The sequence below is a fragment of the Nostoc sp. DedQUE08 genome (genome assembly GCF_034530895.1).
Taxonomy (GTDB): Bacteria; Cyanobacteriota; Cyanobacteriia; order Cyanobacteriales; family Nostocaceae; genus Nostoc.
The window spans coordinates 1-57,671 of sequence record NZ_JAVRCD010000014.1 but is presented as its reverse complement, the minus strand read 5'-3'; the positions used below and the strand labels follow the sequence as shown (position 1 = coordinate 57,671).

The 57,671-nt window shown below is 42.2% G+C and carries 50 protein-coding genes; 26 read left to right on the top strand and 24 right to left on the bottom strand.

Going from position 1 to position 57,671, the window contains the following annotated elements; all coding sequences use genetic code 11:
• Positions 1–55: 55 nt before the first annotated feature.
• The 7 genes from RMY64_RS11815 to RMY64_RS11785 form a co-directional block, all read right to left on the bottom strand.
• Complete coding sequence (locus tag RMY64_RS11815) at positions 56–1,240, bottom strand: M20 family metallopeptidase (RefSeq protein ID WP_322675241.1); 1,185 nt, start codon at positions 1,238–1,240, stop codon at positions 56–58.
• 291 nt (positions 1,241–1,531) lie between these two features.
• The gene (locus RMY64_RS11810; RefSeq protein ID WP_322675240.1) at positions 1,532–2,095 is read right to left on the bottom strand and encodes a pentapeptide repeat-containing protein; all 564 of its coding nucleotides are present in this window, start codon (positions 2,093–2,095) and stop codon (positions 1,532–1,534) included.
• 342 nt (positions 2,096–2,437) lie between these two features.
• A complete protein-coding gene (locus tag RMY64_RS11805) occupies positions 2,438–4,201 on the bottom strand; it encodes a serine/threonine-protein kinase (RefSeq protein WP_322675239.1) in 1,764 nt (587 codons plus the stop codon).
• 229 nt (positions 4,202–4,430) lie between these two features.
• Positions 4,431–4,619: a 30S ribosomal protein S21 gene (gene rpsU / locus RMY64_RS11800; RefSeq protein ID WP_012407716.1), complete on the bottom strand. Its 189-nt coding sequence runs from the start codon at positions 4,617–4,619 to the stop codon at positions 4,431–4,433.
• Positions 4,620–4,735: 116 nt separating this feature from the next.
• The gene (locus RMY64_RS11795; RefSeq protein ID WP_094351322.1) at positions 4,736–5,068 is read right to left on the bottom strand and encodes an RNA recognition motif domain-containing protein; all 333 of its coding nucleotides are present in this window, start codon (positions 5,066–5,068) and stop codon (positions 4,736–4,738) included.
• 542 nt (positions 5,069–5,610) lie between these two features.
• Positions 5,611–7,290 carry a tetratricopeptide repeat protein gene (locus RMY64_RS11790; protein ID WP_322700148.1) on the bottom strand — a complete coding sequence of 560 codons (1,680 nt, stop codon included), beginning with the start codon at positions 7,288–7,290 and terminating at the stop codon, positions 5,611–5,613.
• A 2-nt stretch (positions 7,291–7,292) separates the two neighbouring features.
• Positions 7,293–7,526, bottom strand: a complete 234-nt coding sequence (locus RMY64_RS11785) for a hypothetical protein (protein WP_322700147.1) — start codon at positions 7,524–7,526, stop codon at positions 7,293–7,295.
• 1,067 nt (positions 7,527–8,593) lie between these two features.
• On the opposite strand from RMY64_RS11785, the gene RMY64_RS11780 reads away from it, so the two are divergent.
• The gene (locus RMY64_RS11780) at positions 8,594–8,776 is read left to right on the top strand and encodes a CsbD family protein (protein ID WP_322675236.1); all 183 of its coding nucleotides are present in this window, start codon (positions 8,594–8,596) and stop codon (positions 8,774–8,776) included.
• A 350-nt stretch (positions 8,777–9,126) separates the two neighbouring features.
• Here the strand turns inward: RMY64_RS11780 and RMY64_RS11775 are convergent, their stop codons facing one another.
• Positions 9,127–10,221, bottom strand: a complete 1,095-nt coding sequence (locus tag RMY64_RS11775; protein WP_322685878.1) for a hybrid sensor histidine kinase/response regulator — start codon at positions 10,219–10,221, stop codon at positions 9,127–9,129.
• Between the two features lie 586 nt (positions 10,222–10,807).
• Here RMY64_RS11775 and RMY64_RS11770 point away from each other — a divergent pair.
• From RMY64_RS11770 to RMY64_RS11760, 3 genes are all read left to right on the top strand, one after another.
• The gene (locus tag RMY64_RS11770; protein WP_322700146.1) at positions 10,808–11,527 is read left to right on the top strand and encodes a response regulator transcription factor; all 720 of its coding nucleotides are present in this window, start codon (positions 10,808–10,810) and stop codon (positions 11,525–11,527) included.
• Between the two features lie 184 nt (positions 11,528–11,711).
• Positions 11,712–13,400 carry an NAD(P)H-quinone oxidoreductase subunit 4 gene (locus RMY64_RS11765; protein WP_322700145.1) on the top strand — a complete coding sequence of 563 codons (1,689 nt, stop codon included), beginning with the start codon at positions 11,712–11,714 and terminating at the stop codon, positions 13,398–13,400.
• 147 nt (positions 13,401–13,547) lie between these two features.
• Complete coding sequence (locus tag RMY64_RS11760) at positions 13,548–14,696, top strand: three-Cys-motif partner protein TcmP (protein ID WP_322700144.1); 1,149 nt, start codon at positions 13,548–13,550, stop codon at positions 14,694–14,696.
• Here the strand turns inward: RMY64_RS11760 and RMY64_RS11755 are convergent.
• Complete coding sequence (locus RMY64_RS11755) at positions 14,686–15,462, bottom strand: phage Gp37/Gp68 family protein (protein WP_322700143.1); 777 nt, start codon at positions 15,460–15,462, stop codon at positions 14,686–14,688. The genes RMY64_RS11760 and RMY64_RS11755 overlap by 11 nt on opposite strands.
• 308 nt (positions 15,463–15,770) lie before the next feature.
• Between RMY64_RS11755 and thrB the strand changes: the two genes are divergently transcribed.
• The 5 genes from thrB (at position 15,771) to RMY64_RS11730 (ending at position 20,665) form a co-directional block, all read left to right on the top strand.
• Complete coding sequence (gene thrB, locus RMY64_RS11750; RefSeq protein WP_322700142.1) at positions 15,771–16,682, top strand: homoserine kinase; 912 nt, start codon at positions 15,771–15,773, stop codon at positions 16,680–16,682.
• A 29-nt stretch (positions 16,683–16,711) separates the two neighbouring features.
• A complete protein-coding gene (locus RMY64_RS11745; RefSeq protein ID WP_322700141.1) occupies positions 16,712–17,224 on the top strand; it encodes a hypothetical protein in 513 nt (170 codons plus the stop codon).
• A 550-nt stretch (positions 17,225–17,774) separates the two neighbouring features.
• Entirely contained in the window at positions 17,775–18,311 is a 537-nt protein-coding gene (locus tag RMY64_RS11740; protein ID WP_322700178.1) for a universal stress protein, read from the top strand.
• Positions 18,312–18,597: 286 nt separating this feature from the next.
• Positions 18,598–18,963, top strand: coding sequence for a DOPA 4,5-dioxygenase family protein (locus RMY64_RS11735; RefSeq protein WP_322700140.1), 366 nt, complete (start codon positions 18,598–18,600; stop codon positions 18,961–18,963).
• Between the two features lie 298 nt (positions 18,964–19,261).
• Positions 19,262–20,665, top strand: coding sequence for a hypothetical protein (locus tag RMY64_RS11730; protein WP_322700139.1), 1,404 nt, complete (start codon positions 19,262–19,264; stop codon positions 20,663–20,665).
• Between the two features lie 53 nt (positions 20,666–20,718).
• Here the strand turns inward: RMY64_RS11730 and RMY64_RS11725 are convergent, their stop codons facing one another.
• The 4 genes from RMY64_RS11725 to RMY64_RS11710 all read right to left on the bottom strand — a co-directional run bounded on the left by RMY64_RS11725 (position 20,719) and on the right by RMY64_RS11710 (position 29,005).
• Positions 20,719–25,902: an eIF2A-related protein gene (locus RMY64_RS11725; RefSeq protein WP_322700138.1), complete on the bottom strand. Its 5,184-nt coding sequence runs from the start codon at positions 25,900–25,902 to the stop codon at positions 20,719–20,721.
• A complete protein-coding gene (locus tag RMY64_RS11720; protein ID WP_322675225.1) occupies positions 25,878–27,209 on the bottom strand; it encodes a P-loop NTPase fold protein in 1,332 nt (443 codons plus the stop codon). Before RMY64_RS11720 ends, RMY64_RS11725 begins: the two co-directional genes overlap by 25 nt.
• 636 nt (positions 27,210–27,845) lie before the next feature.
• Positions 27,846–28,703 carry an SDR family oxidoreductase gene (locus tag RMY64_RS11715; RefSeq protein ID WP_322675224.1) on the bottom strand — a complete coding sequence of 286 codons (858 nt, stop codon included), beginning with the start codon at positions 28,701–28,703 and terminating at the stop codon, positions 27,846–27,848.
• A gap of 71 nt (positions 28,704–28,774) precedes the next feature.
• Positions 28,775–29,005 (bottom strand): hypothetical protein, encoded by a 231-nt coding sequence (locus tag RMY64_RS11710; RefSeq protein WP_322675223.1) that lies wholly within the window; start codon positions 29,003–29,005, stop codon positions 28,775–28,777.
• Between the two features lie 523 nt (positions 29,006–29,528).
• On the opposite strand from RMY64_RS11710, the gene tatC reads away from it, so the two are divergent.
• The 3 genes from tatC to RMY64_RS11695 are packed head-to-tail and all read left to right on the top strand — an operon-like array spanning position 29,529 to position 32,007.
• On the top strand, positions 29,529–30,323 hold the full coding sequence (tatC, locus tag RMY64_RS11705; RefSeq protein ID WP_322673130.1) for a twin-arginine translocase subunit TatC: 795 nt from the start codon (positions 29,529–29,531) through the stop codon (positions 30,321–30,323).
• A 44-nt stretch (positions 30,324–30,367) separates the two neighbouring features.
• Positions 30,368–30,796 carry a hypothetical protein gene (locus RMY64_RS11700; protein ID WP_322673129.1) on the top strand — a complete coding sequence of 143 codons (429 nt, stop codon included), beginning with the start codon at positions 30,368–30,370 and terminating at the stop codon, positions 30,794–30,796.
• Positions 30,793–32,007, top strand: coding sequence for an Nramp family divalent metal transporter (locus RMY64_RS11695; RefSeq protein ID WP_322700137.1), 1,215 nt, complete (start codon positions 30,793–30,795; stop codon positions 32,005–32,007). The genes RMY64_RS11700 and RMY64_RS11695 overlap by 4 nt, the downstream gene beginning before the upstream one ends.
• A gap of 133 nt (positions 32,008–32,140) precedes the next feature.
• On the opposite strand, the gene RMY64_RS36810 is transcribed toward RMY64_RS11695, so the two are convergent.
• A complete protein-coding gene (locus tag RMY64_RS36810) occupies positions 32,141–32,212 on the bottom strand; it encodes an MJ0042-type zinc finger domain-containing protein (protein WP_409884254.1) in 72 nt (23 codons plus the stop codon).
• 199 nt (positions 32,213–32,411) lie between these two features.
• On the opposite strand from RMY64_RS36810, the gene RMY64_RS11685 reads away from it, so the two are divergent.
• The gene (locus tag RMY64_RS11685; protein WP_322682743.1) at positions 32,412–32,738 is read left to right on the top strand and encodes a hypothetical protein; all 327 of its coding nucleotides are present in this window, start codon (positions 32,412–32,414) and stop codon (positions 32,736–32,738) included.
• Positions 32,739–32,778: 40 nt separating this feature from the next.
• Here RMY64_RS11685 and RMY64_RS11680 read toward each other — a convergent pair whose 3' ends face one another.
• Both RMY64_RS11680 and RMY64_RS11675 read right to left on the bottom strand, forming a co-directional pair.
• Positions 32,779–32,931, bottom strand: a complete 153-nt coding sequence (locus RMY64_RS11680; protein ID WP_322700135.1) for a hypothetical protein — start codon at positions 32,929–32,931, stop codon at positions 32,779–32,781.
• A gap of 135 nt (positions 32,932–33,066) precedes the next feature.
• Entirely contained in the window at positions 33,067–33,375 is a 309-nt protein-coding gene (locus RMY64_RS11675; protein WP_179063611.1) for a DUF3067 family protein, read from the bottom strand.
• 230 nt (positions 33,376–33,605) lie between these two features.
• On the opposite strand from RMY64_RS11675, the gene petC reads away from it, so the two are divergent.
• The 5 genes from petC to RMY64_RS11650 all read left to right on the top strand — a co-directional run bounded on the left by petC (position 33,606) and on the right by RMY64_RS11650 (position 37,339).
• Positions 33,606–34,145 (top strand): cytochrome b6-f complex iron-sulfur subunit, encoded by a 540-nt coding sequence (gene petC, locus RMY64_RS11670; RefSeq protein WP_292774200.1) that lies wholly within the window; start codon positions 33,606–33,608, stop codon positions 34,143–34,145.
• A gap of 98 nt (positions 34,146–34,243) precedes the next feature.
• Positions 34,244–35,245: a cytochrome f gene (gene petA, locus RMY64_RS11665; protein WP_322682754.1), complete on the top strand. Its 1,002-nt coding sequence runs from the start codon at positions 34,244–34,246 to the stop codon at positions 35,243–35,245.
• Positions 35,246–35,370: 125 nt separating this feature from the next.
• Positions 35,371–36,438: an SDR family oxidoreductase gene (locus RMY64_RS11660; RefSeq protein WP_322700134.1), complete on the top strand. Its 1,068-nt coding sequence runs from the start codon at positions 35,371–35,373 to the stop codon at positions 36,436–36,438.
• Positions 36,439–36,449: 11 nt separating this feature from the next.
• Positions 36,450–36,593 (top strand): hypothetical protein, encoded by a 144-nt coding sequence (locus RMY64_RS11655; RefSeq protein WP_322673123.1) that lies wholly within the window; start codon positions 36,450–36,452, stop codon positions 36,591–36,593.
• A gap of 38 nt (positions 36,594–36,631) precedes the next feature.
• Positions 36,632–37,339, top strand: coding sequence for a Uma2 family endonuclease (locus tag RMY64_RS11650; RefSeq protein ID WP_322700133.1), 708 nt, complete (start codon positions 36,632–36,634; stop codon positions 37,337–37,339).
• Here the strand turns inward: RMY64_RS11650 and RMY64_RS36805 are convergent.
• Both RMY64_RS36805 and RMY64_RS11645 read right to left on the bottom strand, forming a co-directional pair.
• Entirely contained in the window at positions 37,336–37,431 is a 96-nt protein-coding gene (locus RMY64_RS36805; RefSeq protein WP_416212141.1) for a DUF6888 family protein, read from the bottom strand. The genes RMY64_RS11650 and RMY64_RS36805 overlap by 4 nt on opposite strands.
• Before the next feature lie 93 nt (positions 37,432–37,524).
• The gene (locus RMY64_RS11645) at positions 37,525–39,114 is read right to left on the bottom strand and encodes a glycoside hydrolase family 57 protein (RefSeq protein ID WP_322682738.1); all 1,590 of its coding nucleotides are present in this window, start codon (positions 39,112–39,114) and stop codon (positions 37,525–37,527) included.
• Positions 39,115–39,597: 483 nt separating this feature from the next.
• Here RMY64_RS11645 and RMY64_RS11640 point away from each other — a divergent pair, with 483 nt between their 5' ends.
• Positions 39,598–39,897, top strand: a complete 300-nt coding sequence (locus tag RMY64_RS11640) for a hypothetical protein (RefSeq protein ID WP_322673120.1) — start codon at positions 39,598–39,600, stop codon at positions 39,895–39,897.
• Here RMY64_RS11640 and RMY64_RS11635 read toward each other — a convergent pair.
• The 4 genes from RMY64_RS11635 to dnaJ form a co-directional block, all read right to left on the bottom strand.
• Positions 39,892–40,977 (bottom strand): IS4 family transposase, encoded by a 1,086-nt coding sequence (locus RMY64_RS11635; RefSeq protein ID WP_322700132.1) that lies wholly within the window; start codon positions 40,975–40,977, stop codon positions 39,892–39,894. The genes RMY64_RS11640 and RMY64_RS11635 overlap by 6 nt on opposite strands.
• 494 nt (positions 40,978–41,471) lie before the next feature.
• Positions 41,472–42,593 (bottom strand): small ribosomal subunit biogenesis GTPase RsgA, encoded by a 1,122-nt coding sequence (rsgA, locus tag RMY64_RS11630; RefSeq protein WP_322673118.1) that lies wholly within the window; start codon positions 42,591–42,593, stop codon positions 41,472–41,474.
• Positions 42,590–42,847, bottom strand: coding sequence for a sulfurtransferase TusA family protein (locus RMY64_RS11625; protein WP_322673117.1), 258 nt, complete (start codon positions 42,845–42,847; stop codon positions 42,590–42,592). Before RMY64_RS11625 ends, rsgA begins: the two co-directional genes overlap by 4 nt.
• A complete protein-coding gene (dnaJ, locus tag RMY64_RS11620) occupies positions 42,847–43,974 on the bottom strand; it encodes a molecular chaperone DnaJ (protein WP_322673116.1) in 1,128 nt (375 codons plus the stop codon). The genes RMY64_RS11625 and dnaJ overlap by 1 nt, the downstream gene beginning before the upstream one ends.
• 168 nt (positions 43,975–44,142) lie before the next feature.
• On the opposite strand from dnaJ, the gene RMY64_RS11615 reads away from it, so the two are divergent.
• Positions 44,143–44,421, top strand: a complete 279-nt coding sequence (locus tag RMY64_RS11615) for a hypothetical protein (protein ID WP_322673115.1) — start codon at positions 44,143–44,145, stop codon at positions 44,419–44,421.
• Between the two features lie 269 nt (positions 44,422–44,690).
• Here RMY64_RS11615 and dnaK read toward each other — a convergent pair whose 3' ends face one another.
• Together dnaK and grpE are read right to left on the bottom strand one after the other, a co-directional pair.
• Positions 44,691–46,649: a molecular chaperone DnaK gene (gene dnaK, locus RMY64_RS11610; RefSeq protein ID WP_322682733.1), complete on the bottom strand. Its 1,959-nt coding sequence runs from the start codon at positions 46,647–46,649 to the stop codon at positions 44,691–44,693.
• 226 nt (positions 46,650–46,875) lie between these two features.
• The gene (grpE, locus tag RMY64_RS11605; RefSeq protein WP_322673113.1) at positions 46,876–47,625 is read right to left on the bottom strand and encodes a nucleotide exchange factor GrpE; all 750 of its coding nucleotides are present in this window, start codon (positions 47,623–47,625) and stop codon (positions 46,876–46,878) included.
• Positions 47,626–47,994: 369 nt separating this feature from the next.
• Between grpE and RMY64_RS11600 the strand changes: the two genes are divergently transcribed.
• The 6 genes from RMY64_RS11600 to RMY64_RS11575 all read left to right on the top strand — a co-directional run bounded on the left by RMY64_RS11600 (position 47,995) and on the right by RMY64_RS11575 (position 57,474).
• The gene (locus RMY64_RS11600; protein WP_322673112.1) at positions 47,995–50,001 is read left to right on the top strand and encodes a GspE/PulE family protein; all 2,007 of its coding nucleotides are present in this window, start codon (positions 47,995–47,997) and stop codon (positions 49,999–50,001) included.
• A 170-nt stretch (positions 50,002–50,171) separates the two neighbouring features.
• Entirely contained in the window at positions 50,172–51,299 is a 1,128-nt protein-coding gene (locus tag RMY64_RS11595; protein WP_289797446.1) for a type IV pilus twitching motility protein PilT, read from the top strand.
• Between the two features lie 134 nt (positions 51,300–51,433).
• Positions 51,434–52,657 carry a type II secretion system F family protein gene (locus RMY64_RS11590; RefSeq protein ID WP_322673111.1) on the top strand — a complete coding sequence of 408 codons (1,224 nt, stop codon included), beginning with the start codon at positions 51,434–51,436 and terminating at the stop codon, positions 52,655–52,657.
• 128 nt (positions 52,658–52,785) lie between these two features.
• The gene (locus RMY64_RS11585; protein WP_322673110.1) at positions 52,786–53,346 is read left to right on the top strand and encodes a hypothetical protein; all 561 of its coding nucleotides are present in this window, start codon (positions 52,786–52,788) and stop codon (positions 53,344–53,346) included.
• 466 nt (positions 53,347–53,812) lie between these two features.
• On the top strand, positions 53,813–54,922 hold the full coding sequence (locus RMY64_RS11580) for a serine/threonine-protein kinase (RefSeq protein WP_322673109.1): 1,110 nt from the start codon (positions 53,813–53,815) through the stop codon (positions 54,920–54,922).
• A 524-nt stretch (positions 54,923–55,446) separates the two neighbouring features.
• On the top strand, positions 55,447–57,474 hold the full coding sequence (locus RMY64_RS11575) for a serine/threonine-protein kinase (RefSeq protein ID WP_322700131.1): 2,028 nt from the start codon (positions 55,447–55,449) through the stop codon (positions 57,472–57,474).
• The last annotated feature ends 197 nt before the right edge of the window (positions 57,475–57,671 follow it).

The following is a 57,671-nucleotide window of genomic DNA, read 5'->3' as shown; positions in this document are numbered from 1 at the left end:
CTAAAAAGGTTAGTTAAACAAAAACTCCCAGCAGATAAATGCTGGGAGTTTTTGTTTACAAATTTTGCTGACAATATTTATAAGCTGTGTATGCCATAGTTACAACCCCGGTGATAATAGCAGATTCATCGACTTCAAATTGGGGATGGTGTAAAGGGTGGTTAATGATTCTTTCTTTGTAGCCTACACCCAAGCGAAACATAGAACCAGGGACATGTTCTAAATAAATAGAAAAATCTTCAGAGCCAAGGGAGGGTTCGGGTAGTACTTGAACGCGATCGCTACTCCAAGCTTCTTCTGCGGCTGATTGTAACAATTGCGTCAGGGCGTAATCATTTTGGACGCTGGGTACACCTTGGCGATAATTGACTTGATACTTTGCTCCGTAGGTATGGCAAACATTAGATACAATGTTTTCAATCCAGTTTGGGAGATGGGCACGGGTTTCAGGATGGAGCGATCGCACAGTTCCCAATAACTGCACTTTATCGGCAATTACATTCGGCGCTCTGCCACCATTAAATTTCCCTATACTCAATACTACAGGACGTAAAGGATTTTGTGTCCGGCTGATAGCTTGTTGCAGTGCCGTAATCACTTGGCAACCAATCCAAATCGCATCAATCGCCTCATGAGGACGCGCCCCATGTCCAGATTCTCCCATAATCAGAATCTCTAAATCATCAGCGGCGGCTGTTAATGCCCCGTAACGCACCCCAATAGAACCTGCGGGTATAGAAGGGAAAACATGAACCCCTAATAAAGCCGAGACATTTTCCATCGCCCCATCTTTCACCATCCAGCTTGCACCTTGAGCAATTTCCTCGGCTGGCTGAAATAAAAACCGCACTTTTCCACCTAATTCCTCAGCCATTTGGGACAGCACCATCGCCGTTCCTAACCCTACAGTGGTGTGGACATCGTGACCGCAAGCGTGCATAATCCCATCTGCACGAGAGGCATATTCCAAATTAGTGCCCTCTTGAATTGGCAAGGCATCCATATCAGTGCGAATTGCCAATAAACGGTCATTTTGGCCAGTGCCTTGAAGTTCTCCAATGACACCCGTTTTGCCAACTCCTTCTTGTACGTGCAGTCCACTGGAAGACAAAACACCAGCTACAAAAGCTGCTGTTTGGTACTCGTGACCGCTGAGTTCTGGGTGAGAGTGGATGTGGCGGCGAATTTCAATTAAGCGGGGCGCTAGTTTTGCTGCTAAGTCTTTTATATGGGTAAGCATCGATTTAATTAATTTATAGGCTAGGCTTTTTTCCCATGATAAAGAACTGTTAACAAACAAAATGCTTTTGCTATACAAGGAGTGTTAAGAACAAGCAGGGGAGCAGGGGAGCAGGGGAGCAGGGGAGCAGGGGAGCAGGGGAGACAAGGGGACAAGGGGACAAGGGGGAATTATTGAACAAGTCTTTTCTTTTTTCTTGTCTACCTTGTCTCTTCCCCATGCCCCATGCCCAATGCCCAATGCCCCATGCCCCATGCCCAATGCCCCATTCCCAATGCCCAATGCCCCAGTTTATTTTGAATAGCAAGTTGTGCCTAAAGTATTTTCGGGTTTAAACTCGTTACATTCTCTGGGATTTTGACGCTCTAACGACCAGCCATAGGGTTTGTCAGAGGTGACGACACCATTAGCCAGAGTTGTTAGTCGGTAGTTAGCCCCTCGAAAATTAGTAAACTGCAATATTGCATTTTTTAAGTTTGTTGCTTCCAAATTGGCGCTGATAAAACCGGCATAAGATAAATCAGCATTTTCCAGGGATGCTGATTTCAAATTTGCTCCTGTTAAGGAAGCACCACTCAGATTTACCGAATTCAGAATCGCACCTTCTAAATTTGCACCGGTGAGATCGGCATTCGTGAGATTAGCTTGAGATAATGTAGCGCCGCTCAAGTCAGCCCCTCGCAAATTTGCTCCAGTTAGATTCAGCCTAGTTAGGTCAGCGCCACTCAAATTACACCGAGGACAGGCACTTGTTGCCTTCAACTGATCCAAGTCTAGCTGATTTAATGCAAGAGCCTGCTCTGCAAACCCTAAACAAGCTAACAGGGAGACGGTGGCAATAATCTTAAGTTTCATATTTTTTACTGATATTTACAAAAATGACAAGTTACGAACATCACGTACTGTCATCCTTACATATACTGCTTCTCTAAGGAAGTACAGGGATGAAGCATTGATTAAGAAGCTGTAAAAATACTATAAATTCTAATAGTAAGACTACTCAAACGGAAATATAGGCTATAGAATCAAATCGTAAGGAACTATACCGAACCAATTATAGACTACCAAATATGTGATCCCCCTAGCTCGATAAAAATACGACTAGGGGGATCTTGTTTTTAGGCATTGGGCATTGGGCATTGGGCATTGGTTATTAATTCTTCCCCTGCCCCCTACTCCCCTGCCCCCCTGCCTTTTTCATCGCCATCCTAAAAGGCGCAGTCCAGGGACAATTAGGTAATAACTCACTCCTAACCAGAAGCTGATAAAGAAGCCTATAGAGCCAAAAAAAATTAGAGGTAACTGTAACTCTGACCAGGCTGGTTGACTGCTAAATTGGAAAATTGGAGGTGCACCTAACTTCAAAAGAATCAAAAGTGCATAGCCGATCGCACTGCCAAAGGCCGCGAACACAGCGTACACTACATGATGGCTGCGAAGTCCTAAACTCAACGTGAGTAGGCAAACTGCCACTAAAATCACTGCCATTAAGCCCTCGCCGCTATCTTTTGGGGTGATTAATTGCAAAATTAACCACCCGAAGCCATAGCTAATTATGCCCATCAGAGAAGCCACTAAAAACCGCCGCCGTTGACCAAAACAACCAGATACTGTCAATCCCCATGCGGTTCCCCAGCCTGCGGCGACGAACACCAAAATATCTGCCCCAAAGACGGGCTGAGTATTTGGTACTAATTGATTTAGCTGACTCCCAATAAATTCTACAATCTGAGGCCCTAAGCTGGTGTGATAGGCCAAAATAAAACCAGCGATCGCACCAAAACAAGCGCCTATACTACTGAGGAGCATCGCCCAAATCGTCGCCAAACAAGCTCGGAAAATTTTGATGATTGTCTGAGCGATAAAAATAACGGTTTTGGTGAGAGCTAGGCTAAAGTTAGCTAAAACTTGTTCGATAGCTTGTGTTATCAGGGTAAATCTCTGGGAAACTTGCGTTGAGGCTTGCTTAATGTTGTCTTGCAGTTGGGCAAATAACCCTGGTGGCGGTAATGGTTGAGAAATCTTCGCCAAACGTTTTTGAATTATAGCTGCATTCGCTGGACGCGATCGCACATCCTCCTGCACCATCTCATCCAGCAAATCTGCTAGTTGCGGGTTGACATTCACCGCAGTTCGCCATTGCAATTTACCCGTTTGCCGATCTTCCAACTCTAGTGGGTACTTACCTGTTAGTAGTTCAATCATCGTTCGACCAAGAGCATAAAAATCGGCACTTGGCCCAACAATACCTCCAGTAACTTGTTCTGGTGGACTGTAGCCAGAAGAAAATAATCGCGTGGAACTAGACACAGAACGCAGCTTAGAGGCACTAAATTGTTTCGCTCCGCCAAAATCAATTAACACCAGGCGATCGCCCTCTGCTTGCCCTGGAGACGGGGTTAAAGATGACGAAGATGTACCCAGCATTAAATTAGAAGGTTTGATATCTCGGTGAAGAATCTGACGTTTGTGTAATTCTTGTAAAATCTGCACTGCTTGGGCAAACCAGTTTAAAACCAAACTCTCTGGACACCCTTGGGGAAACTTTTTTAATATTTCCTCTAAAGTTTGCCCATTGATTTTTTCCATTACCAGGCAAGGCAGTTGGTGCGGTTTGGGGTTAAACAGTTGTATCTGAAAATACCCTTCGGCATCAACTCTGGGGACACCTGGATGGTGCAAACCGGATAAAACTGCCGCCTCTTGGGTAAATAACTCCAGTGCCTTGGGCGAATCTTCTACCAATACTTTCAACACTTTCTCTGTTTGAGTTTTTTCATCCCAAACTGTGTAGATTTGAGCAAATCCTCCCGATCCCAAGGGCTGAAGTGGAACATAGCGGTTTAACAACTCTAGCGGTGCGCCACAGCTGTTGCAAAATTTGTTTCCCCAAGGCTGAGGATAAGGACGTTGACAATCAGGATTTATGCAGTGAACCGCACTCTGAGTGATGTGGGACACAACCGCTACAATACAAAGGCTGACTTGATTTTAGCGTTTCTTTAGGTTTCGTGATTTTAAAATAGACAAAAGGAAAACCCTCATAGAATCTATGAGGGAATTCATTCATATTTACAGCGAATTTCAAGGAAGGTGAAGTACACAAGCTCGCGTCTCAAAGCAAGGTATAAAGCCTGTTTGACTTCAGAATTCAGAATTCTGAATTCTGAATTCTGCTGTATCTCAGCCCTTAATTACGAAAACTTCTCTTACTTTGTCTGTGCTTGGCAACTTCTTTGCGCTTGCGTTTTTCTAAGGGTGTTTCAAAATGACGATGCTTTCTCATGTCTGGAAAAATTCCCGCCTTGGAAACTTCTCGTTTAAATCGTCGTAAGGCTGACTCAATGTGTTCATTGTCACCTACAATTACTTGGGTCATTATTTCTCCTACTAAGTTGACTTCATCAATGGCTATGCAGGCGGTAACATTACAAAAAAAAGACAGACTCTTGTTTGTCTGACCTTAAGACTCTTGGTAAGTTTTTATTTCCAAGGTTAGTATCGTCCGCCACCGCCACCGCCACCGCCGCGGTTGCCGTATCCTCCTCTGTTACCACCACCAAAGGAACCTCTATCACCTCTGTCTTCCTTGGGTTTAGCTTTATTAACTTTCAGGTCACGACCCATCCACTCAGCACCGTCGAGAGCTTCAATGGCAGCAGTTTCTTCAGCTTCAGTTCCCATTTCCACAAAAGCAAAGCCGCGCGGACGACCTGTTTCACGGTCAGTAGGTACTTGAACGCGCTTTACAGTACCATATTCTGCAAAAATACCACTTAAATCTTCTTGTGTAACGTCATAAGAGAGGTTACCTACATAAATTGACATCGATTCTCTCCAAAATCATCACTGTGTAGAGATTTTAATTTCTCTCAGAAGTCTGTAAATACTAAAAGGAAAAAGCCTTTCAATACTAAAACCAAAGACATCGCTGAATTAACTCTCATAAATCTAGGATGACATATGAGCCAACTCTTTGCATCCACTAGATAGTTAACCAGTGATGCGATCGCACCTAAGCGATCGCCCGCCCCCACATACCCTAAGTACAATCCACCGCAAAAAGGGGTTGGAAATGGAATAAAATAAATTCTGTAGGGTGATATAGAAAATCAGACATGCAGGGGCGCATCTTTAATATTCCGAATTGAACGTTTGACTGCATTCACCATGAAGCATTACTTCAAAATTTTAATACGAAAGGCAAAGTCAGGCAACAAATATAAAACTATTGTGACTTGTACTCTTTTGAAGAACCTGCTATAAAAGCAACTGCGATGCTTATAGCAGCAAGCATCGCGAGTCTTTTTCTTTGGCGCTAGCCTCTTTTTTTGGAAAAGGAGAGTAAGTGGCGTAACATTCATGTTCGGCTAATTAACCAAAGTTGCAATCTTAAGTTGCCGAACATCACCTTTCCAAACAGTCTCTAATTCAGCTTTGACAAGTTGAGCGGCCTCATCTTTGCCTAGTGCCTGCAAAGTTGCCTGCAAGCCAAATAGAGAACGTCCATTATGGGGATATTTTTTTAAATCGGCACGAAAGACTTTCTCAGCTTCTCTATAGTCACCCTTAGCCAAAAGCACAGCACCCAAAGATTCCCGCGTCGGAAAGTACCAGTCTGGTGGTTCCACGTAATTGAGGGCATCTTCTGCTACTACTGCTTTTTCTAGCAATTGGATGGCAGATTCATAATCATGATTTTCTCTAGCAATTTTGGCGTCTAGAACTTTTGAGGCAATGTCTAAAATATTACTGGCAGGACTAAATCCAATAGTTGCCTCGGTGGAAATTCCCTGTTTGGCAGCTAGTAATGCCCGACTTTCACTTGCTGCATTTTCAAGTTTGCCTGTGGCTGCGATCGCCATACCGCGAGCAAAATGCCAAAGTGCTGTGGTAGTGGGCAATTTAGCTTCGGGAGCAGGAGTTTTTAAGATGGCATCCCAATCACTAAAGCGTGTCTGAATCAGCATTTTGCTGCCGAGGAATCCCTCAAGCATTGGTGCATAGGGGTCAATTGCAGTAGCGTTTGCAACTAATTTATCTGCGGATTTCAGAGCATCTTCATATCTTCCTGCCATGCTACTGGCCACCATGAGGAAATGTACGTTGTGGTTGTAGTACATCATGGGGTAAGTGCCCTGGACTTGATATTTTTTGATGTAAATATCATCTTGAGCGATCGCCTGCTCATTTGCCTGCATTGCCCCTTGATAATCTCCCACACGAAAATAAATATGACTTGGCATGTGTACCAAGTGTCCTGCTGCTGGCGCTAGAGTTCCGAGTCGGTTAGCACTGACAAGGGCCCGTTCTGGAGAAGGTGAGGCTTCTACTGCATGGATATAGTAATGATTAGCTCCTGCATGATTCGGGTTACGTTTGAGAACTGATTCTAAAACAGCCACAATTTTTTCTGTATCTGGCTGTGGCTTACCATCTTTAGTCCAGTGCTGCCAAGGATGCAGATCCATCAGGCTTTCAGCGTAAAGTGTCGCCGCATCCAAATCATCAGGATAGCGCTTGACTAGGTTTCCCATTGCTTTGGCGTAATCTACCGCTAGTTGATACAAATCAGCATCGGTATCTTGAGAGTAACGTTTTGCTAAGGCGGTAATGTAGTCCCGTTCTTGGGTGGAAGCTTGGGTAGAAAGGGCCAAAGCTTGGTGTATCGCTTGGTAAGCAGCTAATTCCCGATTGGGGTCTATTGCCGAGTTAATGTTGGGCCCCAAGGCTAAAGCAACACCCCAATATGCGATCGCTAAATGGGGATCGAGTTTGGCAGCGTATTGAAAAGAACGCACTGCCTCATCATGATTGAAAGCGTAAATTAAATTTAATCCCTGATCGAAAAACTTTTGGGCTTGGGGATTAGAAGTAGAAACTGGATGGTGGATTGTGCCAAGTCCAGATATTAAGTAGTATGGCTGTTTTACTTCAGCGTCAACGTGTTGGTATAAGCTTTCATCAAGAAGCGGCTTGTTATCAGATATCGCCGCGCTAGGAGCGACTAAAGAGAATATAAGCACCCAAACTAGAAATAAGTACTTCATTATTATTTTTCTTCAAGCTCTTTTTTAATATTCAAATGCCACAGTTTCTCTAAATAAGCAACTTGTCGGCAAAAAACAGCAGTCTGGTATTTCTTATAGATATTAAACCCAACAAACACAATCATTGGAATCAAGATAGAATATCCGATGAAAATGTTAACAGACGAATCAGTTGGCATTTTGTAGTCTATATATTGGGAGTTGGGAGTTGGTTGAGTACTAGAATTTGATTGCATAAATATCTTCATAAATACTACAAGTAAGAAGCTAGAAATAAACGTGGAGAATTGTTCCTGCTGTCTTTGAGCAGAAATTAATCACCAGTTCTATTAGGTACTTCAAAGCCGCTACTGAGACTTATCTATGCCTTCTTGCACTAGCTAAACTATTGTTCAGTTAAAACCTGAAAAATTATGTTGATTTCTGCTAAATTTTGTGACAAAATCCTTATTCTGCAAGCTACTGCTCCTACAGTATTTACTGAGATTTCCACTATTTTTAATGTCAGTTATTTCTAGTACTTGCTTAATTAGTCAGAGTTGCAGAAGCAATATACAGCGGATTGCAAGTTAATAAGTGACTATTAAGAAAGATGTGACTAATATATAACTCAATACGCTTGCGTTAGCCCCAAAAACCTTAAACTACGTAAGTTGGGGAGTCACTGCGCCCTTGCAGTTTCTCGACTTGTATCCCTACAAAGAAGCAAGCTACGCTTTTAGCTTGGCATATTATTTTCAGTTCGTAGTGTACCCCTCCGGGGAAGCAAGCTACGCGTAGCGTCTCGCAGAGAGGACTTTAGTCCTCAAAATAAGGGCTAGAGCCGCTTACAACTACAAATCCGATTTTTTTGTGACACTTGCGTAAGTCCTAAGTGATTAAAGACGAAAGTATTTTGAAGCATCTCCTCTCATTTACCCAGAATTGAGTACACGGACTCGCTAATACTGCACTATCTACCACCAATTTGAAAGCCTCTGCACTCTGTTGACATATTTACCATATCCAGTGGTAATAAGCCAACTTGCGGGTTATCAACAGCACTATCTACCTGAAGTTATAAATGATTTTGTCTAAAGATATAACAATATAATGATGCCTTTCCCTCTTTTGGATATTACCTGAATTTCCAAAGATGATTTTCAAGGTTAAATAACTATGTACAATGGACACAAATATTTGTCATAAAAACATCGTCCGATAGAAGAATAAAAAGTTATTTAAAAGTAATCTATAGATATTGCAGCGCTTGTCAAGCAAGCAAGAAACGATCAACACTTAACCTACTTTAGGAATAAAAAAGATGAGTATCGAAGATAAAGCAAAAGCTTTCGCTAAAAACGTCGAAGGAAAAGTACAAGAAGCAATTGGCGAAGTAACTGGCGATCCTAAAGATAAAGCTGAAGGTAAAGCTAAACAAGCTGAAGCCCAAGTCCGTCACACCACTGAAAATATCAAAGATGAAGTTAAAAAGACTTTAGACTAGTACAGCGTGATAGAGGTTTTCCTCGTTGTAACAACTTGTTCAAGTAGTTAGATTTTGATGGTAATGTAATAGGTGAAATTTTATTTAGGAAGAAGGTTTAAGTTAAATAATTATTTACTGAACCTTCTGCCTTTATTAGCTCTTTTTTTTACCTTCTTTTTTCAGCCATTTTGAAAATAACGATCGCAAAGCATTTTCTCAATCTATTACTGATTTTCTCAAAGGTGCTAATTCATAATTAATATTCTATTTACCTATCTTTTAACAGACATCCCAACATCACAAGGTAATTCTATTAATTCTATTGTACTAACAGCGTTATTAGGGTAATAATTTTTTGTCGCCTACTTTTAGTTTTCGTCAGCTAAAGGTAGGCGGATAGTAAATGTACTACCCTTGCCTGGTTCAGATGTCACATCGATTGTGCCTTGATGTGCTTCGATAATACAGCGAGAAAGATATAATCCCAAGCCACTACCAGAACGTTGGTGTTTTCCTTGACGAAATCGCTCGAATAATATTGCCTGATCTGGTTTAGAAATTCCTGGCCCTGTATCTTGGATATCAATATTCACAGCGATCGGAGTCAGATAACAGTGAATATTTACAGAGCCTTTGTCTGTAAATTTGATAGCATTGCCGATAATATTTGTCAGAACTCGCCGCAGTTCTAAGCGATCGCCCATAATGGTGCTTGCAGTTTCACTTAGATCGATGTTTACAGCTAATCCTTTTTCTTCAGCTAAGGGAGTTAATTCTTGGCAAACTTCACTAACTAATTCCTGAATATTGCAGGCAGAAATTTTTAAGGTTTTACAGCCCGCTTCATGACGATAAACTTCTAATAAGGTATTTACCATTTCCAGCAGGTCTTGATTGCTGCCAATCATGGTATTAATTATTTCTTGCAATTGTGGCGAAACATCGCAAAACCTGCCTTCCAGCAATAATTTTAATACGCGGTTAGAGGCTACTAGAGGGATGCGTAAGTCGTGAGTAAAACGGGAGACAAAATCCGCCCGGAGGTTCGCCATCTGATCTCGTTCGTCGATACTATGCTTGAGGCGCAGGAGCGATCGCACCCTTGCATGTAGTTCATCAGGATCGAATGGTTTGCGAATGAAGTCATCTGCACCAGCGTCTAATCCTTCAACAACGCTAGACTCATAGTGAGCCGTAAGCAGCAGAATCGGGATAAATGGCAACGCCTGATTCTGTCGGATGCGCCGAGTGAATTCATAGCCATCTAGCTCCGGCATCATCACATCTAAGAGAATTATGTCTGGCGGTGACTCTTCAACCATAGCCAGAGCAATCTTACTATCTTCTACTAAGCTAATTTCATAGTCCTCATCTTCTAGGACTGCTTCTAAGACCAGTAGATTGTCAAAAATATCATCGACAACGAGAATTTTATCTTTTTTGACAGTTTTAGGTAAAGACATGGCTATATAAAAAAGAAGTGCTTGGCTATCCCTAGCAAATCTAGTAATAGCTTACTTCACCAGCGCTGAGATTATTAAGGATTAACATTTTCTTTTAGAGTTTTCTGAGTTTAATACCTTTTTCTGCGTAATTACACTTATTTTTTATTAATAATGCGTATTATTTGTTTTATAAATTACTCTTCTCATAAGTATATTAGTCGCCTAAATTCTCCAATTAATATGAGTGCCTGAGTGCTAGAGTGAGTTATTTTAGTCGCTTTTATGTGCATAATACCGCTCAAAGCAAGGATAACTACTTAATAATCACCTACTTTTACTTGCTATCAGATTTCTTCGGAAAATTTGTATAGCATAACACATCGGGCGTTGGGTTTATGTATAAAAATATTTTTTGATTGAATTATATTGTCATATCGAAACTCTTGCCTTAGAAAAGCTTACGAGATAAGGTTATCTATGTCTAATGGTAGATGAAGTTCAGGGAATAATACCAAACGCATTGCTTTTTGTATAAGATCCCGAATAGAAGAACGAGATTATTTTAATCTGTACTTTAGATAAATAAGAGTAAAGTTAAGCAACTATGAGTGAAATCAAGATCCTTGTGATTGAAGATCACAACCTGACAAGAATCGGCTTGCGGTCTGCTTTACAAACCCAGCCAGAGTTTAACATTGTTGGTGAAGCAGCCAATGCAGCCGACGGTATCAAGCTTCTGAAAACTCTCAAGCCGGATGTTGCTACTATTGACATTGGTTTGCCTGACATGGATGGTATTGAGCTAACACGCACATTTAGGCAATATCAGGCAGAAAATGAGGACTATACAACAAAGCTGCTGATTTTAACGATGCAAAATAGCGAACAAGCAGTTTTAGCAGCATTTGCAGCAGGTGCAGATTCTTATTGTATGAAGGATATAGAAACTGAGAAACTAGTAGAAGCTGTGCAAACGACTTATGCAGGTAGCTCATGGATCGATCCAGCGATCGCAGACGTTGTACTACAACAAATACGTCAAGATTTCACCGATGGCAACAAAGGCGCATCTGGAAAAAGAGTTTTGATTGAAGGTATTGACCCAGATGTTGAGAAAAGTATAGTCAGCTATCCTTTAACTCATAGAGAGATGGATGTTTTAGAGTTGATTGTCGCTGGCTGTGACAATGCAGAAATTGCCAAAAGGCTCTATTTAACAGTCGGTACTGTCAAAACTCATGTTCGAGGTATTCTCAATAAACTCTGTGTTGCTGACCGGACACAAGCTGCTGTCCGTGCGTTGCGGGCCGGATTAGTACCGTAAGCAAGTAAAACCATCATCAACTGTGTACACAAGAACACTTAACAAATAAAAATATTTCTTTCTCAGTCTCCAGTAAATTGTTTTTTGGTCAAAGCAGTTAACTGGGACAAAGATTTATGAAGAAATCGTTACAAAGTTTAGTAGAATGACATAATTGACTAAATAAGTATTTTTCTATACATACATGATAGCGGATCGATTTCCCTGGCTTACCGCAATTGTCTTACTGCCACTTGTTGCTTCCCTGCTTATCCCTGTGTTGCCTGATAAAGATGGTAAACTCGTGCGGTGGTATGCACTAAGTGTAGGTATTGCAGATTTTGCATTAATGTGCTATGCATTTTGGAATCATTACGATGCCAGCAGTGCTAGTTTTCAAATGGTGGAAAATTATGCCTGGATACCTCAGTTAGGTTTTAACTGGGCGGTATCAGTCGATGGGCTTTCAGCGCCACTTGTGCTTTTAGCCGGATTTGTCACCACACTCTCGATTTTTTCAGCTTGGCAAGTCGATCGCCGACCCCGCCTCTTCTATTTTTTGATGCTGGTGCTGTATTCGGCACAAGTAGGGGTGTTTGTTGCTAAAGACTTGCTGCTATTTTTCATCATGTGGGAAGTAGAACTGATTCCCGTCTATCTATTAGTCTGCATTTGGGGTGGGCAAAGGCGTCGTTATGCGGCTACAAAATTTTTGTTGTATACCGCAGCTGCTTCTATATTTATTTTAGTGGCAGCCCTGGCAATGGGGCTATACGGCGGCGGTGATATGACGTTTGATATAACCGCCCTGGCTAAAAAGGAATATCCTCTTGGACTACAACTGCTACTTTATGCAGGATTGTTGATTGCATTTGGTGTCAAGCTTGCTGTTTTCCCGATGCATACTTGGTTGCCTGATGCCCACGGCGAAGCATCCTCTCCTGTATCGATGATATTAGCTGGTGTGTTGCTGAAGATGGGCGGATATGGACTGATTCGCCTGAATCTTGAGTTGCTTCCCGATGCACACATTTATTTTGCGCCAGTTCTAGCCATTCTCGGTGTTGTCAACATTATCTATGGTGCATTGAACTCCTTTGCTCAAACCAATATGAAGCGGCGTTTAGCTTATTCGTCGATTTCTCACATGGGGTTTGTACTGCTTGGGATTGCGTCCTTCACTGATTTGGGAATCAACGGCGCAATGTTGCAGATGATTTCGCATGGTTTAATTGCATCAGTGCTGTTCTTCTTAGCAGGTGTTACTTACGATCGCACCCACACAATGGTAATGAAAGATATGGGCGGTATTGGTCAAGCCATGCCCAAAGTCTTTGCCCTGTTTACAATCGGAGCAATGGCATCTCTGGCACTTCCCGGTATGAGCGGCTTTGCTGGCGAACTCTCGGTATTTGTTGGAATGACAAGCAGTGACGTTTACAGTTCGACTTTCTGCACCGTCACAGTTTTTCTCGCCGCAGTTGGAGTTATCCTCACACCGATTTATCTACTTTCCATGCTGCGAGAAGTGTTTTATGGTAAAGATGCAGCACTGTTATGCGACATTAATAATGCAGGCTTGGAAAATCGAGAAGATGAGGGAACAGTTTGTTTTGGTACAGACTGTCTCGTACCAGAAGATGCAGTCTACGAAGATGCTAGACCGCGTGAAGTGTTTATTGCTGCCTGTTTTCTGCTGATGATTATTGGTATTGGTTTCTATCCCAAAATGGCGATGCAGATGTACGATGTGAAGACCGTTGCAGTCAATGCTAATCTTCGCCAGTCTTATGCCATAGTCTCGCAAAGCAATCCTCAGATTTATGCCAAGGGATTCTTGGTTCCGCAAATTTCCGAGGTTGAGGTAGCGCCCGTTTTAGGAACTTTGAAGTAAGCTTTTTGACTAATAGACTTGTCGAAAAGAGCGTTTTGTACAACTAAGTACTACCCGTCTATGCGTTTTTATTAGTTTATTACTTTGACCAAAGACTCTACGCAACCTACAATTACTACATTGGAGTAATACATAAGTGGGTTGCGTATGAGTAATACTTCGTTCTTTGATGAACAGAAAGAGCAATCTTTAATAAAAGCTAGAATTGTTGAGAAATATTTTTGGGCTTGGGCACAAGTAATGATTGGAACTATTAAAAGGCTTGAAAGCAAAGGTAGGGAAGTTGATCCAAGAATTGCTTACATAGACCTTTTTGCAGGCCCAGGTCGATACAAAGATGGTTCAAAATCAACACCAATAAAAGTTTTAGAAACTGGAATTTCTAACCCAGAGATGCAAAATAGGCTGGTGACAGTATTTAATGATGTTGATGCAGAAAATGTCAGTTCTCTTCATGAAGCCATAAATTTAATTCCTGGTATTGACGATTTTAAATATAAGCCTCAAGTAATCAATCATGAAGTTGGGGAAAATATTGTCAAAACATTTAACGAGCGAAAGTTAGTCCCTACATTATTTTTTGTAGATCCTTGGGGATATAAGGGATTATCGCTAAAACTTATTAATTCAGTTGTAAAGAACTGGGGGTGTGATTGCATTTTCTTTTTCAATTACAACCGGATCAATATGGGTTTAGGTAACGCAGCTGTTGAAGAACACATGAATGCACTATTTGAAAAAATGCGAGCAGATGAAGTACGCCAACAACTAATAACCCTTAATCCAAAAGAACGGGAGTTAACAGTTGTAGAGGCACTTTGTGAAGCTCTCAAAGAAATGGGTGGAGAGTATGTTCTACCTTTTCGCTTTAAACATGAAAACGGCAACCGAACTAGCCACCACTTAATCTTCGTGAGTAAGCACGTTAGAGGCTATGAAATCATGAAAGAAATAATGGCAAAAGAGAGTTCTGAACAAAATCAAGGCGTACCTTCTTTTGAATATAATCCAGCGACTTCTAAACAACCATTGCTTTTTGAGTTTTATCGTCCTCTTGATGACTTAGAAGAAATGTTATTAGATACATTTGCAGGTCGAACAATAACCATGCAAGACATTTACAATCAGCATCATGTTGGAAGGCGTTATATTAGCAAGAATTACAAAGATGCTCTGAAGAATCTTGAAACTAAAAGCAAAATAGTAGTAGATCCACCTGCTAATAAACGAAGAAAGAATAAAGGTGAACTTACATTCGCAGATTCGGTAAAAGTTACATTTCCACCTAAGCAGTGATTACCAAACTTTCTTTTTTACCTACTAATTTAACTGGAGTATTTCCCCATCTCTTTTGATGCCCCTTCCAAGCATCAGGCATTTCATCCCATATTTTACCATCCAGTAACCTACCTCCAGCCTTAGAAGTTCTTCCGCCAATCTGCTTGAAAAAGAATGCCACTTCTGCTGCTTGACACTGGTCATGAATATTTTTTACCCACTCAGTTTTTAGAGGGCGATGTTTTTGTCCAGACTCTCCACCGACAATAACCCAGTGAATATCTATTAACTCAAGATTCAATTCACCTAAGAGCGGTTCACATGAAAGAAAGCGGACAGTCGCGGGAACTTGGCGAAGAAAGTCAACACGATGAACATAGTTTTGATTTTCGACAGACACACCCAACCAGATATTTTCATAAAATTCTAGTTCAGAAGCCAACTCAAGTAATCGATCCGGTCGTTTTGTTAATATTTGATATATGTGCCAAGGCGTTTCATGAATTACTTGAAAGACCTTTTGAATGAAATCAAGAGGTACATCTTCATGAAAAAGATCGCTCATTGAATTCACAAATATTCTACTTGGAGTACGCCACTTTAAAGGTTCTGCTAACCTTTCAGGGTGTAAAGTTAAATCAAATCCATTCTTGAAGTTATTAGGAAAGCGTTTAGTGATAGCTTCTGCATAGCAATGCAAACAACCTGGGCTAACTTTGTTACAACCAGTCGTTGGGTTCCAAGTTTTATCTGTCCACTCAATACCCGTGTGCGCACTAGACATATTACATAACCTTGTAAATTACAAATTCTGCAAATTATACTTTTTGGGATCTGTGTTTTTTATAGTGTATCTGTACTATAACAGAACTCACGATCATCTCATCAATGTAGATGGGGTGGAGCGATCGCATAATCCAAGCATTTAAATTACCATAATAGGATTTTGCTAGAGCCACAAGCACTGAAACTTAAGGCTCGGAGGATGGATTAAGGAACAGTAAATCAAAGTATCCCCAGCAACGCTTAAAAACTTGCCCCAAACTGCTACCAATACATGGGATGCTGGTTGATGATTAGTGAGTTTTACCAATGTCTGTTGTTTCTACCACCACTGTTAGCGTTCCCGCCACAACTGCGAATTTGGGGCCTGGTTTTGATTGCATTGGTGCAGCATTAAAGCTGTACAACGAGTTCAAGTTCACTCGCCAAGAAGGTGGGTTAACTATTGATGTCACTGGTACAGAAGCCCAACGAGTCCAAACTGATGAAAGTAATCTTCTCTACCAAGCGTTTGTCAAGTTCTATCAACATATAGAGCAGACACCGCCGAGTGTGAAAATAGAAATTAAGTTAGGTGTACCACTGGCGAGGGGTTTGGGTAGTTCGGCGACAGCAATTGTTGGTGGATTAGTTGCGGCTAATCAACTTGAAGGTGCTACTCTTTCTCAGTCGCAGGTGATGGAGTTAGCGATCGCAATGGAAGGACATCCTGATAATGTAGTTCCAGCTTTATTGGGTGGATGTCGTCTCGCTGCTACCAGTGGCGCAGGTTGGGAAATTTGTGATGTTCCCTGGTATAAAGATGTTGTACCAGTTGTGGCTATTCCTAATTTTGAACTTTCCACTTCAAAAGCGCGGGGCGTTCTGCCAACAGAAGTCAGTCGCGCCGATGCGATTTTCAATACCGCCCATTTGGGCTTATTGTTGCGCGGCTTGGAAACTGGTAACGGACAATGGTTAAAGACAGCTTTGCAAGATCGATTGCATCAGCCCTATCGTAAAGCTTTGATTCCTGGTTATGATGCTCTCAACATTGCAGCTGTTAGTGCTGGTGCTTATGGTATGGTGATTAGTGGTGCGGGGCCGACACTGTTAGCTTTGGCGGATAAGTTACACTCAAAGGAAGTGGAGGCGGCGATGTTAGCTGCTTGGCAAGAAGAAGGAATTACAGCCGAGGTGCGATCGCTTTCTCTAGATACCCAAGGCGCAAAAAGCTTTTAATATTTTACTCAGCACTTAAAACTCGATTTATGGAGCAAACTCAGGCTGAAATAGCGGCGCTTAACTCTCAAATTCAGGCTCTTTTAGAAGAACGCGCTGCACTTACGATAAAAAATAATGTCATCTCTGGCGAGAATGATTCACCCCAGGTGGTGGTGGAAGCTTACCGCCGTCAAGCCAGAGAAAATGCCCAATTATCAGTTGAACTCCAAGGCATAGATGCAGCGATCGCCGCTTTAGAAGGCAAGATAAAACAAAAACAAGGTAAGTTAGTGCGTTGGCAAGGTGAATCCAAACAACTTATCCAACAGCAGCAGCTAGAGGAAGCGAAAGAAGTAGCTCAGGCTCATGCTGAACGCATTAATCAACTAGCAAGTGAACTGGCCGCAGAAGTCCGTTTTCTTAAGGCTTGTGCCAATCAACTGAGTCCAATGTATTGGCAGATTTATTACAAGCCCTTTATTACTGGCTTTAAGACAATCTCCGTTCCCTATGTCCGCTCTGATGGAGAAGTGTGGACAATTGTCAACCGGATTGTTTAATACTTTACCCTTTTCGTTTGTTTGTAATACATTGACCTCTCTTTTTTTAGGCTATCGATTACCTAAATCTTTCTCAACAAAAATATAACTTACTTAAAACCAGAGCAAAAACATTGATAGTTATCCACTCAAATTCTCCAGTTTGTGGGTAGCGATCGCCTATAAAATTTTTGTCATTTACATTCTTCTGCTTTTGTCAAATATCCACAGATTGCCTGGTTCTACAATCCTGTTCCTGGCTTATTTACAGCAATCTTAAGAAAAATGTGACTAATGCATAGCAATTTTGAGAAAGGGATTTAGGCTCGAAACCCAAAGATGTTTATTCCAAAATGAGATGCTTCCTCATGCTCAAAGATAAATGCTGGCTTTCCTCACAAGTTCCTCAAATTGTTTTGCTATAAATATAAATATAGTGCGAAAACCTTTAAGAGATTTAAAATTCAAAAGTCGCTAAACATAGTTGAGGGATTAGTCATTTTTGACAATCCAGCATCTGGAAACCCGAAACCGTAAAGACCAATTACCAATGAAATCGGAGGTCTATATGATGTTTAAAAAGATTCTAGTTGCATTAGATCGCTCGGAAATAGGGCAACAAGTTTTTGAGGAAGCATTGGATTTAGCAAAGTTAACACAAGCTAGCTTAATGTTACTTCATGTCCTGTCTTCTGAAGAAGAGGGTAGTCCTTATGTACCCATGCTGTCTAATATGGACTACTATCCAGGATTGACCAGTCAAAGCTTTGAGTTATACCAACAACAGTGGGATACCTTTAAAAATCTAGGAATCCAGATGTTGCAATCTTTCTGTGCCCAAGCAAACACAGCAGGTGTGACTACGGAATTTACACAAAATGTTGGTAATCCTGGTCGGATTATTTGTGATTTAGCCCATAGTTGTGACGCTGACCTAATTGTTATGGGGCGTCGGGGCCATTCTCGGCTGATGGAACTATTTCTCGGTAGTGTGAGTCACTACGTTCTGCACCATGCTCCTTGTTCAGTGCATGTTGTGCATCTTTCAGTTACTCCTAAAAGAGATGAAGTTGTCAAAGAAACTACAAGCACTTTCAGCGTTAACTAACTACTAAGCTATTCCACATTTAACTTGCATAATTAGGGTAGGCAAAATGGCGCGATCGCTACTTCTCTGCAAGAGGCCGCGTTAACGATAACGCTCAGTATGCTGCCTACCCCATAAAAGTTAGTTATCTCAATCAACGATCTCTGTAAATTCAATCTCCAACAAGCGATCGCTAACTACACTGTATTGGGCTAAAATTGAGCGTGGGCATAGCTCGTCGTAGATTTATAGTAAAAAATAAAAAGTCAGCTACCCAAAATTAGAGTTGAGAGCGAAAAGTGGATCTATGAAAGAAGATACTATCGAGATCGCTGGTTTTCATGCTCATGTTTACTTCGATCCTGCGAGTCGGGATGCAGCTGCGCGCGTACGTGAAGGATTAGGCGCTAGGTTTGAGGTGCAACTCGGACGCTGGTTTGACAAGCCGATCGGGCCCCATCCACAAGCGATGTATCAAGTTGCTTTCTTACCGAATCAGTTTGAGAAAGTCGTTCCTTGGTTAATGCTCAATCGTGAGGGATTGAATATTCTCGTTCATCCTGAAACGGGGGATGCTGTGGCAGACCATGCAGTTCATTCCCTATGGTTAGGAGAAAAACTAGATTTAAATATTGAGTTTCTTCAACAGCTTAAGCCGACTTTATCCAATTAAGAAAAGTAAACAACATTGCTGAGTAAAAGTTTTGTTTTGAGGCATGAAACTTTTTCTATTGTGACTAATTTTGGTGAAATTGAAAAAGTTCAATTTTCCAATAAATACAGGTTTCAGGCTATGTGTAGGCGCTTTAGCGGTTTGCTGCAAGTGCAATCAAGGAAAAATAAGAATTGGTATTAAACCCTTAATTGCAGATAACCGTTTATTAACATCTTAGTTGAAAAGAGAAATAAGACATCCGTTTTGCAGAATGCTATGCTGTTAAGCAACATTCTCATAAAAAGGAATTTGTCTGATGAAAAACATCTCTGCGAAAGAAAAAATTGCAGGTATTTACCAATTAGGCAAAGTTAATTTCAGAGTTCCGAAGAAACAGATTCTATTTAGTACTCTTATTCTCTGCCTTGGTTTGCTGGGACTAGGTGGTTTCTGGTTTAAATCCAGATATAAATTTGATAATCAGATGAGTGTAAAACTACAAGAATTATCTAATGTCGATTATCCAGCCAATCCTGCACCATTAGGAAAAAATTTTAAAAGATATTCTAATCGAAAATTAACACTGATTAAAAAAGATGATACGCATTTCGATTTCGTACTAGAAGCAACAGATAAAAACACGGCAAAAATAGTTATCAAAAATGTTGATTTAGAGCTATTAGTTCCTAAAGCACCTGAATGGGTTAAAAAAGATCGAGGTTTAGAAATAATCGCTTTTACAGATAGGGAGTGGAACAGGCAACAGATTAGTTTTCCTGCTAATTCAAAAAATATAGAAATTGTTGGAGGAGATGGTTTTGAAAAGCAAAATATTGTAGAGATTGCTTTGGCTAATAATTGCTTAAATGCCGGATTTTGGGAAATTTTACTTTTTACTAAAGAGGATAATAACAAAACCCTTTATTATCAAAGTTGGTTTACTTTCCCAATTGGACATTACAAAAATATTTTTGAAAAAATTAATAAGATTTCATATTGGCAGCATTGGTGGAAATTAGAACACTGGCAAGATCCGAGTGGCACAGTAGTCAAAACTAATCTTTTAAGAAATGTAATCGATCAAAAAGAAGTTCCTACTCAGTTCCCCCTTGATGAGAGGATAATTGTATCTGGAGAGCAAAGTAGAAAAGTTAGAACTACGCTAGCGACCAACATCACCAAATGGAGAGATTTTTACGACGTTAAAAATGAAGTTAAGTTTGCAAGTTTTCGAGCGCCAGGATTTTACGATCAAAATAAGCCTTGGGGCAATCAATACTGGAGAATAGGCAAATTTGATAAAGCGATTTTAAGGAATATTAAACCGATTGGCGTGGAACAAAATTTACAAGAAATTGAGTTAGGATTCATAGATACCAAGACGGGCGAACAAAATAAATTATTCATTAGTGGCATTAACCTAAAAACGCTTCCTCAATTGGCTGTAGCAGATTATCCTAAAGGCTTATATATGCCGATGGGAATTGGGATACCTCCTTTTTATCAAAGCTATGAAGAGTTAACTAAAAATCATCCAGATGTCAGCCCCTATTTCAGTTTTTTACTAGATTCACAAGAGCGATGGATAGATCATCACCACTTAGCAGTTGATGGTTCAGTGATGCACCTTGATAAAGATAACCCAAATCTTTTGCATCTTTACTTGCTATCCTACGAAAGAAATACTTTAATAGCTCATTTTTTGATCGATTTAACATAGATATAGATGTTCGGGAAGCCCGAAAATCATTCATGAAGTCGATTAATTTCAAATCATCTACTAGAACACAAGGCGCGATCGCTTTTCATTACTTTCTGGTTAGTCTGCAAATAATCATGTAGCAAATCGCAACCGCGTGCCAGTAATTTATCCAGTTGGATATCTGCTAAATCTCGGAAAATTACTGTGCTATTACCACTACCCGCAGCCAGAGTCTTGCCGTCATGGCTGAAACTGACGCTGGTTAACTCATCTTTATCGCCTTTCAAAGCAATTAGCAATGTTCCTTCTCGGTTCCAAATCCTTACTTTGTCATCACTGCTGGCTGCCAGAGTCTTGCCATCGGGGCTAAAACTGACACTGATAAAACTATCGCCATCGCCCGTGAGATTATTTAGCAACTCACCGTCTCGATTCCAAATCTTCACTGTACTATCAATACTAACTGAGGCAATGCTTTGACCATCAGGCGACCAAGCAACTCCATTGACTCGACGGCTATGACCAATTAATGTGTATAGCAATTTACCCTCTATAGTCCAGATTTTCACGGTTTTATCATCACTGGCTGAGGCTAGCAACTTGCCATCTGGGCTAAAGCTTACCCAATTCACCGCTTCTTGATGTCCCTGCAAGGTATTGAGCAGTTTACCGTTGCGACTCCAAAGTTTTACTGTTTTATCTTTACTAGCCGAGGCAATTACTTGACCATCAGGCGACCAAGCTACACTCAAGACGGTATCATTATGACCTTGTAAGGTGTTGAGCAGTTTACCGTCACCACTCCAAAGCTTCACCGTTTTATCTTTACTAGCCGAGGCAATTACTTGACCATCGGGCGACCAAGCTACACCCCAAACTTGACCCTGATGCCCTGTGAATGTACGAAGTAGTTTACCGTCTCGACTGAAAAGTTTTACAGTTTTGTCTCGGCTTGCTGCTGCTAAGGTGCGATCGCCTGGGCTAAAACTAATGCTAGTTATCCAGTCATCATTATCGGCTTTGGGCTTTCGCAGTAATACATCGTCCCAATGCCAAAGTGTAATAGTTTTGTCCCGACTGGCGGAAGCAAGAGTGCGACCGTCTGGGCTGAAGCTGACACTGTTAACCCAATTGTTATGTCCCTTCAGGGTTCCCAGCAATACACCTTCAAAACTCCAAAGTTTGATTGTTTCATCGGTACTTGCAGAAGCGATCGTGTTACCATCGCGGCTAAAACTGACGCTGGTAACTCCTGAACTATGACCCGATAAGGTTCGCAGTAGCTTCCCCTCAACATTCCACAGTTTGATGGTCTGGTCTAAACTAGCAGATGCAATTGTTTGACCATCAGGCGACCAAGCTACACTTTTGACTGCATCCTCATGTCCCTGTAAGGTTTTGAGCAGTTTACCATCCCGACTCCACAGTTTCGCCGTTTTATCAGCACTCCCAGAAACTAAGGTTTGACCATCATTTGACCAAGCCACACTTAAGACTGCACCATCATGTCCCTGCAAAGTTTTGAGCAGCTTACCATCGCGACTCCACAGTTTCACTGTTTTGTCTGTACTCGCTGAAGCAATAATCTGACCATCTGGGCTGAAACTCACACTATTCACCACACCCTGATGTCCTAATAAGGTTGCAAGCAATTCACCTTCTCGACTCCAAAGTTTTATCGTCTTGTCTTGACTGGCGGAAGCAACGATTTGACTATCTGGGCTAAAACTGACGCTATTAACTACATCTTCATGCCCCGACAAGGTTTTAACTAAGCTACCATCAGGACGCCAGAGTTTGATTGTAGTATCGGCACTGGCTGAGGCAATTAAAGAGCGATCGCTGCTAAATGTAGCACTATTGACGCCAGATAGATGCCCGTCCAAGCGATTATATTCTCTGACCCCTGAAACAGCTTGATAAAGCGCCGTCTGTACTTGTTCTCTTGTATAAGAATCTATCCAGACTGTTTGTTGTAATTTTCTCCCTGCCTTTAAAGCTTCTTTTAAAGCATCAATACCTTTTTGGGAGGCAAAGAGAGCTTCACTGGATGCACTGAGAGTTTTAATTTCGCTATCTACTGCTGTGACGATGGAAACACTTAATCCGAAGATGGCGAGAACAGAAGCAGTTAGGGCAATTTTCAGCGAACGATTTAATTGAGCTTCACTAAGTCTTTGTTTCTTTTGACTTTCTGCAAGTTTAGCTGTTAACTCTTTTTCTTTGAGTTCAGATCGTAATTGTTCAATTTCTAACTGACTTAATTCTTCTCGCTTGTGTAATTCTCGCAATTCCGTTAATAAGTCTAATCCCTGTTGGGGATGAGAATCTACCAATTTAGAACGCTGGTTATTCTGACTAAGTTCGCTTTTCAGTCGCTCAATCTCAGCTTGACTTTGTTCTACTTTGTAGCGCAACTGATTTAGTTGTACCTGTAAGCTCGATTCTTGTTGTTGCAGGTAGCGAATCAAGTCTACTAAATAATCGTGAATCAGTTGATAGCGTTCTGGTACATCAGGAAAGAGAACCACTAAACCGGAGCGCACTAAAATTTCTAAGACTAACTCTAATTTGTCAGCATCTTCTAACTCTGATAGCTGCGCTGCTAACTCAGCACGAGTTTTAAAAGGTCGGTTGTTGCTTTCATCTGTTAATAAGTATAAGACGAGTAAAGCGGCTCGTTCATTTTCTGGGCCGCAGTCTTTAATCAGTTCCTTAATATATCGTTCGATAAGTTTGTTCGGTCTATATGGTTGATATTCTTCTAGCGTAGTAATGCGTTCATCTTGAATTTGCGCTCCGACAACTTGCAATTCAATCGGGCGGACTTCTCCAAATTCTGTGGATAAATCTTCGATTAAAGCATCAATTAAAGCGGGTTCTAAATTAAATTGCGATCGCTCTGTCAATTTGCGGATAATTGCTTTAGCATATTCTGGCGAAAAATTATTTAACTGATAGCGGATATGCTTGTCGAGAATATTATTATTAATCGCTTCCAGTGCCGAGAGATGTTTAAAGTCTAATAACCGATGTAAATAATCTTCTCGCAAGGAAAGGATAACTTTAACAAAGGGTATATTTAGACAATCGCTAATAAATTTATCAAACTCTTGCTTTTGATTGCGATCGCTATAACCAAAGAAAAATTCTTCAAACTGGTCAAAAATTAAAACTGTAATCAAATGGCGATCGGCATTTTCTTGGAGTTGTTGTAAAATGCTACCAATGGTGAACGATATGCCAGAGTAAGGCAAAGCTTCCGCTTCAATGGCTGCTTCTAGCTTAATATCAGCATAAATCGCCAAAGATTCATCACTAGACATCGCCTCACTTAAAGATTTCCCTAATTCCCGTGCCCAGTCGGTATAAACTTGCAGTACCACAGGTACGGCTATTTGATCGCCAATAGCTCGATTTTGCAGTGCTGGAACTAAACCTGCCGTGACAGTAGAACTCTTACCCACCCCCGATGGGCCGTGAATCACCGTCAACTTTTGATCGGCGCGGCTAATTCTGCCAATTAAGTTATTAATATCACGCTCTCGACCAGAAGCCGCAATTTCTAAAGCAATGCTGCTACTTCCAGAAGGTGACATTAACGCTGGGTTTGTCGCCTGTCTTTGGGGTTGCAAGCGCCCTGCACCAATAAAAGCCCGAAAACCATACTGTTGCTCAACAGAACGCCGTTTCTGTCGAATGTAATAGGCTTCTAAATATCGCCCTTCTTCAAAGTAGAGCGATCGCAGTCTCCGCAATAAGCGAATATAACGATGGGCATCGTATTGATGGGCACTGCTTTCTAAGGCTGCTGGTAGTTCTTTTGTCGCCTTATCTAAGTATTCATGAGCGATTACTAGCTCACCTAAATTTCGCTGTGCTTTCGCCAAAACTAAATAGTAAATCTGCGCCAATAATAATGGAAATAAGCAGTTATAAGGGTCATTCTGCTTTTGCGCCTCACCTAATTTCAGCAGTGATACGTGTGCTAAGATACTCGCTTGTACCCACCGCGACTGCTGCACAGCCACTTGCGCCAGAAAACCGTAGTCACAAGCTAATTGGATTTGACTACCATAAGTTTGATGTAACTCCAGAGACTTTTGGGCAACTGTCTGCAATTCTTCCCACTCTTGCAGATATTGCAAAACCTCAGCAAGTTGATTAATAAATCCAGCAACTATATCTAAACGCCCAGCCACCTGCAAAATATTCAAGCACTGCTGAAAATAAGATTTAGCAGTGTACCAATGGCGGCGGTTTTCTATTTGATTTTGCTCTGCAAAACGGCAATAACACAGCCCAATATAAAACAGCAAAATTCCTTGTCGCAGCAGTAAAGGAGATGGGGGAGATGGAGGAGATGGGGAAGAAAAGACTTCTTTATCCCCCTGATTTCCCTCTGCTTCCCCTGCACCTCTGCTCCCCTGCTCCCCTGCTCCCCTACTCCCCTGCTCCCCTGCTTTTTCTTTCTCTACTAATTTTTGCCAAACTTGCAAGCTTTGCTGAAAATGGCTTAAACCTGTATTGATGCGATCGCTAATATAATTATCTAGACCAAAAACAAATTCTAAACTAGCGTGGAGTTCTGGCTCTAAGGTAATACCACGATTGTGCAACTCTCTAATGGCAAAGTGCAGTTCATAACTATGTTCCCAGACTTGCTCGACAGTGGAATAATGCTTTGCAAGTTGAGGAGGTTGGTGTTGTGCGGCATCATTTGCTAACACTGTGGCAAATAAAGAGTCAGTTTCCTGTTGCAGAAATTGCAGCAGTGATTGAGTTGTCATTTCAAACCGAATCGGTGTCGCCGCCCAACTAGCAAAATCTGGTGCTAAACGGACTACCTTTTGCAACACTTCCTCATTCATCCAGACAATCATCGGAAATGGGTGGCGTTTGCGAAATTCATCCCGAATATGATTAATAGACCTCAGAAAATCGTCGAGTCCATCTACTGACTCTAAACCCAAAATCATCAACGCCGATGGCGGATTAGCTTCGGTTAGCAGTTGTAAATGAATGCTTGTATAAAGACTTCTGGCATTATGCGGCAGAACTACCTTTTGAATGTGGTGTACTCCTGAAGAGAGTTCTTCGAGTCGTTGCAACATTTGCTCTTGCAAAACTCGATAATTGCAGCACACCAAAACTAGGGAAAATTGACCGCTAGAAAGGGTAATTGCTCTCCCCAAACTCCGCAAAGCACGCTCATTAGCTGCTCTGATATCTACTTGTGCGTGTCGTTCAACCATGATTTAAATTTTTCCGTCTCTGCTAAAACTGGGTTGACGGCAAACCAAGCTCCCTGATGATCGCGATATTCAAATACAAATAGACTTCGCAAGAGGGTGTGGTATTCTATATCACCTCTAACTCGTTGCTGTTGCACCACCTGAAAGATTAATTCCCACTCATGGGGGTCGATAGCGTTGGCTCGGTAATCCCGCTGTCTTTGAATTACCAGTTCGACACATTCCCGCTCAAAGGGTGGATCTTGTTCTCGCAAACAGTCAAACAGTAAACCTAGTAAGTCGCGGACATGACCACCACTCATTAGGCACAATCGATCTAAAGTTTCTAAACTATCAAACACCTCTGTAATTAAGCCTAACCGATCGCTAGGTAAAATGTCTGGAAAAGCTCTAGCTAGCACCATTTGCCGCATCATTGATAGCCCTTGGGGAAAAATCTCACCAGAGCGCAAACGCACAGGTATCATCGGTAACATTTTTGGGGCAACTCCACCCCCCAAACGATGCTGAAGTTCGGCGCTATCGTTGGAGAAAGTCAGAGCTAAAGGAATAGTATAGACTACATGACAATTCAGTTTGCGTAACTGTTCGCCACGCTGAATAAATAAATATTCTGGCAGCGATCGCCCCGATGGTAAAGGTCGAATTGCAACTCGATCCAAGTTATCAACAATTACCACTAATCCTTTTTTACTCCTAGCTTTCAATTCTTTGTTAGCAGGTTCTAGTAATTCTTGATTAATTGACTGTAAAATATTTGCGGTTCGCGGTTCTAAATAATCTCGTAAGCGCCGTCGCAATTGAGGACTTTCTTTTGTTTTCGCGGTAATTTTGGCAATTCCTACAGACAACTCTGCTTCTACCCCAACGTCAATTGGCGTCTGCAAGAAATCTACAACTTCACCAAACAACTTGCTAAAGTAGCGAGGCTTGAGCCTAATTTTCATCGCTTCTAGACTTTCACTCACCTGTCCAGCGATCGCTAACAAAATATCAGTCACATCCACATCAGCCATTTCTAAGACGTGGGTAGACTCAAAGTAAACTACATGAAATTGCTGCGCTTCTAACTCAGCTTTCAGGCGTAACAACTCCGTTGATTTTCCACAACCGAGATGTCCGGTAAATAGTTGACAGGTTGGTGTATCTGGCGATATTCTAGCGATCGTGCGCTGCAAAGCTTCGATAATTTTGCCACCCCGCACCGCAGCAAAATCAATATAGTACCTGCGATCGCTAGCGTTTCCTATAATTAGAGGTCTGCTCGGATTGCAAGCTTGATAAAATCTTTCTAAATCTAGGAGCATAACTAATCAAGTTCACTCAGAAATGGGGATACAAAAATTTACTAGTAGATAAATATATTGATTTTAGATAATTTATGCCTTATTTTAATCAAACTACTAACTAAACTAGCAGCATTCAGGATAATTGATTATATTTATGTTCGACCTAGCACATCTTAATCGTGATGTCTTAATTAAAGTAAGCAAAAATACTATTATAAGTACAAATAGCAAAAGTATCTAAGATTAAATAAGGTACTCTTATGAATATTAAAAATATCCAACACAAAAAAAGGTACTGTTAAGTACAATTTTGTCGCTCTCTTGAACCGATCGTCAGCTTGATTTATTAACAAGCTTTCGTTAATTTTACAAAAAAATAATCTACAATCCTTATAGCATATCGCTTTTAATAAAAACGTTGGTTAAGTCAACTTGAGTTCAGAGTCACTTTTTAACTAGATTTTGCTTCTCGTTCTGAAATCAGCACGATTTTATTGATGAAAATCATGATTTTGTTGATGAAAACTATAATTTTGTTGATGAAAATATGATTTTGTGAATGAAAATCATGATTTTGTAATGAAAATCATGATTTTGTTAATGACAGCCTTTGCATTCAGAGTGACGACCTCTGAAGTATTGACAACCAGTAATCTAAAGCCCCATTGAGTATAAAATTATCTTGTCATGTAGCTTGTCAGGCAAAATATGCTTGATCAGCGCTCCAATTTTGGCATCTTGTCCAACAAGATAGCGCGTCTTGGGTTTTTTTGCAGTCAGCGCGTGGACAACAACTTGAGCCACAATATCCGCAGAAATTCCCTTAGATGCGATAATCTGCATTTTCTGGCGGACAATATTCATCGCTTGTCCGTAGAGATGTTGTGCCGTTTCGGGTAAATCCTGCTGTGCTACTTCAGATTGACTTAGGGACTTGTCCCAAATTGGGGTAGCAATAGAACCAGGTTCAACAATTGAAACTGAGATTCCCCAAGGTCGTAACTCCATCCGCATCACATCAGTGAGTGCTTCCAAAGCAAATTTAGAAGCATTATAAGCGCCCAAAAACGGCGTAGGACTTCTACCAGCAATAGAACCCATATTGATAATTCGACCCCGACTTTGGCGTAGAAGACCAAGAAATGCTTGTGTCACAGCTAATTGTCCGGTGACATTAACCTGCATCTGGTGTTGAAATTCAGCGATCGCTAATAATTCTAACGGCCCGGGAACAGCAATGCCGGCATTATTCACTAAACCTAAAATTCCCACACCACCAACTGCATTTGTTACCGTATCAACCGCAGCTGCGATCGATTCAGCATCAGTAACATCTAAAAAAATCGGAATCAGCCTTTGCGACCCTTTCTGTTTCAGTGTTTGAGCATCAACATCTTGACGCACTCCAGCAAAAACAGAAAAGCCCAATTGGTCTAAAAGCAAAGCACACGCTTGACCAATTCCTGTTGAGGCTCCTGTAACCACTACTGTACGTTGATTTTCTACAACCATTAATTTTCTTTGATGATAGAACTGCCGTAATTACGAATTACGAACTACGAATTACGAATTACGAATTAGTATCAATCTTTGCAAGTGCCAGCACGAAGGCAATCTTCGGTTTGGTCATCTCTAGCCGATATTTGCCACGGCAAGATGCGTAACTGAGCATTTGTACGGTAAGCAATTAGAGCAGCTATTGTGGGATACTTGTTTTTAACAATTGCCACGTCGCTACTAGAAGTATTGCCTAGCCCAACATTGTATAAATAAACAGGCAATGCCATCAGGGCAATGCAAATTATCCGGTTCATACCCAACCTCAGCTAACAATTTCCGATTACCATCTGTATAGATGCCACCTAGATGAACCGGATTTTTAAAACTGAGTATTAAATGTTGATGTTGTGCTAATTTACTCAGCGCAGTGGTCTGTCAAGTTGAAATTGATAGGTAAGCTAGTTCGTAGTAGGGACTTTAGTCCTTCATTCTCTAAACACTCAAGTGCTTACTACAAAGTTATCAAAACCAATAAGACAGACTACTAACCGCAGAGACATGATTTCTAATTTATCGGTTCCACCCTTTTTTATTTTAGGTTAGGCATTGCCTACAAGATGTCTTCCTACTAACTTATGCAGATGCAAACCCAAAAAACAGGACAAAAAACCCACAGCACCCAAAAACATATCTTAGTAGCTGCATTCCCCAGATAAAATAATGAAGAGTGCTGAGTCAGCAAAATGGTCGATGACCGAAAAAAAGATACAATCCCCTAAATTTATTTATGGCATTGTTAATTTTGAATTTTGAATTTTCAATTCGGAGCGAAGCGAAGTGACGCCTTCACAAGACGTAGATACTGTAAACGTTCCTAACCTCGACCCAGAAGGATATGGCAATTCAGACACCGACCCTCTTGATGAGTTGCCTGGTGAAGTCGAAATGTCCCTTTTCGACCATCTAGAAGAGTTGCGACAACGGATTTTCTATTCGTTGATTGCCGTAGCAGTAGGCATTATTGGCTGTTTCTTTGCCGTTAAGCCGATTGTCCAGTTACTTGAGGTTCCAGCACAAGGAGTAAAATTTCTCCAACTTGCACCTGGAGAATATTTCTTTGTCTCCCTGAAAGTTGCCGCTTACACTGGCATCGTACTTACTAGTCCTTTCATTCTTTACCAAATTATCCAGTTTGTGCTTCCAGGACTGACTCGCCGCGAACGCCGTTTATTGGGGCCTGTGGTTTTGGGTTCGAGTGTGCTATTTGGAGCAGGTTTAGTATTTGCCTATTTACTTCTTATCCCCGCAGCCTTGAAATTCTTCATTAGCTACGGAGCAGATGTAGTCGAACAACTTTGGTCAATTGATAAATATTTTGAATTTGTGCTGCTACTGTTATTCAGCACTGGTTTAGCATTTCAAATTCCGATTATTCAACTGTTGCTCGGTAATTTGAATATTGTCTCGTCAGAACGAATGGTTTCTGGTTGGCGTTACGTGATTATGGGAGCAGTGGTTTTAGGAGCCGTCCTCACACCTTCTACTGACCCCTTGACTCAAAGTCTTTTAGCGGGAGCAGTTTTAGGGCTTTATTTCGGCGGTGTGGGACTGGTGAAGCTTACAGGTAAATAACATCTGGAATAGATTCTAAGGAGGACTACGAAGACAGACATCTGATGAAAAGGATATTTATAGGTTATTTATTAGGGTTGACATTATTAACCGCTTGTAGCGAAGCAGCCACAGATAGGCTTACACAAGAACTACGAACTGTAAAGTCATGGACAGCTACAAGTAAAATGGTTGCTGATGCTTGGGTACGAGGTGCTGTGCCAAAAGTCTATGCGAAACAAACATTGCACAAAGCACAGCAAGAGTTGCAAACAGAAACCGACAACATAGCAAAGATAGAATCATCTACAGCTATTCCCCAGCCTTACAAGTTAGAACTTTTAGGTCATATTAAACGGTTAGCAAAAATCACAGAGCAAATGTCAACCGCAGTTGAACAAGAAAATTATTCTGTAGTGGCACAAAGTATTAAGGATTTATCGCTAGAAGGACGAACCCTAGACTCGCAACTACCACAGCAGAACAAACCATGAAGAAAGTTTTGGAAATCGCGCTGGGGATTGTGACTAGTATAGGTGGCTTCTTAGATGTGGGTGCGATCGCTACAGCAGCAGAGGCTGGATCTATTTTCGGCTTTCAACTAATCTGGGCGATTATCCTGGGTACAATTTGTGTGATTTTTTTGGTAGAAATGTCTGGGCGGTTAGCAGCAGTTAGCAAGCATACTTTAGCTGCTGCTGTACGCGAACGTTTTGGGTTTAATTTTTATATTATTCCACTGATTGCCGAAGTCATAGTTGATTTTCTAGTGTTAGCAGCTGAAATTGGTGGTGTTTGCATTGCCTTACAACTGCTAACAGGTATTAGTTTTCAGTGGTATGCTTTACCCGTTGCCTTTGCAATTTGGTTGCTAATTTGGTACGGCAACTTTGGCATTATTGAAAATGGTATTTCCGTATTAGGGTTGGTGACACTAGTTTTTGTTGTCGCTACTTTTAAGTTGCATCCATCTCTAACACAACTTGGTAATGGTTTGTTGCCAACTCTGCCACAACAAGATACTGCTCATTATTTATATCTTGGAGTTGGCATTTTGGGTGCTTTGATTAGCCCCTATTTATTTTACTTTTACTCATCTGGGGCAGTAGAAGATAAATGGGATGAAGGGTATATCGGTGTAAATCGCGCAGTTGCCGGTTTAGGAATGAGCTTTGGTAGCATTGTATCGCTAGGAGTGCTGATTGTGTCAGCACTCGTACTCAAACCCAAAGGCGTTGAGGTAGATAGCTACGAACAAGCAGCGTTGATGTTGACAGAAACTTTTGGTTACTGGGGCTTTGTACTATTTGCAGCATCCTTGGGCATTGCTTGCTTTGGTGCAGCACTGGAAGTGACTCTCGACACAGCCTATATTGTTGCTCAATCCTTTGGTTGGAATTGGGGCGAAAATCTGAAACCAAAAGATGCCGCACGCTTTAGTTTGGTCTACACTGTGTTTGTCTTTCTCGCTTCTTTATTAATGGTATTCGGAATCGATCCATTGCAATTGACTTTGTTTTCAATGGCGATTACAGCAGTAATTTTGCCGCCTGTGATTGTGCCATTTTTGGTATTGATGAACGATGAATTATATATTGGCAAGTATCGCAACGGTTGGATAAGTAATAGTGTGGTGATCTTTACAATTGTGCTGACATTCGTGTTAGCGATCGTTGCGATTCCACTAGAAATTCTTGGAGGGTAATCGCTGGTGAGCGTTACCGTTAATAATCAACTGAAAGTGATAGAAAATGAACATTATTAGAGATGTACTTGATAACCAATTAGTTGACAGCGATCGCCGCCATCTGGGCAAAGTCGATGGCATTGTCATCGAGTTACGCGATGGAGAACCGCCACGACTCACTTATATCGAAACTGGTATGACAATTCTTGCACGACGTATTCATCCACGTTTAGGCAGGTGGGTAGCAGCAATTGAAAGTAGCTGGGGTGCTAAACAAAGTGAACCCTTGAGAATTCCGTGGTCAAAAGTACAAAATGTTGGTATTGATGTCGAAGTCGAGATTGAAGCTGACAAAACTCCAGCATTAGCTTATGAAAAATGGCTTCAGGAACACATTATTGGCCGAATTCCAGGAGCAGAACATGGCAAGTGAAATTCATCTGGAATTACTACTGGGGAAACAAGTATTGGATTCAACTGGCAAACCCGCCGGACGCATTGAAGAAGTACATGCCCAACAGCAAGGTGAAGAATGGGTTATTCAGGAATATCTGATTGGAACCACTGCTATCTTAGAAAGACTATCGGCTTGGGCAATTGGGTTGAGAATCTTACACTTCCTTGGGGCACATAAGATCCACAGTGGCTATACAATATCTTGGGAGCAGCTAGATTTGACTGACCCTGAAAAGCCTCGTTTGCTCTGTACCTTAGATGATTTAAAAGCATTAGAGACTTCCAAAAAATAAAAATCCAACGTATGTTTGACTGCTCTAGCTATCAAGCAGTTTAACAAGATATGAGGGCTATGGGACTTGCGATCGTCAGGAAATAGCCTTGGAGAATATTTCTCGCTAGTGCGCTAACTTCAGGTTTTGTATCTGTAAGTTCCTTTGGAAGTTGAGGTTTAAGAAGAATTTCAAATGTTGAGATAAAAGCCATTAGCTTTTTCCTTGAACAGGTGTATTTTTTCTTACCTTACCAATAGGGAAAAGGATTATACAGGACGTTATAGTATTTTTTATTCAAAAATACTGCAATTACTCAGAAATTGATTAAAGTTAATGAAATAATTGGTCACAATATCCATTCTGAAGAACGTTCGCCCAAATCTAGAGGAATGCTGACAGCCTTGCCAAGTCGGGGGCGATCGCGTGTTTGGGCAATAAAAGTTTGTACCTGTGTTGACCCACCCAAGGCATGAAGATAATTGGCAATGCTATCGAGATGTTCTTGGTACTCCGCCTCACTCAAGGGAAAAGAAGCTTGCTCTAGATATTTCCACATTACTTGCAAAAATATCTTTCCCTGTGCCCGCCGGAACTGGACATCATAAGAATATCCCCACTTATCAAGCAATATCTGACGTAATTCCTGTCCTGTCATAGTCTTTTCTCAATCAGATTTTACATTTAGTTATGATGTTAAGTTCCGTGACTCCAGTATGATAAGGATATAAAGAAATGTAATGCTAACAGAAAAGATGCTGTTTATATCTTGGAACAAAGAATTATGGCATCGTTGTGAGCGCTAGCATTTCGACTTAGACAAGAGTTGCTCAAGTATTAGTACTTTTGTCAAAATGCTTAACAAAATACACAAAGAGCGCGTAGATTATGGCTCAATTTTCTGAATCAGCAGACGTGCCCGATATGGGGCGTCGTCAGTTCATGAATCTGCTCACTTTTGGGACTGTCACTGGAGTAGCTCTGGGTGCATTGTATCCCGTTGTCAAGTACTTTATTCCACCAGCAGCAGGTGGCGCAGGTGGCGGTGTAACAGCAAAAGATGAGCTAGGTAACGATGTTAGCGTCACTAAATTTCTAGAAAACCGGAATGCAGGCGATCGCAACCTAGTCCAAGGACTAAAAGGAGATCCTACCTATATTGTGGTAGACAGCAAAGAGGCGATCAAAGATTATGGCATTAACGCCATCTGCACCCACTTAGGTTGTGTCGTCCCCTGGAACGTTGCTGAGAACAAATTCAAGTGTCCTTGTCATGGTTCTCAGTATGACGAAACTGGTAAAGTTGTTCGGGGCCCAGCACCTCTGTCTCTAGCTTTAGCCCATACCAACGTCAACGACGACAAAATCGTCTTAACCCCTTGGACTGAAACCGACTTCCGCACAGGTGATGCACCTTGGTGGGGTTAATAATTTTGTCCTTAGTCATTTGTCCTTTGTTCAGGGCTTAATGACTAATGACTAATGACCAATGACTAATGACTAATTCAATTGTCGCCCTTATAGAGATGAGAAATGTTTTCCTAACAGCGAGATTAACTCGCAGTGCTAGAGCGATTGTAAAAACATTGCTCATAGCGATCGCTACTGTGACATTTTACTTCACCAGCGATTTAGCACTTCCTCAATCAGCTGCCGCCTATCCCTTTTGGGCACAGCAAACCTATCCCGAAACCCCCCGCGAACCAACAGGGCGAATTGTTTGTGCCAACTGTCACCTAGCCGCCAAGGTTACAGAAGTGGAAGTTCCCCAATCGGTGCTACCTGACACTGTATTCAAAGCTGTGGTGAAAATCCCTTACGATCTCACTGCCCAGCAAGTTGGTGCTGATGGTTCCAAGGTTGGCTTGAACGTCGGTGCAGTACTGATGCTACCCGAAGGCTTTAAGATTGCTCCTGAAGACCGTCTTTCTGAAGAACTTAAAGAAGAAGTTGGCGACACATTCTACCAACCCTACAGCGAAGACAAAGATAACGTCGTCATCGTCGGCCCTTTACCTGGCGAACAGTATCAGGAAATCGTCTTCCCAGTTCTTTCTCCCAACCCCGCAACCGACAAAAACATCCACTTCGGTAAATATTCAGTTCACGTAGGTGGTAATCGGGGACGCGGACAAGTTTATCCCACTGGCGAAAAGAGCAATAACGCTGTTTACAACGCTTCCGCTACTGGCACAATTACCAAGATTGCTAAAGAGGAAGATGGAGACGGTAACGTTAAATATTTAGTCAACATCCAACCTGAATCAGGTGATGTTGTCGTTGATACGATTCCTTTAGGGCCAGACCTGCTTGTTTCCGAAGGGCAAGCAGTTAAGACTGGTGATGCTTTGACCAGCAACCCGAACGTCGGTGGATTCGGTCAAACAGATGGAGAAATCGTACTGCAAGACGCTTCCAGAGTCAAATGGATGATTGCGTTCATCGCTCTTGTAATGTTGGCTCAAGTTATGCTTGTGCTGAAGAAGAAGCAGGTTGAGAAAGTTCAAGCTGCTGAAATGAATTTCTAAATTCTTTGCTAAATTACTACTTGTAGGACAGGCATCTTGCCTGTCTTTTTTAACGTTAGTTACACGAAGCCTGGAAATTTGGGGCTTAGGATTGCTATAGAAAATTTCCCTACTGGAGACACGACATGGATGGGACAGCCTTAGTTGTGGGCGCAAGCGGCATCATCGGCAGCAATCTTGCGAGAGAACTAATCGCGAATGGATGGACGACCTATGGGTTGGCCCGAAATCTTAAAAAAGGGGTGGAAGGGTTACGCCCTGTTGCTGCCGATCTGCTCAATCTAGCTAGCCTGAAAACTGCGCTGTCAGACATTGCCCCGACGCACATCTTTATCACGACGTGGATGCGTAATGCGACCGAGACCGAGAATGTCAGGGTCAACGGCACGATGGTTCGCAATCTGCTGGATGTTCTGTCACCGAAGGACTCAGTGCAGCACGTCGCCCTCGTCACCGGCCTCAAGCATTATCTCGGGCCATTCGATGCATACGCCAGAGGCGGATCGCTGCCAGAAACTCCATTGCGCGAGGAGCAGCCCCGACTCGACATCGAAAATTTCTATTATGCTCAGGAAGATGAGGTCTATGCCGCAGCAGCCCGTGACGGTTTCACCTGGAGCATTCATCGCCCTCACACTGTCATTGGAAAGGCGGTCGGCAATTTGATGAACCTGGGCACGACGCTAGCCGTGTATGCCGCGATCTGCAAGGAAACCGGGCGCCCGTTCCGCTGGCCAGGTTCTGAAGCGCAGTGGAAGGGCATCTCCGACATGACCGACGCGCGGGTGCTGGCGAAGCACCTAGTCTGGGCGGCGAAGACCGAAGCGGCCCACAACGAGGCGTTTAACGTTGTCAATGGCGACATCTTCCGCTGGATATGGTTGTGGGGGCGGCTGGCTGACTGGTTCGGCATCGATCCCATCGGCTTCGACGGCACAACCCACCCGCTCGAAGCTGAAATGGCGAATGAAGATGCTGTCTGGCGCGAGATCGCAAAGCAGCATAACCTCACCGAGCCGGATCTGAGCCGTCTATCGTCTGCATGGCACACCGATCTCGATCTTGGGCGTCCGATTGAGGTTATGACCGATATGTCGAAGAGCCGCAAACTCGGCTTCTCCATATACCAGAAAACGGACGAGTCGTTTTTTGACCTGTTCGAGCAACTACGCGCAGATCGGTTGATTCCTTAGAACCTGGGTGGATGGCACTGGTAGCGTTTTATGGATGCCGAACGACAGCAACTCGGACTAAGCAGCGATGTCTAGGACGGGCTACGCCTATGCAATCTGGAATTTTTGGTGATTTCACAACCTCCCAGTCATGGCGATCGCATTTTGAGCGATAGTATTGAATCTAGCCCTAGTTGAATTGAGGTATCTGACCATGACAGCCTCAGTAGAGTATATCCCCGTTACGCCGATTGAGTACCCAGATGAGGATGGTAAGCCAATGGCTGAAGGTGATATCCAGTTCAGTTACTTGGCTTATGCAATAAATGCGCTACAGATTTATTTTCAAAATCACCCAGATGTATACGTCGCTGGTAATCTATTTATTTACTACGAAAAAGGTTATCCAGAATCAGTTGTCGCACCAGATGTATTTGTGGTGTTTGGAGTGGAAAACCGTGACAGACGCTCTTACAAAACCTGGGAAGAAAATAATCAAACCCCAGATTTTGTTCTAGAGATTACCTCAAAAACCACCCGCAGTAAAGATCAAGGTGCAAAGAAAGGAATTTATGCCTTTCTGGGAGTACGCGAATATTTCCAATATGACCCCACAGGCGATTATCTCAATCCCCAACTTCAGGGTTTACAGTTGGTTGATGGAAATTATTTCCCAGTGGCAACCAATATTTTGCCAGATGGTACAGTGTCTCTACCCAGTGAAGTTTTGGGGCTAGAGTTACGCCTAGAAGCAGGAAAACTGCGTTTTCACAATCCAGCTACGGGTGAAACACTCCTAACTCATGAAGAGGAAGCAGCTGCACGACAAGCCGCAGAAGAGGCTCGACAGCAAACAGAGCAAAAAGCGCAAAGATTAGCTGCTAAACTCCGAGAATTAAATATCGATCCAGATAGCCTTTAGCTAAATCCGGCAGTGTTAATAAAATTATAAAGATTTGACAGCATTTGACAAACCCTTACACAGGCTAAGGCTTGTTCTGTTGTTGGTAAAATACTTGTACTGAGCTTTGCCGAAGTAAACGCTCCTGACTACTAATATAGGGTGAGCATAGCCCACCCTACTGCTGTTGATTACTTTGTGTGAGACTATAGCGGACGGTAGACGCGATAGTTGATTTCGGGGAAGATATTATCCATTAACTCGACTTTTTCCAACCAACCACTGTCAACTTTGCCGATTTTAACGTCTTCATAGAGCTTATTAAACCGCATCAGGTGCGATCGCGTCCGTCTGACTGCATAGGGTACCATTGTTCCCGTCCGCATAATAAATGCCCAGTCGGAAGATTGTGCTAATAACAATTCCCGCGCTGCTTGGTTCAATGCTTTCCACCCCAACTCATCTTCTGGTTCCAGTTGCGAGATTTCAATCATCCGTTCAGCAGCTTTGTGCAAATGCGGATAAACCCAAGCGTTCGTCTCATTCAACCAATACTCGTGGAAACCCTTGAAACCCCAACTAGACTGCGAAGGACGACAAACTTGCTGCGTCGGCTGCTCCCGCAAATAGTCTGCTAAATGGGTCATTTGATATGTTTTTTGGTCATACCATGACTTGCGGAATAGGTAATCGATGAACCAAGGGCCTTCATACCACCAATGTCCAAATAACTCTGCGTCATAAGGCGAAACGATAATTGGCGGTCGCTGCATTATACCATAGAGATGCTCAGATTGCCGCTCTCGATTATACATAAAATTAGCAGCGTGTTCTGCTGCCTTTTCCCTAGCCCAATAAGGATCGTAGAGCGCCTTATCTGAAAGACCTAAGCCCCGCCCCGTAATTTTGTGATACTTAATGCCCGTATTTTTTCGTTGACCATTGGGCATAATGTAGGGCTTGATATACTCATATTCTGCTTCCCAGCCCAAATCTTTGTAAAATTCCCGATATTCCGCCGCCCCAGGATAACCCACTTCAGAAGACCATACCTGTTGGGAAGATTCATGATCTCGACCAAAGACAGCAACACCAGTTTCTGTATAAATTGGGGCATAAGTGCCAAAGCGCGGCCGGGGACGGGCGTAAAGGATGCCATGCCCATCAGTGAGGAAGTAGCGTAACCCAGCATCGGCTAGCATCCGGTCTAAACCTTCATAGTAGGCGCATTCCGGCAACCAAATGCCTCTGGGTGCTTGTCCAAAGCTTTGTTCGTAATGTTCGCAGGCTACCTGAATTTGCGCCCACACTGCTTGTGGATACATTTTCATCAACGGTAAATAGCCGTGAGTAGCGCCGCAAGTGATGATTTCCAGGTTGTTACTGTCTTGGAACTTCTTAAAAGCTGTCACCAAGTCCCCGTCGTAGCGTTCCCATAGCTGACGCGCTTCACTAAATTCAGTTGCGTAATGTTCGGCTAAATAACGAAGATGTCCGTTGTTGACATTATGTTCTGCTTCTAGTGCTATAAGTTCTTCTAGTTGAGCTAAGTGTGCTTCGTAGCGTTCTTGAAGCAAAGGATCGCGAAGCATTGACACCAAAGGGGGTGTCATACTCATCGTGATTTTAAAGTCAATACCGTCTCGCTTTAAGCCTTCAAATACTTTCAATAAGGGGATGTATGTTTCTGTAATGGCTTCATAGAGCCATTCTTCCTCCAGCACGTAGTCACTTTCTGGGTGACGAACGAAGGGTAGATGTGCGTGGAGTACAAGCGCGACGTAGCCGATAGCCATAGTGATTTTGGGTGATACTTGTAAGTTGAAGGTTGAGAGGTTTGGCTGAAATTAACAATATTTTAAGACTTTATGGGAATCGTAAGAATAGTTTTCAATATGAGTTAAATACAGTGTTTGTAGGGGTACAGCCAATATTATTGTATTGTTGTGCCTCCACTGCGTGTTTTTGCTGTCACGTAAAAATTAAACTCAGGATTTGCCAAAATCTTATGATTTGAACATTACACAGATGGTAAGCGTTCACAGGGGCCTACCGAGATCGAGCGAAGAGTACAGTACATACTGTTTGCTAAAGGAGAAGTAAATATTCGCAATAAGCACCGCAAGTATTTCATGTTCAAATCAGGCTTGGCAGTTCCTTAACTAGTCATACAAAACTGATTTAGAGCAGTTATATAAAAAATTCTGCATAATAAATAGTTGTGCAAATACGTATAACTTAATGAGTCATCCGCTACTGTATAACAATGAGTTGTTATTATGTCCTTCCATAACACAATCTATCGCATAGTTGATGGTGTAACCATTCCTGGCGTATTTTTGCAAGCCTTTATCAAGAATGGAGAGCAATATTTTGTCACTGAAATTAAGGTCTACAAAGACGGCAGAATTGATTGCTGGGGGATGGTTGACTTTGATGGTTTCAAAGAAAAGGTGAGCAAAGGTTGGATTACAACTCATCTGTCTGAAGGAGCAAGAGTATCAATGATGGTGTCTGGTCTTAATTTCACCGCCTATCAAGTGAAGTCAAGAGCTGACGGGGTGACAAAGAGGCTATAGCGCTGATTGAATAAGGGTCATAGCACGTAAACCCCTCTGAAAATAGGGTAGTTTACCGGGCTTAAGACGCACAAGTGCGATCGCCAAATCTGACCAAAACTCCATAGCACCTACCCATAAACACCCATATAATCCAACCCAAAAAGCACTATGCCGGCGTGCATAACGCTTTAATTCTTGAAGCCGACCAACATATTGTTGTAGTCCCATTTTTCGGGAGTTGCGACCAGCTAAAACTGCAATTGTGTAAGCGATTGCAATCAATAAAATTAGTGCAATTAATCGTTGTCCAGTTGCATACGTTGATTCCAAATTATAACCACCAGTTTTACAATCTTTAAACATAGCTTCGATGCCAGTTCGCAACTTAAATGCTTTAATGGCATCTGCAAGACTCTCAAGATTTGTTAGTAAAAACCAGCCAGCAGGTTCAAGCTTACCCCGGTATTTACGCTTGTAATACCCAGCTAAATTAAAATGAGCAAAGCCTTTTTGTTTAGTGGCTTGAATACCCGTCAGGAAGAACGAGATACCAGGATTTAATCCCAAAGATTGTAACCGTTGATATGATTCATTTCCTTGGCGAATATACGTGCCTTGTTTTTGACGTAGCACAAAGTCAATTCCCTTACTGTGTAACCAATGAGCCAGTTTTATACTATGAAATTTTCTATCTCCCAGTACGAGAATTTGATATCCTTTGAATAACCGTAGCAATGGGCGGATTAATCTTTTCTGCTCACCCAAATTGCTACATCCTTTTTTTGGTAATAATATCCAGTAAACTGGTATTGCTCTTTTCTGTTCAATTAAGCTGATTACAAATACATTTTCACAGCGCCACTGTGTTCTATCAATGGCAAATATCAGTTTTTTATTCACTGATTTTGGGTTATTTTTGACCCATCGTTTTAGTACTGGAAACCAGAGGTATTGAATTGATAACTGGGGCAACAATAAAAACCTTTGAATACTGCGTCGCCGACTTTCAAATTTTATTGGTTGGGGAAATACAGATGAGAGCTTCTCAATCGTCACAGTTTTATGAAACTGCAAGAGCATTATCAAGATTTCGAGCATCTTGTACTGTCCAGGTGTCAGTAGATTCTGAAAGCAGCTTTGGTAGAATTTAGGTAACATTATCATTTGATGGGTCTTGTTGAGAATATCTGACCTATCTTTTTTTACCCCAAAACGGTCACACTCTTATATTTCGTCGGTTTTAGCCCCTTTGTCACCCCTTCAGAGTCAAGAGTTGAGGAGCAAGAGTTTGTTAAAGAAGTTGAAGACGAGATCCGACGACTCAATGGGCAGCTAACAACAGGAGAGATTTGCCGACAGAAATTAACACAATACAAGCATGAGCCAAATGAGACAAATAAGCAGTATTTGCGCCAAGCGTATGATGCTGTTCCTAAACACTGTCGTATATATTTAGGTGATATGGATGACAAAAATTGGGAATATCGCTCAATTTTAAACAAATGGAGCGACTAGGAGGAACCAACATCGATACAACATTTTGTTTATAGATAGAAATGTGTAGGCGCAGCCCGTCGTAGACATCGCACACTTTATTCCTCATCTCGATATAATTCCTGCAAGTCTTGTAACTGAGTCTTGCGGGAAATTCGCCGATATTTTTTACTTTCTAGCTTGGGTTCGTATTGACTCTGCCCTTTGCCTTTGCTTTTGCTTTTTAACTTCATGGTAGATTCTGGATCGGCTTGTTGGTGTAGCTGTGTTTGATGAGCGATCGCCGCGTCCAAAAATTCTAAATAATGTTCGTATCGTTCCCAGTCTCCCCGCACCACGCACTCAGGCTCGTCTCGATGCAGACAATCACTAAAACGACAGCTAGCAACTGCTAACCGCTTTCTGGCTTCTGGGAAATAATGAATTAATTCTTCTGGTACACAATCCATATCCGGCTGATTAAAACCGGGAGTGTCTGCCAGTAAACCACCACTAGGTAACTCAAATAATTCTATATGGCGAGTGGTATGACGACCACGAGCCAGTTTACCAGAAACTTCTCCGACTCGCAGCTTTGCAGAGTCAATCAGCGTATTAATCAGGCTGGATTTACCAACGCCGGAAGGCCCAGCGATTACGGTAATTTTATTGCTCAGGTATTTGGCTGCTTGGTCAGTATTAATACCATCTTTAACGCTGATAAATATTGGTTGATAGCCCCAACCGAGCAGGCGATCGCTAACTTGTTGTTGTTCTGGCGCTGAAATTAAATCACTTTTATTCAAGCATAAAAGCACATCTAAACCAGTAGACTCAGCCTTAATCAGAAAGCGACTCAGCTGATAAGGTTCCAAAGGTGGATCGGCAACGGCAAATACCAAAAGGATTTGGTTGACATTGGCGATCGCGGGACGATCTAATTCACTTTGACGGGGTAACACCTCAGCGATCGCTCCCCTTCCTCCAGCCCAATCTGGCTCTTCTACCACAACGCGATCGCCTACCATCACCTGTTGTCCAATTTTTTTCAGACGTGTTCTTCGGGTACAAAGCAAAAGAGGAGGCGAGGGCAAAGAGGCATTTAAATCCAGTTTCTCTTCTGCTCCCCTGCTCCTCTGCTCCCCTGCCTCTCGATCCATCTGTACTCGGTAAAAATTAGCCTGTACAGCTACCACCGTACCCAATAACTGTCCAGTTACGTCAAAATTTTCCCCTGTCATTGGCTAGCAGCTGGACGGCGCACTAACAGAGAAAAATAACTAGTGCAGTCTGTAATTTCTTCTACCTGATAGCCTGCCATTGTCAAACTATCAGGAACCTGCTCAATCGGCTCACCAGGGTCTAACCAGACTTCTAGCAAACCTCCCAATGGCATTTTCTCCAGACGTAGTTTTGTCCGCACGAAATTAATCGGGCAAGGGGTGCCGCGTAAATCAAGTTGAGCATCGGGAGTTAAAACAGAAGAGGGCATCATCACTTAAATAAATTTCCCAAGAATCCTTCTAGACCGCCTTTACCAGTGCGATCGCCCTTAATTTTAGCTAGCTTCTCCAGCAGTTCCCTCTCCTCTGGGGTGATTTTATTGGGAATATCAATTAATACATTCAGCATATGATCCCCACGACTTACGGGATTACCCAAGCGGGGTACGCCGCGATTTTCCAACTTCATCACTGTATTGGGCTGAGTTCCAGCTGGAATGATTAGTTCTACCGGCCCATCTACTGTATCTACCTCTAACCGACAACCTAAAATCGCTTGCAGGTAGCTAACTTTGATTTCCGAGAGAATATTAATCCCATCTCGTTGAAATTCCTCGTCCTCATTTACGAACAAGTAAACGTATAAATCCCCAGGAGGGCCACTACGTTGACCGGCATCTCCTTCACTAGAAATCCGCAAACGTGTGCCATTATCCACCCCCGCTGGAATGGTTATTTTGAGTTTCTTTGTGACTTGATTTGCGCCCTTACCATCACACGCGTCACACTTATCTTCAATTACCATCCCTGTTCCATTACAGGTGGGACAAGTCGATACCTGGGTGAAACTGCCAAAGGGTGTTCTAGTCACACGCCGTACTTGAGCCGAACCGCCACAAGTCGAACAAGTCCGAGGGCGGGTTCCAGGTTTAGCACCAGAACCGCTACAAACTTCACAATTTTCTAGATGGGAAATGCGAATTTCTTTTTCACCGCCAAATATCGCTTCCCGAAAGTCTAACTTCAGGTCTAGCCGCAGGTCATCACCCCTCGCAGGCCCACTGCGGCGTCTTTGTTGGGTGGGATTACCCATACCGCCAGCAAAGCCACTAAAAATGCTTTCAAAGATATCGGCAAAACCACCCATATCGCCGACATCTTGAAAGCCCGCGCCAGCACCAGATACACCCTCTGGACCAAAGCGATCGTAACGAGCGCGGGTTTCGGGTTCTGAGAGTACCTCATAAGCGCGGTTAATTTCTTTAAAGCGATCCTCCGCCCCCGGTTCTTTGTTCACATCTGGGTGATACTTCCGGGCTAAACGGCGATAGGCTTGTTTGATTTCTTCTTTGTCAGTGTCACGAGAGACACCCAGGATTTCATAATAGTCGCGGGCCATATAGCAAAGGTAAAAGTTAGAAGGAAGAAAGCAGAAGTCAGTAGAACGTCATTCACGGTCACTTGCTACCCTATGGATTAAGTGTTTTGCCTACAGATATGCAAGAGCAACACATTATCCTGTTAAAGGGCGGCTTGCCGGAAGGCAGGCAGAAGATAAAATTAATTTTTGTTAATAACTGATTTTACCCTTTACCTTTTACAAAAATCACCGACAAATCTTGAGCAACAGGTGCTTTCCTCGTGGGAGACGACAAAAGCTATAGAAGTTAGGAACAGGGGGAGCCTCTGCTCATACTTCTCACTGCCGAGTCGGCTGTCTCTTTTACAATTGTGCTACGTAGGAGAGGAAAACCCCGCCCATCAACCAGAGGGGCTAGCCGCACCATTAGGTGTGGAAAACCACCCTTATGCAATGGAAGTGGCTCTGAACTTGCACATTGCCTAGCCCAAAGTAATTTGCTTCTACAATCTAGCAAAGGACTGGGGTCTTGTGAAACTTCGCTAAATCTAAATATTTAGATATATTAAAATATCATAATAAAAATTTGCAACTTAGGAGATTGGGGACTGGGTACTGGGGACAAGGGGACAAATCAATTCAAAGTTCAAAATTCAAAATTCAAAATTCAAAATTCAAACATTTTTGAACTTCTGCCTCCTGCCTTCTGCCTTCTGCCTCCTCTTTCCCAATGCCCCATGCCCCATGCCCAATCCCTAATCTATCGCCTCATAATCAGCCTGAGCGGTACTTTCTTCGTCAAAATCAAAGTTGAATTGTGGTATTAGGGTGCCATTCATTGGTGAGTCTACTTCTGAGGGAAAGTGACCAGATGAACTCTCCTCAATCTGATCGGTTTGGCTGTTAGCTCGATTGTAAACATCAGCACCAATTGCAAACAAGGTTTGTTGAAAGTCGTCTAAGCGCTGCTTAAATTCCACTGTGGAAATGCTGGAGTCAATCATTGCCGCTTGGAGTTGTTCAACTTTTTCACTAGCCAAGGTTTTCATCTGGTCGCCGATAAAGTTGCTATTATCCTTGATCGTAGATTCATAACTGAACAACAAATTATCTGCTTGGTTTTTGAGTTCAACCAGTTCTTTACGTCTTCTATCTTCTTCGGAAAACAGTTCGGCCTCTTGGCGCATCCGTTCGACTTCGTTGCTACTCAAACCACCTGTATTGGTAATCCTAATACTCTGTTCTCTACCTGTACCTTTATCTTGAGCAGAAACCTTGAGGATGCCGTTGACATCGATTTCAAAGGATACTTCAATTTGCGGTACACCACGGGGCGATGGGGGAATTCCTGCTAGCAAAAACTTGCCGAGACTCTTGTTATCTCGTGACATCGCTCGTTCACCTTGGAGGATGTGAATTTCCACTGAGGTTTGCCCATCAACGGCGGTGGAAAAAACTTGTGACCGACTTGTAGGAATTGTAGTGTTGCGTTCAATGATTTTGGTGAACACTTCACCTAAAGTTTCAATTCCCAAGGACAGAGGGGTGACATCCAGTAGTAAGAGATTATCGACTTCGCCACCCAACACACCTGCTTGAATAGCTGCTCCCAATGCTACGGCTTCGTCAGGGTTGATGGAGCGATCGGGAGCTTTGCCGTTAAAAAACTTAATTAGCGCGTTTTGGACTGCCGGAATACGGGTAGAACCACCTACCAAAATAATCCGATCTATGGCTTCTGGTTTGAGATCCGCATCTTTAAGCGATTGGATCAGTGGTTCGATGGTCGCTTCAATTAATTTCGCGGCGAGTTCTTCAAATTTCGAGCGACTGAGTTCCATCTCCAGATGCTTTGGCCCAGTGTCATCCGCTGTGATAAAGGGCAAGTTGATGGAGGTATTCACCATGCTGGAGAGTTCAATTTTTGCCTTTTCCGCAGCTTCCCGCAGGCGTTGCAGTGCCATTTTGTCTTTGGAAAGGTCGATTTTCTCTTGTTCTTGGAAACGTTCCATCATCCAAAGGACGATCGCATTATCAAAGTCGTCTCCACCCAAGTGGTTGTTACCACAAGTCGCCTTTACTTCAAAAACGCCATCCCCAAGTTGCAGGATCGATACGTCAAAAGTACCGCCTCCCAAGTCAAATACTAAAATTAGCTGCTCTTGGTCTTGCTTTTCCAATCCGAAAGCTAAAGCCGCAGCTGTTGGTTCATTAATGATTCGCAGAACTTCTAGTCCAGCAATTGTGCCAGCATCTTTAGTTGCTTGTCTTTGGGCATCTGTGAAATATGCTGGTACGGTGATCACTGCTTGAGTGACTTCCTCACCCAAAAAGTTTTCTGCATCCTGCTTCAGCTTTTGCAAGATCATCGCGGATAATTCTTGGGGCGTATAGTTTTTTGAGCGAATTTGGACATCAACGGTCTCATCTCGACCTTTGATGCAGTTGTAGGGGACGCGATCGCGTTCTACTTCAGTATCTTCCCAACGCCGCCCGATAAATCGTTTAATACTGTAAATTGTGTTTTCAGCATTGGTTACGGCTTGGCGCTTTGCCAATTGACCAACCAAACGATCGCCACTCTTCCCAAATCCCACAATACTTGGAGTCGTTCGTCCACCTTCAGAATTGGAGATCACAAGTGGTTGACCACCCTCCAAAACTGCGACGCAACTGTTAGTAGTGCCTAAGTCGATCCCAATAACTTTTCCCATATTTACCAGTATTTTTACTGAATATTTCTGCTGTAATATGTCGCGGACTAACTTTTTTGCTAAGAACAAAGGCTAGCGGATAACATCTGTGGAACCCCTGTTGCTGCTAGCAAGAAAGAAGTTGAAACACAGAGAGTTATCCAAAGCCTTGTTTTTGTTTTGGTACGCGATGCTCGTCCTTGCTATAATCCAGGCACTTGAGGTCAGCGAGACGAGCGACTACAGCTTAACTGCTGGCTGAACTCGACTGATCTTCTGGTGCAAAAGGTGTATCTTCCTTGGGAGCAGCTACTTTGACCATTGCATGGCGTAGCACGCGATCGCCCAAGTAATATCCGCGCACTAACTCTTCTAACACTGTTCCTTCAGGATGTTCATCCGTAGGTTCCCGCATTACTGCTTCGTGCAGGTTAGGATCGAATTCTTGACCTTCGGGACGCATTGGCGATACACCCAAGCGCTTCAAGCTATCTACTAGTTGTTTGTAAACACCTTGGTAACTTTTGTGCATGGTCATTTCGCCCTCAGATTGCGGTTTGAGGTGCGATCGCGCCCGCTCAAAATTATCGACTATTGGTAGCAATTCCAAAATCGTATTCCGCTTCACCTGCAACTCTAGGTCTTCTTTTTCTTTGCTAGTGCGTTTCCGGTAATTCTCAAAATCAGCGGCGATCCGCATATATTGAGTACTACGCTCTTCCAGTTGCGTTTTGACGGACTCGATTTGTTGAGTCAGTTCTGCCAAAGCTGCTGTTTCCACTCCAGTTTTCTCAGTTGCAGCGACGCTATTTTCTGAATTGACGGTAGCAGTATCCCCCGATACATTTGTTTGGCCCGCCACTTGCTCTGTCACCTCGCTGCCAGATTCATTGAAATTAACTTGGGCTGGGAAGTCACTCTTCATTGCTTGCTTTACCTCTGTTGGTTCACCCAATTGCTGGCTTGTATTGTTTATCTGTTTATTTTCATCGATCATTGTCTATTCATTCCAGATCCTATTTATGGCAGTGTATCTCCACAGCTTGCAACCGTCGTCATCCACGACATGCCACTGAGGCTGATTTTATTGCCAACAATTTCCTGGAAGTGATGTAACCGTCCTCTTATTGTGACAAATGGTGAACACGTTAGCCCAGACGCTATTAAGGCGGGAACCCGAACGAGTAGTTTGCAATAGTAGCGCTGAATGCGACTTGCCCCTTATGTTATTTGAAAATATATTTAATTTTGAATTTTGAATTCAAAGCAAAGCGACGTGACTCAGGACTTTTTTGGGAAATGAGAATTCTATCTCACACTAAGGGAATACTTTAAGCAGAGGTTCCCCCTACTCATTCGCTCATCTATGACTTACTCGTCACCACAACGGCGCAGTACCGCTCTAACTACCAGAACAGAGTTTTCGCCCTTCGGCAATAAGCTAGTGCAATCTGGCTATGTCAATACCGAACAGATGAGGCAGGCATTAATTGAAAGCCGCAAATCTGGCAGACCCTTAACAGAAGTATTAGAGTCAATCACTGGGCAACAACTATCGCCTGAGTTGCTCAGGCAATACAAAAAACAGCAGCTATTTGAACTGAAAATATTATACGGAGTTGAATTCCTCGATCCAGAAGTCAATTCCGTTGGCAACACGATGATGGGGAACCTGATTGAAACCCTCATCCCAGTGGATATCTGCCGTCGCCATCGCTTAGTACCACTGTCAAAACACGAAGACCAAACCCCGCCCTCAGTTTTAGTGGCGATGGTTGCTCCAGATAATCTAGAGGCTTCTGATGACCTGAACCGCATCTTGCGCCCCCAAGGCTTGGCTTTACAGCGCATGGTGATTACCCAGGAAGATTACCAACAGCTAATCAACCAATATTTGGATGAAATGGCTGTTAAGCAGAAGCACCTGGAACGAGAAAACTCTACAGATATTAGTCAAGATTTAGAAAATCTCGGAAATCTTGATATTTCGGATGCTCCTGAAGAAATGGAGGCCGATCTAGGAGCAGCGATGAAGGGTGCAGAGGATGCCCCAGTTATCAACTTAGTTAATAGAATCCTAGCTAAAGCCTTACATGAGGGCGTTTCTGACATTCATATCGAACCGCAAGAAGAAAACCTACGCATCCGCTTTCGGAAAGATGGTGTACTGCGTGAAGCTTTCCCCTCAATGCCGAAAAAAATCATCCCGGCGGTGACAGCCCGATTTAAAATCATCTCCAATCTAGACATTGCTGAACGCCGTCTACCTCAAGATGGACGCATCCGACGGCTGTTTGAGGGACGTAAGGTGGACTTCCGGGTGAATACCTTACCCAGTCGCTACGGGGAAAAGGTGGTACTGCGGATTTTGGATAACTCCTCCACCCAACTGGGATTAGATAAGTTAATTACCGATCCAGAGACTTTGAATATTGTCAAGGATATGGTTAGCCGTCCGTTTGGGTTAATTTTGGTAACTGGGCCAACTGGTTCGGGAAAAACAACTTCGCTGTATTCTGCACTTTCAGAAAAGAACGATCCCGGTATTAATATCAGTACAGTAGAAGACCCAATTGAGTATAGCCTTCCAGGGATTACTCAAGTACAGGTGATTCGGGAAAAAGGGCTAGATTTTGCTACCGCTCTACGGGCTTTCTTGCGGCAAGATCCAGATGTGCTACTGGTGGGTGAAACGCGGGATAAGGAAACGGCAAAAACAGCGATTGAAGCTGCCTTGACAGGTCACTTAGTATTAACTACCTTACATACCAATGATGCCCCAGGAGCGATCGCTCGTTTGGGAGAAATGGGGATTGAGCCTTTCATGGTTTCTAGTTCCCTAATTGGCGTTTTAGCTCAACGTTTGGTGCGGCGTGTATGTTCTGAATGTCGTGTCCCCTACACTCCCACAACCGAGGAACTAGCTCGTTATGGTCTATCAGCTTCCTCTGATGTCGGAGTCACCTTCTATAAAGCTAACACCTTGACATTAGATGCGATCGCAGATGCCAAAGCCAAAAATCACCTTTGCCCAAAATGTAATGGTGTCGGCTACAAAGGGCGTTGTGGTGTTTATGAAGTCATGCGAGTCACCGAAAACCTGCAAACTCTGATCAACGAAGATGCACCCACCGAACGCATCAAGGAAGTGGCAATAGAAGAGGGCATGAAAACCTTGCTGGCTTACAGTTTGGACTTAGTGCGTGAAGGTTCCACCACTCTAGAAGAAGTAGAACGAGTGACGTTTACTGATACTGGCTTGGAAGCAGAGTTAAAAGCCAAACGTAAGACAGGTCTTACCTGCCGAAGTTGTGATGCCACATTGAAACAAGAATGGCTGGATTGTCCTTACTGTATGACAGCTCGGTTTTAAGAATAGTCATTAGTCATTAGTCATTGGTCATTGGTCATTAGTCATTAGTCATTGGTCATTGGTGAATGCTTAATAACTTTAAACAACTGACAAATAACAAAGGACAAAGGACAAATGACAACGGACAAAAGACAAATGACAAATAAAAAACATTAAAAGGAAGCAGAACTATGGAAATGATGATTGAAGATTTGATGGAGCAGTTGATTGAATTGGGTGGCTCGGATATGCACTTATCCGCAGGTTTGCCTCCTTACTTCCGCATCAGTGGCAAACTTACGCCCATAGGTGAGCATGTATTAACAGCAGATCAATGTCAAAGGCTAATTTTTAGTATGCTCAACAACACCCAGCGTAAAACCTTAGAGCAGAACTGGGAGTTGGATTGTTCTTATGGTGTAAAAGGTTTAGCTCGCTTTCGAGTCAATGTTTATAAAGAACGTGGTTCTTATGCTGCTTGCTTACGAGCATTAAGTTCTAAGATTCCTAACTTTGAAAAGTTAGGTTTGCCAGATATCGTGCGGGAAATGACAGATAAGCCCAGAGGACTAATTCTAGTGACAGGCCCTACAGGTTCAGGCAAGACAACAACCCTAGCGGCAATGATTGACTTGATTAACCGCACCAAGGCAGAGCATATTTTGACGGTAGAAGATCCAATTGAATTTGTCTACGAACCAATTAAAAGTTTGGTTCACCAACGGCAATTAGGTGAAGATACTAAAAGCTTTGCTAATGCTTTGAAAGCAGCTTTGCGGGAAGATCCAGACATTGTTCTGGTAGGGGAAATGCGCGATTTAGAAACAATTTCTTTGGCGATTTCCGCAGCAGAAACAGGACACTTGGTATTTGGTACACTACACACCAGTTCCGCTGCACAAACGGTTGACCGGATTATTGACGTTTTCCCCCATGAAAGACAAACCCAGGTGCGGGTGCAACTGTCTAACTCGTTAGTGGCGGTATTTAGCCAAACCTTAGTGTCCAAGAAAAGCCCTAAACCTGGTGAGTATGGTCGGGTAATGGCTCAAGAAATTCTGATTGTCACTCCTGCTATTTCCAACTTGATTCGAGAAGGCAAAACATCTCAAATTTACTCAGCAATTCAAACTGGCGGCAAATTGGGAATGCAAACTCTAGAGAAGGTTTTAGCCGATTTTTACAAAGCCGGAACGATTTCTTTTGAAGCGGCGATGTCTAAGACTTCTAAGCCAGATGAAATTCAACGTCTCATCGGTACTTCTGTACCACCGCAGGCAGCAGGTGCGAAACCTGGTGCGGCAGCCAAAGCACATTAAAGGAACTGGGGAGTAATAATTTTAGATTTTAGATTTTGGATTTTAGATTGAAATTTAATCCAAAATCCTCAATCCAAAATCAAAAATAAAATTATCTCATGCCCAATTAATAACAACTATTTTGAATTTATTTTATGCCAAACTTCGTTGCCCGTGTTCGGGATTCGCAAGGGAAATCTCGAACAGAAAAAATTGTTGCTGAATCCTTGGTACAAGCTCGTACTAATCTTAGAGATCAAGGTTTTGTAATCCAAGAACTCAAGCAATCTCAAGGATTTCAGCCAGATGTTGCCTTGAAAAATTTCCAGAATTCCTTAGTTAAGGTTTCTGTGAAAGACAAAGCCGTTTTTTCGCGTCAATTTGCCGTTTTGATGAATGCGGGAGTTGCGATCGTTAGAAGTTTGGGGGTACTTTCCGAACAGTGTAGTAATACTAAATTGAAACAAGCCCTTGTAGACATTAGCACCGATGTTCAAAGCGGAATGAATCTTTCAGAGGCAATGCGGAAGCATCCTGACTGTTTTGATGGATTATACGTGAGTATGATTCAAGCTGGCGAAGTTGGCGGTGTACTAGACGAAGTATTAAATCGTTTAGCCAAGTTGTTAGAAGATGTTGCCCGATTACAAAACCAAATTAAATCAGCACTGTCTTATCCAACGGTTGTGGGTTTTATCGCAGTTGCTATCTTTCTTGGTATGACTATTTTTCTTATTCCAATTTTCGCCACAATTTTTGTACAACTTGGAATCACATTACCACCTCTAACGCAATTCTTGATGGATGCGAGTAAATTTCTGAGAAGTCCGGGTGCTTTAGTTCTTCTTGCTGCTCTTATCGGACTTAAATTTGCCTTTACACAATACTCTAAAACTCCTGTTGGTCGCATCACAATCGATCGTTTTTCCTTGAAGATGCCATTGTTTGGTGATTTAATTCAAAAATCTTCAGTTGCCCGCTTTAGCCGGACTTTTGGTTCTTTGACTCGTTCAGGTGTACCAATTTTAACTTGCTTAGAAATTGTCCGAGACACATCAGGAAACCAAGTGATTGCTAATGCCATAGACGCTGCCCGGATGGAGATTCAACAAGGAGGCATGATTAGCATTGCTTTACAAAAAGATGCCGTTTTTCCGGCTATGGCAATTCAGATGATTAGTATCGGAGAAGAAACTGGAGAATTAGATGGAATGTTGATGAAAGTTGCCGATTTCTATGAAGATGAAGTCGAGCAAGCAGTAAAAGCAATGACCAGTATTTTGGAACCGGTGATGATTGTGGTTCTAGGGGGAATGGTGGGAACCATTTTGCTAGCGATGTATCTGCCTATGTTTGCAGTATTTGAAAAGCTGGGATAAAGGATTAATAGTTAAGAGTTAGAAGTTATGAGTTAGGAATTAAAATTTTTTATTCCTAACTTTTAGCTTATCACTAATTAATTTTATTCTTAACTCCTAACTCCTCACTCCTCATTATTTAATAAACTATGACTGTGCAAAAATCTCAGTACGAAGCGAGTTTGGCTGAGTACAGCAATCATCTAGCTGCGATCGCCTTACTAAAGCAATATCGGCCATACTTGGAGATGATTCCCAGTCTGCGCCGTCCTGATGAAAGTGTCATTACTATACCCTTGCCAATTGTTCGGCTTCGCAATCCTGCTACAACAGCCTTAAAAACGATTTGCTTACCCTGTGATGTCGCAATTTTGATGTGCGATCCAGAGTGGAAAATCAAAACTGGTGCAGAAATTTTAGTCTTTATTCATCGCGCTGACGAAGACTTTTCTGATTTGTTAGGACGTTGGCGACAAACCCAAGTTTATCTAGACAATGATTATGAGTGGTTGATGCCTCTGCGTCACAGTCATATTTTGAGTGAGGGAGCTAATACCGTATATCCTCTGTTTATCGTTTTTAGTGAGACTTTAGAACGCATCCAAAGAGGTCTTATGGGAGCTGAACTCCCATTTATTATGCAAACAGCAGATTTGCTGGTTGAGGAGAATCTCACAGATATTTTCTCTTCACAAACTCCACCAGCTTAGGGACTTACAGCAGAATTCAAAAGTAAATACGCTTTATACCTGGGTAACAGACGAATCGTTGTGTACCTAACGAGTTTGAAATCTGCTGTATATTCAAAAAAACATCCCATCCCTGCGGGACGCTTTGCGAACGTAAGAATGCAAGTCCTTACATTTATAGAAATGTACTAAGTGTAAAACTACATATTTTTATCCCCGGCTACGCCGTCCCCCTTTTGTTAAACTAGAGGGGTTTTATTATGTGTATCTTCATACAAAATTTTTATAAATACCCACGCAACAGACTTTCACCTTTACAAAACTACAAATTAGCTCGTCACACATCCGTGAAAGGACTAGTTCTACAAAAATTTATTTTTACTTTTTGAAGAGTAATGAGGATTTGACAAAGATTCAGTAATCTTACTGTTGCCAATAAAGAATTGTCATAGAATTAGAAACATTTAAAAGCAGATACTTTATACTAATGAATCGTTTTCCTCAAAAAACAACGAATTATCAAGAGAGCATTTCACAACCAACTCAGTTGAGTCAGATGTGTGGTTCCAAACGGCTATTTCGCGATCGCTATGAAATACTGCAAATTTTAGGTAGAGGTGGTTTTGGCGTAACATTTTTAGCCAAAAATGCCGTATTACCTGGAAAGCCACTGTGTGTTATTAAACAGCTTTGTCCAAAAGTGACTAGTCCCCAAAGTTGGCAAAGGGCATGTATGCGCTTTGAAAAAGAAGCAAGAATTTTGGGACAACTCGGTAGTCATTCGCAAATTCCCATGTTATTAGACTACTTTCAGGCAAATGGGGAGTTTTTTTTAATTCAAGAATATGTGCCAGGTTTGACTTTGGCGCGAGAAGTGCGGCAAACTGGGCCCAAAAGTGAATCCTCAGTTAAGCAGTTCTTACAGGAATTATTACCTGTCTTACAGTATCTTCATAAACATCATGTAATTCATCGGGATATTAAGCCTCAGAATTTATTGCGGTGTGAATATGATGGACGCATAGTGCTGATTGATTTTGGTGCGGTGAAAGAGAAATTAGTTGATGTTTGTGAAAACTCAATCAATCAAGCTGTCAATACCAACTTTATCGGTACTAGGGGATTTGCACCACCAGAACAGTTTTCTTTACGTCCAGTTTATGCCAGTGATATTTATGCACTGGGTGTAACTTGCATTTTTATGTTGACTGCTAAAAGTCCTTTAGAATTGGACTACGACCCAAAAACTGGTGAAATATCTTGGCAAAAACAGGTAAATATCAGCAACAGTTTCGCCCAGATTTTAGGAAAAATGGTGAAAATTACTTTAGAGGAGCGGTTTAAGACTGCCGATGAAGTGATGAAAGCTTTAAGTAGTGAAAGTTATTTGCCTACTTTGGCTAACTGTTTAACTACCCAAAAATTAAATAATAAAAGTATTACACAACACGAAATTACACAACACGAAATTACACAAAACAAAATTACACAGCATGAAATTATACAACACGAAAATTATGATGTATACATGCCACCTGTAGCTAGAACTGCTAATGCCATTCGGAAATGGAGAGCAAGATTCAAGGAAACAAGATAACATACAGCAGAATTCAGAATTCAGGAGTAAAACATGCTTTATACCTGGGTAACAGACTTAGCTTGTGTATCGCATCGACTTGAAATTTGCTGTAAGTTGCAGCCTTTTTAGCTGAAGTATCAAATGAATAATTAATTATGGGCAATTGAAAATAGCTAAAACAAATTTAGTAAGCATTTTAACTATATTTGATAGTCAGTAATGATTCATTAATCGGGGTTTATATTCAATACTTAGTCAGTTGTCGCTTGCCAAGATACAAGCAAAATTACTAGGTTTAAAAGTTCAAAAAAATATTTTTATTCAGATTATTATATAATCGATAGAATAATTAATCTTATGGCTCTCGTAGTTTTCCACAGATGAGGAAGACTGACTACTATTTACAAAAGCTAACTATATAAGTAATTCCCCAATCCCCAGAACAGGGTTTATCTACCACAAGTAAGCGAGAGTCAATTATCTTAAGGGAAAGTTCGGGACAAACTTAGCCTAAGTTGTCATGCAGTCGCGCCTGTCAGATCATGATCTGCTGCTTAAATCCCGATTGCTCAAATCCCCTGAATCCCAATGGAAAGAAGTTTTGCCAAAGTTGTAGCACCCCGCTGGTGTCACTTTTAAGAAATCGCTTTCGTGTGATCCGAGTCCTTTCAGATGAGGGGGGATTTGGCAGAACCTATCTATCAGAAGACGTAGATAAACTCAATGAACGCTGTGTTATCAAGCAATTAGCTCCAAAATTCCAAGGAACTTGGTCGCAAAAAAAGGCGATGGAGTTGTTCGCCGAAGAAGCGCAGCGACTACAAGACCTTGGGGAACATCCTCAAATTCCGACTTTGATAGCTTATTTTGAGCAAGACGGCTGCCTATATTTGGTGCAGCAGTTTATTAATGGAGATAATTTGTTAAAGGAGTTGCAACAGCGCAAGGCTTATAACGCTAGAGACATTCAATCTATTTTGTTAGATTTACTACCCATCCTAAAATTTATCCACGATCGCAAAATTATTCACCGAGACATCAAGCCAGAAAATATTATCCGCAATAAAAATGATGGGCGATTAAGTTTGATTGATTTTGGCTCCTCAAAGCAATTTACCGCCAAAGTTCAGCAGAAATCTGGCACATCCATTGGTTCGCATGGCTATTCTCCCCTAGAACAAATTAGAGATGGGAAAGCTTTCCCCGCCAGCGACTTGTTCGGTGTGGGGGCTACCTGCTTTCATCTGCTAACGGGAAATTCCCCATTTCAGTTGTGGATGGAATCTGGATACGCCTGGGTAAGTAATTGGCGGGAATATTTGCGGAGTCCGTTAAATCCTGAATTGGATTTTGTCATCGACAAGCTTTTGAAAAAAGATATCCAGGAACGTTACCAGTCAGCCGAAGAAGTCCTGAGAGATTTGACTCCAAAACAACTCCTCGCATTGCCACCTGCGGGTAAGTCATCTGGGAAATTACCACCAACTAAAGCACCAGCTTTACCAAAAAGCTATCCCTTACTGAGAATTTTAATCTTGGTAAGTGCTTTCATTCTGTTGTTTGGATTCAGCGAATCTTGGTATAAAAATTTTCGCCAGATTCAAACCAGTTTGGTCTCTAGGTTGATGCAACAAAATAGTCCTAGTAAAAATGATGCGATTTTGAGCCAGATTAGCTTGGGTAAAGTTTCCTTAGCTAACACCCTCCAAGGACACGAAAACTCAGTTTTATCTGTCGCCATCAGTCCTGATGGTAAAACCATAGCCAGCAGTGGCGACGATGGCACTATCAAACTTTGGAATCTCGCAACCGGAAAACTAATCGCTTCACTCAAAGGGCATTTTCAGCAGGTGAATGTCGTCGTAATTAGTCCAGATGGCAAACTTCTAGTTAGTGCTAGTGATGACAACACGATTAAAATCTGGAATTTGGCAACGCGAAAACAAATTCGCACTCTTATAGGGCATTCTGACTCAGTTCATGCCCTAGCCATCAGTGCTGATAGCGAGACTTTAGTTAGTGCTAGTGATGACAACACGATTAAAATCTGGGATTTGGCAACAGGAGAGCAAATTCGGGCACTAGCAGGGCATACATTTTGGGTGCGGTCAGTGGCTATTAGTCCTAATGGTGTGATTCTGGCCAGTGGCAGTTTTGACAAGACGATCAAAATCTGGAATCTAGCAAAGGGATACCCAATCCGCACACTAGAAGGAAATTCTCAAACAGTGACAACTGTGGCTATTAGCCCAAATGGTAAAACTTTAGCCAGTGCTAGCCGCGATCGCACCATTAAACTTTGGAATTTAGCTACGGGAAGAGAACTTCGCACCTTAGCCGGACATAGCAATACTGTCACATCCGTAGCCTTCAGTCCCGATGGTAAAATTGTTGCTAGTGCTAGCCGCGATCGCACTATCAAACTGTGGAATACAGCTACAGGAGAAGAAATTCTCACATTAGCAGGGCACACCAACACCGTTACATTTGTTACCTTCACTCCCGATGGCAAAACCCTTGTTAGCGGTAGTGAAGATAACACTATTAAGATTTGGCGGTTGTCTCAGTGAGTGAGAATTAGGGATTGGGGATTGGGGATGAAGGAGAGTTATATCAATTCAAAATTCAAAATTCAAAATTAAGAAAGCCAGACAGAACAAAGGTATGTCCGTATGTATCTGTCGCATTCTTTTTTCAAATTGGTATTAGAATCTCGTTCATCCACCTTTGAACTGGATGAATCCACATCAAAGACTCGTTCATCCAC

Excerpts from the sequence above, each read along its gene's own strand:
- RMY64_RS11815 (WP_322675241.1), bottom strand. The coding sequence starts at position 1,240 with ATGCTTACCCATATAAAAGACTTAGCAGCAAAACTAGCGCCCCGCTTA.
- RMY64_RS11810 (WP_322675240.1), bottom strand. The coding sequence starts at position 2,095 with ATGAAACTTAAGATTATTGCCACCGTCTCCCTGTTAGCTTGTTTAGGG.
- rpsU (WP_012407716.1), bottom strand. The coding sequence starts at position 4,619 with ATGACCCAAGTAATTGTAGGTGACAATGAACACATTGAGTCAGCCTTA.
- RMY64_RS11795 (WP_094351322.1), bottom strand. The coding sequence starts at position 5,068 with ATGTCAATTTATGTAGGTAACCTCTCTTATGACGTTACACAAGAAGAT.
- RMY64_RS11790 (WP_322700148.1), bottom strand. The coding sequence starts at position 7,290 with ATGAAGTACTTATTTCTAGTTTGGGTGCTTATATTCTCTTTAGTCGCT.
- RMY64_RS11785 (WP_322700147.1), bottom strand. The coding sequence starts at position 7,526 with ATGCAATCAAATTCTAGTACTCAACCAACTCCCAACTCCCAATATATA.
- RMY64_RS11780 (WP_322675236.1), top strand. The coding sequence starts at position 8,594 with ATGAGTATCGAAGATAAAGCAAAAGCTTTCGCTAAAAACGTCGAAGGA.
- RMY64_RS11775 (WP_322685878.1), bottom strand. The coding sequence starts at position 10,221 with ATGTCTTTACCTAAAACTGTCAAAAAAGATAAAATTCTCGTTGTCGAT.
- RMY64_RS11770 (WP_322700146.1), top strand. The coding sequence starts at position 10,808 with ATGAGTGAAATCAAGATCCTTGTGATTGAAGATCACAACCTGACAAGA.
- RMY64_RS11765 (WP_322700145.1), top strand. The coding sequence starts at position 11,712 with ATGATAGCGGATCGATTTCCCTGGCTTACCGCAATTGTCTTACTGCCA.
- RMY64_RS11760 (WP_322700144.1), top strand. The coding sequence starts at position 13,548 with ATGAGTAATACTTCGTTCTTTGATGAACAGAAAGAGCAATCTTTAATA.
- RMY64_RS11755 (WP_322700143.1), bottom strand. The coding sequence starts at position 15,462 with ATGTCTAGTGCGCACACGGGTATTGAGTGGACAGATAAAACTTGGAAC.
- thrB (WP_322700142.1), top strand. The coding sequence starts at position 15,771 with ATGTCTGTTGTTTCTACCACCACTGTTAGCGTTCCCGCCACAACTGCG.
- RMY64_RS11745 (WP_322700141.1), top strand. The coding sequence starts at position 16,712 with ATGGAGCAAACTCAGGCTGAAATAGCGGCGCTTAACTCTCAAATTCAG.
- RMY64_RS11740 (WP_322700178.1), top strand. The coding sequence starts at position 17,775 with ATGTTTAAAAAGATTCTAGTTGCATTAGATCGCTCGGAAATAGGGCAA.
- RMY64_RS11735 (WP_322700140.1), top strand. The coding sequence starts at position 18,598 with ATGAAAGAAGATACTATCGAGATCGCTGGTTTTCATGCTCATGTTTAC.
- RMY64_RS11730 (WP_322700139.1), top strand. The coding sequence starts at position 19,262 with ATGAAAAACATCTCTGCGAAAGAAAAAATTGCAGGTATTTACCAATTA.
- RMY64_RS11725 (WP_322700138.1), bottom strand. The coding sequence starts at position 25,902 with ATGGTTGAACGACACGCACAAGTAGATATCAGAGCAGCTAATGAGCGT.
- RMY64_RS11720 (WP_322675225.1), bottom strand. The coding sequence starts at position 27,209 with ATGCTCCTAGATTTAGAAAGATTTTATCAAGCTTGCAATCCGAGCAGA.
- RMY64_RS11715 (WP_322675224.1), bottom strand. The coding sequence starts at position 28,703 with ATGGTTGTAGAAAATCAACGTACAGTAGTGGTTACAGGAGCCTCAACA.
- RMY64_RS11710 (WP_322675223.1), bottom strand. The coding sequence starts at position 29,005 with ATGAACCGGATAATTTGCATTGCCCTGATGGCATTGCCTGTTTATTTA.
- RMY64_RS11700 (WP_322673129.1), top strand. The coding sequence starts at position 30,368 with ATGAAAAGGATATTTATAGGTTATTTATTAGGGTTGACATTATTAACC.
- RMY64_RS11695 (WP_322700137.1), top strand. The coding sequence starts at position 30,793 with ATGAAGAAAGTTTTGGAAATCGCGCTGGGGATTGTGACTAGTATAGGT.
- RMY64_RS11685 (WP_322682743.1), top strand. The coding sequence starts at position 32,412 with ATGGCAAGTGAAATTCATCTGGAATTACTACTGGGGAAACAAGTATTG.
- RMY64_RS11680 (WP_322700135.1), bottom strand. The coding sequence starts at position 32,931 with ATGGCTTTTATCTCAACATTTGAAATTCTTCTTAAACCTCAACTTCCA.
- RMY64_RS11675 (WP_179063611.1), bottom strand. The coding sequence starts at position 33,375 with ATGACAGGACAGGAATTACGTCAGATATTGCTTGATAAGTGGGGATAT.
- petC (WP_292774200.1), top strand. The coding sequence starts at position 33,606 with ATGGCTCAATTTTCTGAATCAGCAGACGTGCCCGATATGGGGCGTCGT.
- petA (WP_322682754.1), top strand. The coding sequence starts at position 34,244 with ATGAGAAATGTTTTCCTAACAGCGAGATTAACTCGCAGTGCTAGAGCG.
- RMY64_RS11660 (WP_322700134.1), top strand. The coding sequence starts at position 35,371 with ATGGATGGGACAGCCTTAGTTGTGGGCGCAAGCGGCATCATCGGCAGC.
- RMY64_RS11655 (WP_322673123.1), top strand. The coding sequence starts at position 36,450 with ATGGCACTGGTAGCGTTTTATGGATGCCGAACGACAGCAACTCGGACT.
- RMY64_RS11650 (WP_322700133.1), top strand. The coding sequence starts at position 36,632 with ATGACAGCCTCAGTAGAGTATATCCCCGTTACGCCGATTGAGTACCCA.
- RMY64_RS11645 (WP_322682738.1), bottom strand. The coding sequence starts at position 39,114 with ATGGCTATCGGCTACGTCGCGCTTGTACTCCACGCACATCTACCCTTC.
- RMY64_RS11640 (WP_322673120.1), top strand. The coding sequence starts at position 39,598 with ATGTCCTTCCATAACACAATCTATCGCATAGTTGATGGTGTAACCATT.
- RMY64_RS11635 (WP_322700132.1), bottom strand. The coding sequence starts at position 40,977 with ATGCTCGAAATCTTGATAATGCTCTTGCAGTTTCATAAAACTGTGACG.
- rsgA (WP_322673118.1), bottom strand. The coding sequence starts at position 42,593 with ATGACAGGGGAAAATTTTGACGTAACTGGACAGTTATTGGGTACGGTG.
- RMY64_RS11625 (WP_322673117.1), bottom strand. The coding sequence starts at position 42,847 with ATGATGCCCTCTTCTGTTTTAACTCCCGATGCTCAACTTGATTTACGC.
- dnaJ (WP_322673116.1), bottom strand. The coding sequence starts at position 43,974 with ATGGCCCGCGACTATTATGAAATCCTGGGTGTCTCTCGTGACACTGAC.
- dnaK (WP_322682733.1), bottom strand. The coding sequence starts at position 46,649 with ATGGGAAAAGTTATTGGGATCGACTTAGGCACTACTAACAGTTGCGTC.
- grpE (WP_322673113.1), bottom strand. The coding sequence starts at position 47,625 with ATGATCGATGAAAATAAACAGATAAACAATACAAGCCAGCAATTGGGT.
- RMY64_RS11600 (WP_322673112.1), top strand. The coding sequence starts at position 47,995 with ATGACTTACTCGTCACCACAACGGCGCAGTACCGCTCTAACTACCAGA.
- RMY64_RS11595 (WP_289797446.1), top strand. The coding sequence starts at position 50,172 with ATGGAAATGATGATTGAAGATTTGATGGAGCAGTTGATTGAATTGGGT.
- RMY64_RS11590 (WP_322673111.1), top strand. The coding sequence starts at position 51,434 with ATGCCAAACTTCGTTGCCCGTGTTCGGGATTCGCAAGGGAAATCTCGA.
- RMY64_RS11585 (WP_322673110.1), top strand. The coding sequence starts at position 52,786 with ATGACTGTGCAAAAATCTCAGTACGAAGCGAGTTTGGCTGAGTACAGC.
- RMY64_RS11580 (WP_322673109.1), top strand. The coding sequence starts at position 53,813 with ATGAATCGTTTTCCTCAAAAAACAACGAATTATCAAGAGAGCATTTCA.
- RMY64_RS11575 (WP_322700131.1), top strand. The coding sequence starts at position 55,447 with ATGATCTGCTGCTTAAATCCCGATTGCTCAAATCCCCTGAATCCCAAT.